Genomic DNA, 44,996 nt, shown 5'->3' on the forward strand with positions numbered 1-44,996 from the left:
CGACAGGCTCTCAGACGTGCGGGGCGTCGCGCGGCACGGTGACCGTCACCAGGAGGCCGTGCGGTTCGTGCGTGCCGTAGCGGATCGCTCCGCCGCCCGCCGCGAGCAGGGCGCGTGAGATGGAGAGGCCGAGACCGGACCCCTTGATGTTCTGGTGCCGGCCGCTGCGCCAGAAGCGGTCGCCGACGCGCTCCAGCTCCTGCTCGGTGAGCCCGGGCCCCCGGTCGGCGACGGTGACGGTCGCACCGGCCCCGTCGGTGCCCGCCGTGACCCGGACCTCCTGGCCCTCGGGCGTGAACTTCAGGGCGTTGTCGATGACGGCGTCGAGCGCGCTCGAGAGCGCGATCGGGTCGGCCCAGCCGGTGACCGCCGCGGCGCCGTCCAGGGTCAGCGTGACGCCCTTCTCCTCGGCGAGGGGACGCCAGGCGGCGACCCGTTCGCCGGTGAGGGCACCGATGTCCGTGAGCCGGAGGTCGGCCTCGGCGTGCTCGGCGAGCGCCAGGTCGAGCAGGTCGTCCAGGACGTTCGCCAGGCGCTTTCCCTCCGTGCGCACCGAGGCGATCTCCTCGTTGCCCTCGGGGAGTTCGAGCGCGAGGAGTTCGATCCGCAGGAGCAACGCGGCCAGCGGGTTGCGGAGTTGGTGGGAGGCGTCGGCGACGAAGGCGCGCTGCTGTTCCAGCACTTCCTCGACGTTGTCGGCCATCTCGTTGAACGACCTTGCCAGGCGCCTGAGTTCCGGGGGGCCTCCGGACGCGACGACCCGGGAGCGCATCCTGCCGCTGGCGATGTCGTGGGTGGCCGCGTCCAGGGTCCGTACCGGCAGCAGTACCCAGCCGGTGAGGCGGAAGGCCGCCCCCACCGCCACAAGCATGGCCACGGCCTCGCCGAGGGCGATGAGCAGCCAGCCGCGCAGGGTCCTGGAACGCATCTCGCCGGTGGGGGAATCGGTCACGACCACGGCGACCACGTCTCCGTCCCTGACCACTGGAGAGGCGACGGCGAGCCTGCCGCGCTGCCACGGCCAGACCTGGGCCGGGTCGTGGGACCGTCGCCCGAGCAGGGCCTCCCGGAACGCGCCACGGCCCTCGCCCTCGGCAGGCAGGGTCCAGCCTGACGGAGCCTTGGCGAGGGCCCGGTCGTCCCGGTAGAAGACCCCGGCACGGATGCCGTACACCGAGTCGTAGGCCCTGAGTTCGGTCTGCAGGATCCGGCGCCGCTCGTCCGACCCCTCGACGGGTTCGCTGACGAACTGGGCGAGTGCGGCGAAGCGGGCGGTGTCGTCGATGCGGTCGATGACGACCCGCTGCTGCTCTGCGGCGGCCACCCGGACGGCGAGCGGGAAACCCAGGGCGAGCAGCACGGCGGCCATGAGGACGATGAGCAGGGGCAGCAGACGGGTGCGCACGGGGCGTTACGTCCTCAGCCCGACGGCGGTACGAGCCGGTAACCGACGCCCCGCACGGTCTCGATCAGGGCGGGGAGCCGCAGCTTGGAGCGCAGCGACGCCACGTGGACCTCCAGCGTGCGCCCCGTCCCCTCCCAACTGGTCCGCCACACCTCGCTGATGATCTGCTCGCGGCGGAAGACGACGCCGGGCCGCTGCGCGAGGAGGGCGAGCAGGTCGAACTCCTTCCGCGTGAGCTGGACCTCCTGGCCGTCGACACTGACCCTGCGGGTGGGCAGTTCGATGCGGACGGGGCCGAGCAGCAGGGCCGCGAGCGGGGTGGACCCGGTGTCCTCGCCGGCCGTCCTGCGCCGGGCCACGGCGTGGATACGAGCGAGGAGTTCACCGGTGTCGTAGGGCTTCACGACGTAGTCGTCAGCGCCGAGGTTGAGGCCGTGGATACGCGAGCGGATGTCGGACCGCGCGGTCACCATGATCACCGGGATCGCCGACCGCTTGCGGATCTTCCCGCACACCTCGTAGCCGTCCTGGTCGGGCAGCCCGAGGTCGAGGAGCACGACCCCGAAGGGCTCCTTCTCGGCGGGCAGCAGCGCCTGCAGCGCTTCCTCGCCGCTACGGGCGTGCACCACCCGGAAGCCGTGGCGTGCGAGAACGGCTGACAGGGCCGCCGCGACGTGGTCGTCGTCCTCGACGAGCAAAAGCCTCAAGACCCCTCCCCTCCGTTCACGTTTCCGGGTCCCCTTTTCCGGTACAGCGGAAACTATCCGTGATGGCTGGCGGAAGTTCCGCCGGGTGAACCTTCGCGTACGGCGCCGATTCACGCCATCCCACATCAGGGCATCCACTCCGATGACGGGTACGCCAGTCAAGACCCTCCCGGTTACCAGCGGGTTTCCGTTACCCACCCGGTACGCCGATGAGCGGGCCGCGGTGTCCCGTTCACGCGGTGTGTCCGGCTGAGGCCGGATCGTTATGCTCAATTTCCGCTCAGATGTAATGACGTTCGTCGCACTGCGTCACTAGGGTCCTTCCCTAACCGAGGAGGACGGAGCAAGAAGCCGATGAGCGGAGTGTCAGTGACCAAGGCCGCCGAGGATGCCGCACCTGCGGGAGACGACCTTGTCGTACTGAGCAACGTCAACAAGCACTTCGGCGCGCTGCATGTGCTCCAGGACATCGACCTGACCATCGCCAGTGGCGAGGTCGTCGTAGTCATCGGGCCCTCCGGGTCCGGGAAGTCCACGCTGTGCCGCACGATCAACCGCTTGGAGACGATCGACTCGGGCGCGATCTCGATCGACGGCAAGCCGCTGCCCCAGGAGGGCAAGGAGCTCGCCAGGCTGCGTGCCGATGTCGGCATGGTCTTCCAGTCGTTCAATCTCTTCGCGCACAAGACGGTGCTCGAGAACGTGATGCTGGGCCAGACCAAGGTCCGCAGGACGGAGAAGAAGCTCGCCGAGGAGAAGGCCCGGGCGCTGCTCGACCGCGTCGGGGTCGGCGTACAGGCCGACAAGTACCCGGCGCAGCTCTCCGGAGGCCAGCAGCAGCGCGTCGCGATCGCCCGCGCACTGGCCATGGACCCCAAGGTCATGCTCTTCGACGAGCCCACGTCGGCGCTCGACCCGGAGATGATCAACGAGGTCCTGGAGGTCATGCAGCAGCTGGCGCGGGAGGGGATGACCATGGTCGTCGTCACCCACGAGATGGGCTTCGCCCGTTCCGCCGCGAACCGGGTCGTCTTCATGGCCGACGGAAAGATCGTCGAAGAGGCCACGCCGGACCAGTTCTTCAGCAACCCGCGCAGCGACCGGGCCAAGGACTTCCTGTCGAAGATCCTTCACCACTGATCCGCACGGCTGGTCCAGTGCCGGCTGAACACTCACATCGCGTCAACCCGAGGAATTCCATCATGCAGCTTCGCAAGGTCACCGCCGCGTCCGCCGCCGTGCTCGCTCTCGCCCTCACCGCCACCGCCTGCGGCTCCGACGACAAGGACGACGCCGCGGGCGGCGGCGGCAAGATCACGATCGGTATCAAGATCGACCAGCCCGGTCTCGGCCTGAAGACGCCCGACGGCAAGTTCGCCGGCTTCGACGTCGACGTCGCCACGTACGTCGCCAAGGAGCTCGGCTACGACGCCAAGAACATCGAGTTCGTCGAGACGAAGAGCGCCGACCGCGAGACCGCGATCGAGCGCGGCGACGTGAAGTTCATCGCCGCCACGTACTCCATCAACGACGAGCGCCTGCAGAAGGTCGACTTCGCGGGCCCGTACCTCCTCGCGCACCAGGACGTCCTCGTCCGCGCCGACGACGACTCCATCAAGACGCCCGCGGACCTGAACAACAAGAACCTCTGCTCGGTCACCGGTTCGACCTCCGCGAAGAACGTCAAGGAGAAGCTGGCCCCGAAGGCCCAGCTGCAGAACTACGGCGGCTACTCCGAGTGCCTCACCGGCCTGGAGAACAAGGCCATCGACGCCCTGACGACGGACGACTCGATCCTCGCCGGTTACGCGGCGCAGGACGTCCACAAGGGCAAGTTCAAGCTGGCCGGCTTCAAGATGACCAACGAGAACTACGGCATCGGCCTCAAGAAGGGCGACGCCGACCTCAAGAAGAAGATCGACGCCGCGCTGACGAAGATGGTCTCGGACGGTTCCTGGGACAAGGCGGTCGAGACCAACTTCGGCCCCGCCAACTACAAGAACGACCCCGCGCCGAAGATCGGCAACGTCGTCAAGTAGGGCTCCACTCTCCGGACGGTCCGAAGCCGGGCTGACGAGGTGCGCCGCCGCCGAGGCGGCGCACCGAGCCCTCCCCACACGTGGAAGCACGGGAGATCGTGTTCGACTTTCTTGAAGGTTACGACCTACTGGGGGCCTTCTGGGTGACGGTGAAACTCACCGTCTACTCCGCCCTCGGTTCCCTCATATGGGGAACGCTGCTGGCCGGTATGCGGGTCGGCCCGGTCCCCTTGATGCGCGGTTTCGGTACCGCTTACGTGAACATCGTCCGCAACATCCCGCTGACCGTCATCATCGTCTTCGCCTCGCTGGGCCTCTTCCAGACCCTGCGGGTCACCCTCGGTGGCGGCGGCAACTTCGAGGTCATCAACTTCCGGCTCGCCGTGCTCGCGCTGGCCCTCTACACCGCCGCCTTCGTGTGCGAGGCGCTGCGGTCGGGCATCAACACGGTGCCGGCCGGACAGGCCGAAGCCGCGCGTGCGCTGGGCCTGAGCTTCGTCCAGGTGCTGCGGCTGACCATCCTCCCGCAGGCCTTCCGCTCGGTCGTGAACCCGCTGGCCAACGTGCTGATCGCGCTGACCAAGAACACCACCGTCGCAGCGGCGATCGGCGTTCTCGAAGCGGCGACCCTGATGAAGTCGATGATCGAAGCAGAAGCCCAACTGATCCTCATATCCGCCGTCTTCGCGTTCGGATTCGTCTGCCTCACCCTCCCGACCGGGCTCCTGCTCGGCTGGGTGAGCAAGAAGGTGGCGGTGAAGCGATGACGACCTCCGTCCTCTTCGACGCACAGGGGCCGCGCGCCAAGCGGCGTAACATCCTGTACACCGTCGTCTTCCTCGCGGCCCTCGCCGCGGTGGCCTGGTGGGTGTACACCAGCCTCGACGAGAAGCACCAGCTCGACTGGGTCAAGTGGGAGCCGTTCTTCACGAGCCCGCAGCCGTGGGAGACGTACATCTGGCCGGGGTTCCAGAACACGCTCAAGGCCGCGTTCTTCGCCCTGCTGATCGCTCTCCCGCTCGGGGCGCTGTTCGGCATCGGCAGGCTCTCCGACCACCGCTGGGTGCGGATGCCCTCCGGTGTCGTCGTGGAGTTCTTCCGAGCCATCCCCGTCCTGATCCTGATGATCACGGCGAACGCCGCCTACGCGGAGTTCACCGACATCGCCACCGACGAACGTCTGCTCTACGCCGTCGTCACGGGCCTGGTGCTGTACAACGCCTCGGTGCTCGCCGAGATCGTGCGGGCCGGGATCCTCTCCCTCCCGCACGGGCAGACCGACGCCGCGAAGGCCATCGGCATGCGCAAGGGCCAGACGATGCGGTACGTGCTGCTGCCGCAGTCGGTCACCGCGATGCTGCCCGCGATCGTCAGCCAGATCGTCGTCATCGTGAAGGACACCGCACTTGGCGGGGCGGTGCTCACCTTCCCGGAGCTGCTGGCCTCGGTCCGCCCGATGAGCGCGAACTACGGCGCGAACACCATCGCGTGCTTCACGATCGTCGCGCTGATCTACATCGCGCTGAACTTCGCTCTCACCTCGTTCGCGAGCTGGCTCGAGCGCAGGCTCCGGCGCGGGAAGAAGAGCACGGGCACGGTGGTCGCCGCCGGCCCCGGCGGGGACATCAAGTCCATCGGCGATGCGCCGCTCGTCCTCCAGGACGGACAGGGGAACTGACGGTCCGTCGCTGACGGAACCACGGGGGGCGCCGGCGCATACGCCGCGCCCCCCGCCACGTCCCCCGGTCACTTGACGCAAGCACCGGCAATAGGTTGCATACGTTCTGTGATCCCGCCCCGAACAGCCCCCGCCGCACCCCTCCCCTCCCCCTCGACCCCGACGACCTGCGCCGGAGGGATCACACCGTGGACCCGGTGATCGTCGTCGGCGCCGGGCCGGTCGGTCTGGCGCTGTCGCTCGCTCTCGCCACCCAGGGCGTTCCCTCGGTCCTGCTCGACGAAGGCCCCGGCAAGGACGAACCCCGCCCCGCGCGCACCGTGGTGCTACGCGAGGACACCGCGGACCTGGTGGAGCGGCTCGGCTGCTCCGCGATCCGCGACGAGGGGCTGCGCTGGGCGGGCTGGCGCTCGGTACGGCGCAAGCAGCTGGTACGGGCGGTGCCCCTGGGCGACGAGGAGGGCTCTGTTCCGCTCCCCTCCCCCGTCCACCTGCCCCAGCACGCGCTCACCGGAGGACTGCGGGCGGCGGCCGCCGCACACGACCTGGTCGAGATGGTGCCGTTCAGCCGGATCGACACTCTGGAGCAGGACGCGGACGGCGTCACCGTGCACACCAGGGAGCCCGGTTCGACCTGGTGGCGGGGGAGTTTCCTGGTCGGGTGCGACGGCGCGCGCTCCACCGTACGCAAGCTGCTGGACATCAGGTTCCCCGGCCGTACGGCGGTCGAACGGCACGCGGTCGCCGCGCTGCGCGCCGAACTGCCCTGGCCGGGCGAGGCCGTGCTGCACCGATCACCCCCCTGGCGCTCGGGCGGTACGGAGGTGACCGCCCGGCCGCTGCCCGGCGGTGTCTGGCGGCTGGACTGGCTCCTCCCGCCGCGCGGCGAGCTGGTCACGCCCGACGCCCTGATCATCCGTATCCGCGACACCCTCGAGGGCTGGTGCGGCGAGACGCCGGCCTACGAACTGCTGGACACCGGGGTCTACACGCTGCACCACCGGCTGGCCAGGCGCTGGAGGTCCAAGCGGGCCTTCCTCGCCGGGGACGCCGCGCATCTGCTGGGCGCGCTCGGCACCCAGGGGCTGGACGACGGCCTGCGGGACGCCGAGAACCTGGCCTGGAAACTGGCGCAGGCCTGGCACCACGGTGCCTCCGAACTGCTGCTCGACAGCTACCAGGCCGAGCGCAGGGCGGCGGTCGCCGCGCGGCTCCGGGCCGCCGACCAGTCGCTGCCGATACTGCGCGGCGGTGCGGGCCTTCGCACGATTCTGCCGGGCGGCGCACGCGGGCACGACACCCTGCTCGCCGATGGCCACCTGGGGTGCGGGCCGCTGGGTGCGCCGCCGTCATACGCGCACTCCCCCCTTTCACCTCAACACGCCGAGGCGCACCTCTCGGTGGGCACGGCTCCTGGTGCGCCGGTCGCCGACGTGCGGGTGACGGCGCCCGACGGCAAGGCGGTCCGGCTGCGCGAGCGGCTGGGCCAGGGGCACCTGCTGGTGATCCTCGTCGCGCCGGGCACCGGGGTGTGGGACCGGCGGCACTGGCTCACCGCGGGGGTCATGCCCCGGCTGGTCGCGGCGGTGAACGCCCTGCCGGCGAAGGCCGAGCTGCTGGTGACCGAGAGCTACCCGGGGGCGACGGCCCATACGGTGCTGCTGGTCAGGCCGGACGGGCATCTTGTGGCCGCCTTCAGCGGCGTACGGCCTGCGGAGCTCCACGAGGCCGCCGACACGGCGCGCGGGGGTGGCGCGGGCACGGTGCACGGGGGCGGGGCGGGCACGGCGCCCGGGGACGGGGCGCGCACCACTGCGAGATCCGACCGAACCGCGGACGTCAATTGACCGTCGCAGGCCCACATGGTGTACTCCGGATCATGACCGACACCGACGTGCGCCTGTGGCGGAGGGTCCATATGGACCTGGTCCGCTATGCGGGCTGCGTGTGTCGCCCGTCCTGCTGAATCGCCTGCCCCGGCACCCCGCGCTTTCTTCGGCGCGCGGCTGTGCCTCCTCGCGAACTCCAGGACGGCCCCCTGTGTCTGCTTCCTCTTCCTTCCTGTCCACGTCCGCGCCGGTCGACGAGACCGACGTCCCGCCGGCGCCTGTGCCTGCACTCGCGCCTGCCGTCGAACCCTGCGCCCCGGCCGCGTCCACCCCCACCCCGACCGCCGCAGAACTGCTCGCCTTCGTCCGCCGGACCGCAAAGGACACCGCGCTCGTCGCCTCACTTCCCCACGATCCCGAGGGGCGCACCTGGCTGCGGCTGGAGGGGCCGGCTGGCAGCGAGGCGTGGCTGATCGCCTGGCCCCCCGGTACCGGCACGGGCTGGCACGACCATGCCGAGTCGACGGGAGCCTTCACCGTGGCGGCCGGCACGCTCAGGGAGCACTCGCTCGCCATGCGCCTCCCCACCGACGGCTGGAAGACCCTTGAACTCAGCGAGGACGTCGACCGGACACGGCGGCTGGCCACCGGGCAGGGCAGGGCCTTCGGCAGGCATCACGTGCACGAAGTGCTGAACGAGTCCGAACACGAGCACGCCGTTTCCGTGCACGCCTACCACCCGCCCCATCCGCAGATCCGGCGGTTCAGCCGTACGGGCGCGGTGCTCCGCCTCGAGCAGACCGAGCGCCCGGAGAACTGGCAGTGAGCGTCGATGACGGGAACCGTCCGGCGGAGCAGGTCGGCATCGACGAACTGGTGGACCGGGTCCGGGCGGGCTACACCCGGGTCGGCCCCGATGAAGCGGCAGCCGCTGCCGAGCAGGGTGCACTGCTCGTCGACATCCGCTACGCGGCCCTGCGCGAGGCGGACGGCCTGATCCCCGGTGCACTGGTCATCGAGCGCAACGAGCTGGAGTGGCGGCTCGACCCGCGCGGCAGCCACCGTGTCCCGGAGGCGGTCAGCCACGATCTCCGCATCGTGATCATCTGCAATGAGGGTTACGCGTCGAGTCTCGCCGTCGCCTCCCTGCGGCAGCTGGGGCTGCACCGGGCCACGGACCTGACCGGTGGTTTCCAGGCGTGGCGCGCGGCAGGGCTTCCCGTCGCTCCCGGGCTCCCCCCGGCGCCCTGACCCGATCCCTCTGCGGGCTCGGCCTCCGGGTGGCCGGCTGTGCTTGACCGGCCACCCGGGTGCCGAAAAGCCCCGAATGCCGCTCCGACACACCCGAACGCTGCTCCCCCGGTGAAGCTGTCAGCGCGTGCGACCGACATTCACCTCATCACTGAGGACCGGAATGTACGGAGATGCCGCGTCGATGGACACCGCTCAGCTCAACCCGGATCAGCTCGACGCCCAGGCCTCCCGGCTCCATGACACGGATGCGTGGCAGCGCATCGTCTCAGGCTGGGAGGCCACGACCCCCGACCCTCCATGCACCGACCCCGAGCACGCGTGTCCGGCGCCGGGGTCCGACCACGCGGTGTCCGGCGTCGGGGCAACGTGCGCGGTGCCCGCAGCGCAGGTCGCGTGCGCGGTCGCGGAAGTGGAGGCCGCGCCCGCGGCCCCCTGGGCGGAGCCCTTCGCCCCCGAGCACCTGCACCCGGCGCCCGCACCGCACGACGGAGCGCGGCTCACGGACCCTGCCGACTGGCGGACTCTCCTGTCCGTGCCCGTCGAGCAGCTGGTCGAGGAATCCCTCCGGACGCTCCCCGCGCTGCCCGGCGGCGAGCGAAGACTTCCCGGGCGTCTCGGCGCCTTGCTGCCCGACCACCTGCACGCCTGGCGCCGCATCGGGCAGCCCGACGTGCGCCCCTCCACCCACCTCGGCCACGCCCGGCGGATCCTGACGGAGTGGGGCTGGCAGAACACTCCCTATCGCCTGCGCAACGCACGTGGTGCGCGCTGTGTGTGCGGGGCCATGCTGACGGCCCACCGGCTCGGTCACGGCTCTCTCCGGACCGTCGACCGCGCAGGCGCCTGGATGATCACCGAGCTGCGCTCACAGGGCTGGACCGATCTGATCGGCCCCTGGAACCGGCATCCGGGCCGCACCGCCGAGGAGGCGCTCGCCCTGATCGACGCGACCATCCGGCGGGCTTCGATGGCGGGGGAATGACCGCGCCCGGAAAGCACCGGCCGTTTACATACGGTCCGCCTTCGCTGAACGCAGGTCGCCGCGACACGGATCGCGGTGAGACCGGCTGCTGAGTCGGGGCTTGACCCCAGGTATCCGCTCCTCCGCACCCGGATACGCAGCCTGCGGCGGTGGCCCCCTCCGCCACCGCAGTAGGCCTGCTCATCAGACCATGCGCGCGTGTCCCCCGACCGATGCGGCTTCAGGCCGTCGACCCCCCTGCGTGGAGCCGAAGGGCGCGATCCCCGTGCGTCCGCCCCGCTCCCCTCAGACCCCGGCCTCGTGCCCGGTGCCGGTCCCCACCGCCCCCGTCCGTTGTGCATCCGCCCCGGTCAGAAGGGCTCGTCCAACCCCTCGGTGTCCTCCCCCTCGGCCTCCAGCGCCTGACGCACCACGCGTAGCGCCATCCCCTCGCCGTACCCCTTGCGCGCGAGCATGCCCGCGAGCCGACGAATCCGCTTGTCGCGGTCCAGCCCTCTGGTGGAGCGCAGTTTCCGCGCGACGAGCTCCTTGGCGGTCTCCTCCTCCTGATCGGAGTCGAGCTGCCCGACCGCCTCGTCGATCAGCGCGGAGTCAACCCCCTTCGTACGCAGCTCGCGCACCAAGGCGCGGCGGCCGAGTCCCCTGCCGTGGTGGCGGGACTCGACCCAGGCGTCCGCGAACGCTGCGTCGTTGATCAGCCCCACGTCCTCGAACCGCGACAGCACTTCCTCCGCCGCCTCGTCGGGGATCTCCCGCTTGCGCAAGGCGTCCGCCAGTTGCTTTCGAGTGCGCGGAGTCCCGGTCAGCAGTCGCAGGCAGATGTTGCCTGCCTGCTCGACCGGGTCTCGCGGTTCCCCCTTCTCGGCCCTCGACGAGGAGGGGGAACCGCCGCCCCTGGAGTGGGAGCGGGATCGCCGCCCCGCCCCCTCGCCGAACCCGGCCCCCCGACCGGGCTCCGCGAGGGCCCCGGAGCCTTCTGCCGCGTACTCGGGACCGGGACCCGTGTCTGTTCCGGCACCCGACCATTCCGTGCGACGCGTCATCGCCTAGCTCTTGGCCGCCGCGGCCTTGACGGGCTTGGCCTTGGTCGCGGGAACCGGCACCGACTTGGCCGCGGCATCGGCCGGCGCACCCGTGGTGAGCTCGGCGTCGGCCGCGGGCTCCGCGAAAGGCTCCTCGGGACGGACACCGATGCCGAGTTTCTCGAGGATCTTCTTCTCGATCTCGTTGGCGAGATCGGGGTTGTCCTTGAGGAAGTTGCGGGCGTTCTCCTTGCCCTGGCCGAGCTGGTCGCCCTCGTACGTGTACCAGGCGCCGGCCTTACGGACAAAGCCGTGCTCCACGCCCATGTCGATCAGGCCGCCCTCACGGCTGATGCCCTGGCCGTACAGGATGTCGAACTCGGCCTGCTTGAACGGCGGCGCGACCTTGTTCTTGACGACCTTGACGCGGGTGCGGTTACCCACTGCGTCGGTGCCGTCCTTGAGGGTCTCGATACGGCGGATGTCCAGACGGACCGAGGCGTAGAACTTCAGTGCCCGGCCACCGGTCGTGGTCTCCGGGGAGCCGAACATGACCCCGATCTTCTCGCGGAGCTGGTTGATGAAGATCGCGGTGGTCTTGGACTGGTTGAGCGCACTGGTGATCTTACGGAGTGCCTGGCTCATCAGACGGGCCTGCAGACCCACGTGGGAGTCACCCATCTCGCCCTCGATCTCCGCACGGGGCACCAGGGCCGCGACGGAGTCGATGACGATCAGGTCCAGTGCGCCTGAGCGGACCAGCATGTCCACGATCTCCAGCGCCTGCTCGCCGTTGTCCGGCTGCGAGAGGATGAGGTTGTCGATGTCGACGCCGAGCTTCTTCGCGTATTCCGGGTCGAGAGCGTGCTCCGCGTCGATGAACGCCACCGATCCGCCGAGCTTCTGCGCGTTCGCGACGGCGTGCAGCGTCAGCGTCGTCTTGCCGGAGGACTCCGGTCCGTACACCTCCACCACGCGGCCGCGGGGCAGACCGCCGACGCCGAGCGCGACGTCGAGAGCGGTGGACCCGGTGGGGATCACCTCGATCGGCTCGTTCGGCCGCTCACCGAGGCGCATCACCGCGCCCTTGCCGAATTGCCGTTCAATCTGTGCGAGTGCGGCGTCCAGCGCCTTCTCGCGGTCGGTTCCTGCCATGGGTTCCACCCGATTTGCTTGAGTCGATCGCTTCACGTGTCAGACGCTAACCCCTGCCACTGACAATGGGCCTCGACGTCTTCCCGGCCTGTGGACAACTCCATGGTCGGGCCCGGGAAAACCCGGCCGGAATCCCATAAGAATGTATGTTCGATTTTGGTGTCAAGCGCACCGCGCCGGGCCGACACGACCGAGCGTAGCCCTCATGACGGTCGACAACGAGCAAGTCAATCAACTGTGACGTGAGCTGGTAGCTCTGTACGTCGCAGGTGTACGGCATCACGGATATCGACGGCACCCGTCCCGACGCCTGGCGCTACCTGGTGGAGGTCCAGGATGCCGGCCTGCCGGCGGATGTCACCGGCTACCGCTGACGGGATCCCGCCTCACGCCCCGTCGCCGCCCCGCACCGCGCGACGGAACCGCGACAGGAGCGGCACCCCGCGGCGCAGGCGCTGGCCGCCGTGCACCCTCGGGTCGTCGGTCACGTCGTAGCGCTTCACGTACGCCCCGAGGAAGGCCTGGAGCGTCGCGACGGCGGGAATGGCGATCAGCGCCCCGACCGCGCCCAGCAGCGCCGTCCCCGCGATCACCGATCCGAAAGCGACCGCGGGGTGGATGTCGACGGTCCTGGACGTGAGCTTCGGCTGCAGCACGTAGTTCTCGAACTGCTGGTAGACCACGACGAAGCCGAGCACCCAGAGCGCGTACCAGGGGTTCACGGTGAAGGCGATCAGCATGGGCAGCGCACCGGCGAGGTACGTGCCGATCGTGGGGATGAACTGCGAGACGAGGCCGACCCAGACAGCGAGGGCGGGAGCGTACGGCACTCCGAGGACGACCAGCAGGATGTAGTGCGCCGCACCGGAGACCAGCGCCATCAGCCCTCGCGAGTAGATGTAGCCGCCGGTCTTGTCGACCGCGATCTCCCAGGCGCGCAGCACCTCTGCCTGCCGGGAGGGCGGGAGTACGGAGCACAGCGCGCGCCTGAGGCGGGGGCCGTCGGCGGCGAAGTAGAACGAGAACAGGAAGATCGTCAGGAGCCGGAACAGTCCGCCGAGCACGGTCGTGGAGACGTCGAGCACTCCGGTCGCACTGTTCTGCACGTACTTCTGCAGCCAGTCGGAGTGGATAAGGCTGTCCTGGACCTCGACCCGGGAGAGCTCCGTGTGGAAGGTCTGGTTGACCCAGTTGATCACCGAGTCGAGGTACTTCGGGAATTCCTCGACCATGTCGACGATCTGGCCCGCGAGCATGGAGCCCAGCAGGAGCACGAACCCGACACCCGCGATCAGGACGCCCAGGAAGACCAGGAAGGTCGCCGGTCCCCTGCGCATCCCCCGTGCGGCCATGCGGCTGATGGCCGGTTCGATGGCGAGCGCCAGGAAGAAGGCGATGAGGATGTTGATGAGCAACCCGATGAGCTGGCCGAACGCCCAGCTGCCCAGCCGGAAGCACCCGTAGAGGGCCAGCGCCGTGACCATGGCACGCGGCAGCCACCTGGGCATGCGGACGGGGCCTGTCCCTGTCGGCGCACCCGGTGGTGCGGCCGGCGGGACGGACGGCGAGGCGGGCGGCTGGGTCTGAACGGTCTCGTCTGTCGGTGCCACGGGACAAGTCTCGCGCACCGGGCTGACATCAGGTCGCGTGGGCCGCCGGTGCCTGCGACGTGCGCGACCCCGCGGGGTGTCAGTGCCTGGCCGGCGGAACGCGGGCCGGAGCGTCAGCGCTTGTCCGCGGGGATGCCGACCGCGGAGCAGACCCCTCGCCAGACGTCCCTCGTCTCCCAGCCGGCGGCCAGGGCCTCGTACACCGTCCGGCCTCCGAGCTCGGCCATCACGTGGTCGCGCGCGAAGGACTCGGCGTAGGCCTCGCCGAAGTGGTCCGCCATCCGTTCCCAGAAAATCGTCAACCGCATGCCCTCAGTATCCCGCTCCTGAGAGTGCAGACGGGCCGGGCGAGCCCGGCCGGCGGCGGTTCGCCCCTACGGTCGGTCCATGGCCGGAACCGGAACAAGCCCCCTCGCCCGAGCCGAGCAGTTCATCTGGCTCACCGCACGCGTCCTCGAGCAGCGGCGGTTCGCGCATCTTTTCCTGCAAGGGAGCGCGGACGCCGTCGAGACCGCACTCGCCGCCTACAGGAACGAGGACGGTGGCTACGCCCACGCGCTGGAACCCGACCTCAGGGGGCCTGTGAGCCAGCCGCTGCACACGGCCCACGCACTGAGCGTCCTCGACTCGATCGACCGCTGCGGCGGTCTGCGCGTGGAGCGGATCTGCCGCTATCTGACCGACGTGTCGACCAAGGAGGGTGCACTGCCGGCCCTTCTCCCCTCGCAGCGGGGCTATCCCGCCGCCCCCTTCATCCCTGTGGTCGACGAGCCGCCCCCCGAGCTGCTCGCGACCGGCCCCGTGGTCGGGCTGCTGCACCGCAATCAGGTGTGGCACGCCTGGCTCTTCCGGGCCACGGACTTCTGCTGGGCCGCCGTGGAGGCACTCGAGGGGTCCCATCCGTACGAGATCGAGGCGGCCGTCGCCTTCCTGGACGGCGTACCGGACCGGGCGCGTGCGGAGTCCGCCGCCGCACGCCTGGGCAGACTGGTGCGCGAGCAGCAACTGGTGGTGCTGGATCCGGGGCGGAGCTCCGAGTACCCGGTCTCCCCCGGCTACGCCCCGGGGGAACACCACTTTCCGTACGACTACGCCCGCACCCCCGGGTCGCTGGCCCGTCGCTGGTTCACCGACGACGAGCTGGAGAGCGCGCTGGACCACCTGGCGGCGGAGCAGCAGGAAGACGGGGGCTGGCCGGTCGACTGGCGTCAGTGGGCCCCCGGTACGGCCCTGGAGGGCCGCCCCATCGTGACGCTCAGGGCGCTGCGGACGCTGCGGGCGTACGGGCGCGACCTCCGCTGACCCGCATGCCTCAGAAGAGGGCGCGCCCGGCCGCGGTGACCACGACGGCGGCCCCGACGACGACCAGGAAGGGGGCACGCAGGACGAGGGCGAGGGCGGCTGCGGCGAGGCCCGCGGCCCTGGCGTCCAGGACCAGTTGCTGATCGTCGCCGAAGGTCTGCTCGGCGGTGAGGGCAGCGAGCAGGGCCACCGGCAGGAGCGCCGCCAGCCGCTGTACCAGTGGACGCTCCAGCACTCCGGCGGGGACGAGCAGCCCAAGGAGCTTCGCGAGGTAGCAGCCGACAGCGGTGAGTCCGACCGCGATCCAGATGTTCATCGGCCCTCCCGGGGCGTCGTCGTGCCTTCGGTGGCGGAGTCGCCCCGGGTGTCAGGGCGGCGGCCCTTCAGGAAGAGGACGGCGGGGGCCGCGAGGGCGGCCATGAGTACGGGTGCACCGGCCGGAAGAACCGGCAGGAGGCAGAGGACGAGCAGGACCGCGAGGCCCGCGGTCACGCGCTCCGTGGTGCTCTTGAGCATCGGGGCGAGCAGGGCGAGGAACACGGCCGGACTCGCCGCGTCCAGCCCCCAGGCGTCGGTGTCGCCCAGCGCCTCGGCCCCGAGAGCGCCGGCCAGCGTGGTCAGGTTCCACAGGACGTAGAGGCTGAGCCCGGTGACCGTGAAGCCGATGCGTGCGGCACGCCGGGTGGGCTGGCCCAGGGCGACCGCCGTCGTCTCGTCGATGACCCACTGGGCGGCGAACGGGCGCAGCATCCGCGGAACGGCCAGCAACGGGGACAGGCGCAGCCCGTAGAAGGCGTTTCGGACGCCCAGGAAGAACGCCCCGGCTGCGGCGGTGTAGGGGTTCCCGCCCGCCGCGAGAGCGCCCACGAGTGCGAACTGCGAGGCCCCGGTGAAGACGAGCAGGCTCAGGGCGCAGGTCTGGAGAAGGGTCAGTCCGGAGCCTGCCGAGGTCACGCCGAAGGCGAATCCGGAGAGGCCCACGGCTATGCCCACGCCGAGCGCGTCCCGGACGACCGCGGCGTCGGGCTTACTCCCGGGCGGGCCCGGTGGATCGCCGGCGAAGGTGTTCTGCGGGGGTGCTGTCTGTTCTGCCACGCCCGGAACGCTACGGGGAGGGATCCCCGCCGGTCTTGTACGTTCTTGCGCGCTCTCGCCGGTAGGCCCCCGGGGGCACTCCGACGATCCGGGTGAAGTGCCGGTTGAGGTGGGGCTGGTCGGTGAAGCCGACTGCGGCCGCTGCGTCCGCCGGCGCGGATCCGGCGTCGAGTATGCGCCGCGCACGGCGCACCCTGGCGTCGGTGAGCCAGGTGTGCGGGGGCATCCCGTACCGCTTCCTGAAGGCCCGAAGGAGTGCGAAGGGGCTGGTGCCGAGTTCGGAGGCGAGTGCCCCGAGGGTCGGTGGCCGTTCCATCCGCTCCTCCAGCACGGCGCGGGCGCGGGCGGCGTCACAGGCACCGGCACAGTGCGGCGCCCTGGTCGGCAGCACGCTGCCGTGCCGGTCGAGCAGCCCGGCGACCAGCACGCGCAGGACGCTGTCGGCGGCCAGCGCGTTGCCCTCCTCGGCGGCCCTGTGGACCTCGGTGATCAGCCGGGAGGCGTGCGGGTCGCGTACACCGGCCTCTGCGAAGCGGACCGTGCCGCGCAGGCCGGCCACGTCGGCGGCGATGTCGTTGATCACCTGCGCGGAGGGGTAGAGCGTGGCGTACACCCATCCCTCGGCCACTCCGGCGCGCGCGGTGTGCGGCACCTCGGGATTGATCATGACCACGGTGCCGGGCCCCGCTCGCAGGCTGCCGCCGGGGAGTCCTATGTCCTCCACGCCGCTGGTGACGGCGGCGAGGACGTAGCCCTCGTGGCTGTGACGCGGAAAGGCGTGGCGGACGTACCTGGCACGCAGCAGGTCGAGGTCCGGCAGCTCCGCGTACTGCCAGTGCCTCGCCCATTCCTGCGTGGTCCGCGCCTCTGCCATGTCCGTATCCTCGCAGGTCCCAGCGGTGGACGGCAGCCGTGAAGGTGAGCGCCAGGATCGTCCACCGGCCGTTGTCGGTGCCGGGGTGCACGATGGGGGGCATGGCCGGTTCAGCACTCGACTCGTTCTCACCCGCGACCCGCGGCTGGTTCGCGGGTGCTTTCGACGCGCCCACCGCGGCGCAGGAGGGTGCTTGGCGGGCGATCGGCGAGGGTTCGGACGTGCTGGTCGTCGCCCCGACCGGATCGGGCAAAACGCTCGCCGCCTTTCTCGCCTCCCTGGACCAGCTGGCGGCCGTCCCGCCGCCCGCCGAGGCGAAGAAGCGCTGCCGCGTGCTCTACGTGTCGCCGATGAAGGCGCTCGCGGTCGACGTGGAACGCAATCTGCGGTCGCCGCTGACCGGAATCCGCCAGGAGTCCGTGCGTCTGGGCCTGCCGGAGCCGCAGGTGCGGGTGGGGATCCGTTCCGGCGACACCCCTCCGGCCGAGCGCCGCTCGATGGCGACGAGGCCCCCGGACATCCTGATCACCACCCCGGAGTCGCTGTTCCTGATGCTCACCTCCTCGGCCCGCGAGGCGCTCGCCGGGATCGAGACGGTGATCATCGACGAGGTGCACGCCGTGGCGGGGACCAAGCGCGGGGCACACCTCGCCGTGTCCCTGGAGCGTCTGGACGAGCTGCTGCCGAGGCCCGCGCGACGGATCGGCCTGTCGGCGACGGTCAGGCCGGTCGACGAGGTGGCCCGGTTCCTGTCGCCGCAGCGGAAGGTGGAGATCGTCCAGCCGCCCTCCGCCAAGGAGTTCGATCTGTCCGTCGTGGTCCCGGTGGAGGATCTGGGCGAGCTGAGCGGCTCTCCCGCCACGGGCGACGAGGGCGGGCAGGCCGAGAAGCCGTCCATCTGGCCGCACGTCGAGGAGCGGATCGCGGATCTCGTGCAGTCGCACCGCTCCACGATCATCTTCGCCAACTCCCGGCGGCTGGCAGAGCGACTGTGCAACCGGCTCAACGAGATCGCCTACGAGCGCGCGACGGGCACCGCCTTCGAGGAGCCCTCGGCGAGCGTCGGCCCGTTGCCCGAGGCCCACTCCCCCGCCGAGATCATGGCTCAGTCGGGGGCGGCCAGGGGAGCGCCCGCCCTGCTCGCCCGCGCACACCACGGATCGGTGTCCAAGGAGCAGCGTTCCCAGGTCGAGGAGGACCTCAAGGCGGGCAGGCTGCCCGCCGTGGTCGCCACATCGAGCCTGGAGCTGGGCATCGACATGGGCGCGGTCGACCTGGTGATCCAGGTCGAGTCGCCGCCGTCCGTCGCCTCGGGTCTGCAGCGCGTGGGACGGGCCGGTCACCAGGTCGGGGCGGTGTCCACCGGTGTGGTCTTCCCCAAGTACCGCGGCGATCTCGTGCAGGCCGCCGTCGTCACGGAGCGCATGCGCGAGGGAGCCATCGAGTCCCTCCGGATCCCTTCCAACCCGCTGGACGTGCTCGCCCAGCAGATCGTCGCTATGGTGGCGCTCGACAGCTGGCAGGCCGACGACCTGCTGGCCCTCGCCCGCCGGGCGGCCCCTTTCGCGTCGCTCCCCGAGTCGGCGTTCACCGCGGTGCTCGACATGCTCGCCGGGCGCTACCCCTCCGACGCCTTCGCCGAACTCCGCCCGCGGGTGGTGTGGGACCGCGTCGCGGGGACGGTCACCGGGCGCCCGGGCGCCCAGCGGCTGGCGGTCACCTCGGGCGGCACGATTCCCGACCGAGGGCTCTTCGGGGTGTTCCTGGCGGGCGCCGATCCGAAGAAGGGCGGCGGACGCGTCGGTGAACTCGACGAGGAGATGGTCTACGAGTCCCGGGTCGGCGACGTCTTCACACTGGGCACCACGTCCTGGCGGATCGAGGACATCACCAGGGACCGGGTACTGGTCTCCCCGGCTCCCGGGGTTCCCGGACGGCTGCCGTTCTGGAAGGGCGACCAGCTGGGCCGTCCGCTGGAACTGGGCCGTGCCCTGGGCGCGTTCCTCCGGGAGATCGGCGCGCTGTCCGGCGAGGACGCCAGGCTCCGGTTGCTCGCCGCGGGTCTCGACGCGTGGGCGGCGGACAACATCCTGTCGTACCTGGACGAGCAGCGCCGTGCCTGCGGCCATGTCCCGGACGACCGGACCGTCCTCGTCGAGAGGTTCCGGGACGAGCTGGGCGACTGGCGCGTCGTGGTGCACTCGCCGTTCGGCGCCCAGGTGCACGCCCCCTGGGCGCTGGCCCTGTCCGCCCGGCTCGGCGAGCGCTACGGCATGGACGCGCAGGTCATGCACGCGGACGACGGCATCGTCCTGCGGCTGCCCGACGCCGATCTGATGGGCCTCGACCTCCTCGACTTCGACCCCGCCCGAGCCGGCGGGAGCGGCGGTGGCGCCGACGGTCAGGGCATGGCTTTCCCCGCCGCGGGGTACGACAGCGACCAGCCGCCCGTAGCGGCCGCCGACGTGGTCTTCGACAAGGGGGAGATCAGTCAGCTCGTGACCGACCAGGTCGGTGGGTCCGCCCTGTTCGCCTCCCGGTTCCGCGAGTGCGCAGCGCGTGCGCTGCTGCTCCCCAGGCGCAGTCCCGGAAAGCGCACCCCCCTGTGGCAGCAGCGCCAGCGCGCGTCGCAACTGCTCCAGGTGGCTTCGGAGTTCGGCTCGTTCCCGATCGTCCTCGAAGCCGTCCGCGAGTGCCTGCAGGACGTCTTCGACGTGCCGGGTCTCACCGAGCTGATGGGCGACCTGGAGGCCCGGCGTGTCCGCCTGGTCGAGGTGACCACACCCGAGCCGTCCCCGTTCGCCCGCTCGCTCCTCTTCGGCTACGTCGCGCAGTTCCTGTACGAGGGTGACTCACCCCTCGCCGAGCGCCGGGCGGCGGCCCTCTCGCTCGACTCCCACCTCCTGGCCGAACTGCTCGGTCAGGCCGAACTGCGCGAGCTGCTCGACGCCGAAGTCCTGGGCGAACTGGAGCGTGAGCTGCAGTGGCTGACGGACGACAGGAAGATCAAGGACGCCGAGGGCGTCGCCGATCTCCTGCGCGTCCTCGGTCCCCTCACCGACGCCGAACTCGCCGAGCGCGGAGCGGAATCGACGTGGGCACCGGCGCTGGAGACGGCCAGGCGGGCCATCCAGGTCCGGATCGGCGGCGCTCCTCACTGGGCAGCCGTCGAGGACGCGGGGCGACTGCGTGATGCGCTCGGCACCGCTCTCCCCGTGGGCGTACCCGAGGCGTTCACCGAGCCGGTCAAGGATCCACTCGGCGACCTCCTCGCCCGTTACGCCCGTACGCACGGCCCGTTCACCGCCACGCAGGCGGCGCACCGCTTCGGCCTGGGCACCGCTGTCACGGACGGGGCGCTCCAGCGGCTCGCCGCATCCGGCAGAGTCGTCCAGGGGGAGTTCCACCCGGCCGGAATCGGCCAGGAGTGGTGCGACGCGACGGTCCTGCGGAGGCTGCGCCGGCGATCGCTCGCCGCGCTCCGCCAGGAGCTGGAGCCGGTTCCGCCCGCGGCCCTGGCCGGCTTCCTCCCCCAGTGGCAGCACATCGGCGACAACAGCCTGCGCGGGATCGACGGACTGGCCCGCGCCATCGAACAGTTGCAGGGCGCCCCGGTCCCCGCGTCCGCCCTGGAGAAACTGATCCTGCCGAGCCGGGTCCCGGGATACACCCCCGCCCTGCTCGACGAGCTCACCACCACCGGCGAGATCGTGTGGGCGGGAGCGGGCGCCCTCCCCGGCAAGGACGGCTGGCTGTCTCTGTACCTCGCCGACAGCGCACCCCTGCTCCTGCCGCCTCCCCACCCGTTGGAGCAGACCGCGCTGCACGAATCCGTACTCACCGTCCTTTCCGGCGGATACGGGCTGTTCTTCCGGCAGATCGCCGACCAGGTCCGTGCCACCACCCATCCGGACTGCACCGATCCGCAACTGGCCGACGCACTCTGGGACCTGGTCTGGTCGGGGCGTCTCACCAACGACACCCTCGCCCCCCTGCGCTCGCTCCTCGGCTCCGGCCGCACGGCGGGTTCCACCGCGCACCGGGCGAAGCGCAATGTGCCGCGCGGGCGCTACGGGTCACTGACCGCCGCAGCCCGTCCCGCGTCCCGTACGGGGCCGCCGACCGTGTCGGGGCGGTGGTCGCTCCTGCCTCCGGCCGAGCCCGAACCGACCCCCCGCGCGCACGCCCTGGCCCGGACGCTCCTGGACCGCCACGGCGTGGTGACCAGGGGTGCCGTGCAGGCCGAGGGTGTCGAGGGCGGGTTCTCGGCGGTCTACCGCATCCTCGCCGCCTTCGAGGACAGCGGGCAGGCCCGCCGCGGTTACGTCGTCGAGGGCCTGGGAGCTGCCCAGTTCGCGATGGACGGCGCCGTGGACCGGCTCAGGGCGGCGTCGACGGCGCGCGACCGGGCGGACCCGGGCACCGCCTCCCGCGCCCTGGTCCTCGCGGCGGCCGACCCCGCCAACGCGTACGGCGCCGCCCTGCCGTGGCCCGAGTCGCCGGACGGCGCGGGTCACAAGCCGGGCCGCAAGGCCGGGGCACTGGTCGTCCTCGTCGACGGCGAGCTGACGCTCTACGTGGAGCGTGGCGGCAAGTCCCTCCTCGCATGGCCCTCCGATCCGGCCGACCCCGCACTCCGCGCGGCGGCCGAGGCGCTGGCTTCGGCGGCCCGCGCCGGGACGCTCGGCACGGTCACTGTGGAGCGGACCAACGGCGCTTCCTCGCTGACGTCACCGCTGGGCCGCACCCTGGAGGCCGCCGGCTTCCTTGCCACGCCGCGAGGGCTGCGCCTGCGCGCGTGACTCCACGCCGCGAGTCCTGCGCCTGTCCGCCGACACGGCGCGACGACGCCGGCCGGACCGTGCACGGGGCCTGGCCCGCATCATGGAGTCATGCCCGAAGGTGACACCGTCCTGCAGGCCGCCCGGCGTCTCGACAGCGCCCTGGCAGGTCACGCGCTGACCCGGTTCGATCTGCGGGTCCCCCGGTTCGCGACGTCAGATCTGACAGGCCGGAGCGTCCTGGGCGTCATCTCGCGCGGCAAGCACCTGCTCGCCCGCTTCGAGGGGGGCTTCACCCTCCACAGCCATCTGCGGATGGACGGCGCCTGGCGGATCTATGACCCCGGCGAGCGCTGGCGGGGTGGTCCGGCGCACCAGATCCGCGCCGTACTGGCGACGGCGGAACACACCGCCGTCGGCTACCGTCTGCCTGTCCTTGAGCTGCTCCGTACCGCCGACGAGGACAAGGCCGTCGGCCATCTCGGTCCTGATCTGCTGGGGCCCGACTGGAACCCGGAGACAGCGCTGCACAACCTGCTCGCGGACCCGGTACGTCCCGTGGGTGAGGCCCTCCTGGACCAGCGCAACCTCGCGGGCATCGGCAACGTCTACATGTGCGAGCTCTGCTTCATGGCCCGTGTGACGCCGTGGCTCCCGATGGGCGAGATCCCGCAGCCCCTGGCCACTCGTCTGGTCGGCACGGCCAAGCAACTCCTGGAGGCCAATCGCGACCGTCCCACGCGGACCACGACGGGCGCGGTCGCCGCTGTGTCGCGCGGCGGGGTGCGCGAGCGTCTTTTCGTCTACGGCCGGGGCGGACGGCCCTGTCTGCGCTGTCGTACGCCCATCCGCAAGGCGGAGCGCGCTGATCGGCCCGTCTACTGGTGCCCCCACTGCCAGCCCGGGCCCACCGCTCGGTGGTCGGCGCGGTGAGTCCCTCGGGGGCTGTTCACGCCGCCGGCCTGGCGGGCCGGTTCCGGGCACGAGCGGTGTGAAAGCCGTACTCACTCCCGGCAGGCAGCCGGCCGATGCCCGGACCTCGGCGGCCCGCAGCGGCGCGGACGAGGCGGGACGGCCGCAGCGTTGACGGTCTTCGAGCGGACGAACCGATCGGCCGAAGTGGATCGCCGGCACCCCGCGGCCTGCCCCGCCCCAGCCTCCGCGATGACCGGTACGAGAGGCCACTTGGGCGAGGAAAGCGCAACTTCGACATGACCGGCAGAGGCGGCTACCTTCACCTGGTCTTCGGTAATCGCTCACGGCCTCACAGGAGTTCCTCCAGGCGGAGCCACCCGCGACGGGATGATCAGGTCCCGCCGCACGACCCCTCGTCCCCGCACGTGAGCCACCGCACCGGGGCCACACCAGGCACCCCCGCGACCAGGGAGAGACGCATGTCCCATCTTGCTCTGTACACATTCGGCGTCCTGAAGTCGCCTCCCGCCGATCCCACGCCTCTCACGCGCGAGTTCTACGACACCGGTGAGGCCGTCTACCGGAGGATCAGCCGGCACCCCGGGTACCTCGCGCGTGCCGAAGCGGCAGACGGTGACCGCGGCTCGCTCTTCGGGGCGGACTGGGGCGCATGGGGACAGTTCGCCGCACCTGCCTGGTACAGCAAGGGCCATACGGTGGAAACCACCGCCCTGGCCGCGACCCTCTCACTCTGGACCGGCCTGCACCCCGCCTTCGACGCCATCTACACCGGCCTGCACCGTGAGGCGCTGAACAGGCGTTACGACTGGTTCGAGAGGACAGAGCACCCGAATTACGTGTTCTGGTGGGTCTCCGACGGCGTGATACCCACCTGGCGGGAAGGGGTTTCAAGGCTGGAGCATCTCCACGACCACGGCTCCGCGCCGCGCGCCTTCACCTTCCACCACCCGTTCGCCCCGGACGGAACTCCGACCAGGATCAAAGGCATCGGGCCGAACATCGATCACGTTCGCTGACACAGAAGCCTGAACGACTGGATTCAACTGCCGACCGCCTCGACACAGGCTCAGCAGTCAACTCCGAAGGATCTACGGAGCCCTCCGCTTCAGAACGGACCGCCGTCTGCGCTGCGGACGGTCCGTGGTCGGAGGCGGGGCGGATATAGAGGTTCGCGGCTCGCCCGAAGCCCGACCCGGCCGCGCATCAGCGGTCACATGGACCGGCAGAAGGCTGAGTCCCCATCCCCCGGCCGCGACCGCGCCCTCGATCAGTCCGGCCTGCTCCGGTTCGAGGAGGAGGCGGAGCACCGCCCACCACCACAGGCCGCCGAGGACGATCACGGGCACCCATCGCCGCACCATGGCTGCCTCCTCCGGCCGACGCTAGTACGGCTTGATCCGCTTCGGGAGGGCGCCCCGGTGCGTCGCAGGCGTGCGGGGCGGGCAGACAGCGCCCCCGCGCGCTGTCCCAGGTCGTGGGGAGCGGCGGACCACGGCCCTCCCCCGCAGTTTCCCCCGGGGAGACGCCGACTGCATCCCGCGGCCTGTTCCTGACGTGCCGGTGCCCCCGGGAACGTGGTTCCTCGGGGGCACACCGCGTGGGCGTCCTGTGCTATTTGTCGTCGCCCAGGGAGTCCTTCACACCCTTGGCGCGCTCCCCCACCCTGCCCAGGGCACCTTCTGCCTTGGCCTTGGCCTGGTCGGACTTGCCCTCGGTCTCCTTGCGGCGGTCTCCGGTGACCTTCCCGGCGGCTTCCTTCGCCTTGCCCTTGAGCTTGTCCATTGCCTTCTTGTCCGTCACGGCGATTCCTTCCTCGATGTCGAGCTCAGGCACTCTCGGCCTGGAACATCCAGGCATGCTTCTCAAGATCCGCTGTGAGTGTGATCAGGATGTCCTGGCTGATGGGGTCGGGTACGTCGGTCGCCTCGATACGCTCCCGCATGCGGTCGATGACCACCCGCAGGGCGTCGACGAGCACGCGTACGGCGTCCACGTCCTTGATCCATCCCTCGGGGACGGCGTCGATGGCGGTGGTCTTTGCGAGCGTCCGGGAGCGGCCGTCAGGGTTGACGCCGACCGCGGAAGCCCGCTCCGCCACCGTGTCCGAGTGCTGTCGCGCCGTGTCCACGACCTCGTCGAGCTGGAGGTGCACGGAACGGAAGCGCGGGCCGACCACATTCCAGTGGACCTGCTTGGCCACGAGGGAGAGGTCGACGAGGTCGACCAGCGCACCCTGCAGCGCGTCACCGACGACCTTGCGGTCACCCTCGGACAGTGCGCTCTTGACGACAGACATCCACTTCTCCGTTCAGATAGCTGTTCGGCGTACTATTCGTCCACGATGCCACATATATTGCGAAACGGTCATTTTGGTAGCCGTTCCCGAAAGCCGCCTTCCGGGCTCACTCCGCGCCTGCCCCGGGAGAGGCCACGCACACACCGGTACGCGAAAGGCCCCGGCCGACCCTTTGCGGGTCGGCCGGGGCCTTCGTGCACGTGAATCGCGCCGGTCAGGCGGCGGCGACACCCACCGCTTCGGCCGGCGCCTTGATCGTCACCCGTCCCGCGGGTACTCCGGCGACGGAGACGGCGTTCAGCATCGGGCGCACCGGCGCAGCCATCGCATCAGTGGCCGCAGCCGACTCGGCGAGCTCGGCCAACGACAGTTCATCGCTCACTTCACGCATGAGCTCGGACATCCGTACGTCCAGCGCGTCGCAAATGGCGGAGAGCAGTTCGGAGGATGCCTCCTTCTGCCCCCGCTCCACCTCGGAGAGATAGCCGAGCGAGACTCGGGCGGACGAGGAGACTTCGCGCAGAGTACGGCCTTGGCGCTGGCGCTGCCGACGCAGCACGTCACCAAGCAGGCGACGGAGCAGAATCATCGGTGGCTCCCTCCTCGGACCGCGTAGCCGCATCCTTCACGCCCCACCGTACCGCCTCGCGCTGCGGCCGTGCGGGGAGCGATGTCGTGTTCACTCAGGGCTGCAAACATCAATTCCCCCCGATCTGTTCCGTATCCTGTGCCCTCGCATTTTCGCCGAGTTCGCCGGAGAGCAGCTCGAGCAGGGTCCGCACACTCTCTCTACGGATGTCCGCCCGCCCTCCGTTCAACCTCAGCTCGGCGACTTTCCGTACGCCCGCCGGCCCGGAGACGGCCAGGAAGACGGTTCCCACCGCCTTGCCGTCCTGGGGCTCTGGGCCCGCGACACCCGTGGTCGACACCCCCCAGTCCGCGCCCAGGACCCGGCGCACTCCGACGGCCATGGCCTGTGCGACGTCCGGGTCCACCGCACCCCGCTCGTCGAGGAGCGCCCCGTCGACGCCCAGCACGTCACGCTTCAGGGGCGTGGCGTAGGCCGTCACGGACCCGCGGAAGGTCCGTGAGGCTCCAGGCACCGCGGTCAGCTCCGCGGCCACGAGGCCGCCGGTGAGGGACTCGGCGACCCCGAGCGTCTCACCGCGCTCCTCGAGCCGCCGCAGCACCTGTGCCGCGCCGGAGGTCACCGGTCGGCCTCGGCGGCGCCGCGGCCGCCCACGACCGGCTCGCCGAGCGGCTCCACGGCGGGCGCCGCGGCGCGGGGCGCGAGGTCGTCCGTGGCACAGACGCCCCGGGCTGCGTCGTCCGCCGCCACCGCGACAGCCTCCATGGCGGCCGCGTGCTCCGCCGTGAGCCCCAGCCTGCGCAGTACGAAGGCCTGGCGTACGTAGTCGAGGCCGGTGACGACCGTGAGCACCACGGCGGCCATCATCACCCAGAAGCGCAAGGTCGCCAGGGGACCGGTCAGCGCCAGTACGTACATCCCCACGGCGATGCCCTGGGCCAGGGTCTTCATCTTGCCGCCGCGACTGGCTGGGATCACCGAGTGCCGGATGACCCAGAAACGCATGAGGGTGATCCCCAGCTCACGGAAGAGGATCACACCGGTGATCCACCACGGCAGGTCCCCCAGCGACGACAGGCTGATCAGAGCCGCACCCATGATCGCCTTGTCCGCGATGGGGTCGGCGATCTTCCCGAAATCGGTGACCAGGTTGTACGTGCGGGCCAGGTGACCGTCGAAGACATCCGTGATCATGGCGATGGCGAAAGCAGCCCAGGCGAACGAACGCCAGGCCGGGTCGTAGCCGCCGTCGTGCAGGAGGAGTACGACGAACCCCGGCACGAGCAGCAGCCGCACCATGGTGAGGATGTTCGCGATGTTCCACAGGCCGGCCTGGTTGACGGCCGCCGCGCCCAGCTTGCCGCCGCGGTGCGCCGGCGTCGCGCCGGAGCCGCCTGCCGCGGATGCCGGGGCTTCCGTCATCTGGCTGCCTCCACAAGCTCGTGGTGTTCGGCCACGAGGTCCACTCCCTCGCTGCCCACTGCCTTCGCTTCGACCATACGGCCCGGCACGAGCCCTTCGCGTGCGGTGAAGATGACCTGGCCGTCCGTTTCAGGTGCCTGATGCGCCGCGCGGCCCACCGCGACCGGCCCGTCCTCCTCCGACCCGACCGACTCGACGAGCACCTGAAGGGTCTCGCCGACCCGCTCCTCGGCCCGCTGCGAGGTCAGCTCCTCAGCCAGCTGCGAAATGTGCGCGAGGCGCTCCGCGATGACGTCCGCGTCCAGCTTGTTCTCGTAGCCGACGGCCTCGGTGCCCTCCTCGTCGGAGTATCCGAAGACGCCGATGGCGTCCAGGCGGGCGCCGGTGAGGAAGCGTTCCAGCTCGGCGAGATCGGCCTCGGTCTCACCTGGGAAGCCCACGATGAAGTTGGACCGGGCGCCCGCCTGGGGCGCCTTGCTCCGGATGGTGTCCAGGAGCTCGAGGAAGCGGTCCGTATCGCCGAACCGGCGCATCGCACGCAGCACCCCGGGGGCGGAGTGCTGGAAGGAGAGATCGAAGTAGGGGGCGACCTTGGGCGTGGACGTCAGTACGTCGATCAGCCCCGGCCGCATCTCCGCGGGCTGCAGGTAGCTGACGCGGATCCGCTCGATCCCGTCGACGTCGGCGAGCTCGGGCAGCAGTGTCTCCAGAAGCCTGATGTCACCGAGGTCCTTGCCGTACGAGGTGTTGTTCTCGGAGACGAGCATGACCTCCTTGACGCCCTGCTCGGCGAGCCAGCGCGTCTCCCCCAGGACGTCGGAGGGACGACGCGAGATGAACGACCCGCGGAAGGACGGGATGGCGCAGAACGTGCAGCGCCGGTCGCAGCCCGACGCCAGCTTCACGGAGGCGACGGGGCTGGTCCCCAGCCTGCGGCGCAGCGGGGCCCTCGGACCGGAGACGGGTGCGACGCCGTCCGGCAGGTCGGCGGGGGGCGGCGCGGCCTCCTGGGCGTGGCCGGGCAGCGCGACGGCACTGTCCTGCCGCTCGGCCGGGCTGATGGGCAGCAGCTTGCGCCGGTCGCGCGGGGTGTGGGAGGCGTGGATCCCGCCGTTGAGGATGGTCTGCAGGCGGTCGGAGATGTCGGCGTAGTCGTCGAAGCCGAGTACTCCGTCAGCTTCCGGCAGCGCCTCGGCGAGATCCTTGCCGTAGCGCTCGGCCATGCAGCCGACGGCCACGACGGCCTGGGTTCTGCCGTGATCCTTCAGGTCATTGGCTTCGAGAAGGGCGTCGACGGAGTCCTTCTTGGCGGCCTCGACGAATCCACAGGTGTTGACGACGGCGACATCCGCGTCCGTGGCGTTCTCGACGAGCTCCCAGCCGTCCGCTGCCAAGCGGCCTGCAAGCTCCTCCGAGTCCACCTCGTTACGGGCGCAGCCGAGAGTGACAAGGGCGACGGTACGGCGTTCGGGCATGGGCTCAAGACTACTTTGTCCCCGCACCCGCCCTGCCGTGCAGGGTTGCCGATACACACAGTGACGATACCGGGGCGGCCTGGACCGTGCGTGACACGACGCGTCTCGCGGTGGAAAAGACAACGGTGGGTGTCCGGCACGATTGCCGGACACCCACCGATGTGACGGACGCGGGGTGGAGAGGTCAGCCGACCTCGGGGTCACCCTTGGTGTACGAGAGCCGTTCGACCTGGCCCTGCTCGAACTGGTCGTCGACCTTCTTGCCGTTCACGAACAGCTCGATCGCGCCGGCGTCACCGAGGACGAGATCGACCCGCTCCTTGTCCTGGAAGGTCTTGGAGTCGCCCTCGAGCAGCAGCCCGTCGAACAGGAGGCGACCGTTGTGGTCCTTGGCGGAGATCCAGCTCTTGCCCTCGGTGGCGCTCAGCTTGACCGTCACCTTGTCCCGCGGAGCGGCGGCGATGGCGCTTTCGGAGGGGGCGGGCTTGGGGTCGGAGGGCTTGGACGGGGTGGGCTTGGCAGTGGTCTTGTCGGGGGCGGAGCCTTCGGCGACCTGCGCCGCGCCCGAACCCTCGTCGTCGCCGTTGAAGAGCGTGAAGCCGACGAAGCCGACCACGGCGACGATCGCGGCCACCATCGCCGCGGTCCAGTTGGGCCGACGGGGTTCGGACCGGATCCGCTCCGCCTCGAACAGAGGCGCCGCGGGGGTGGGCGCGGGGCGGCCACCGTGCTCGGCGTCGAACTGCTCGATCATCGGATCGGGGTCGAGCCCGACGGCGCGGGCGAGCATACGGATATGGCCGCGTGCATAGACGTCGCCGCCGCTGCGCGAGAAGTCGTCCTCCTCGATCGCGTGCACGATGGGGATGCGCACCCGGGTGGAGCTGCTGACTTCCTCGACCGTCAGACCTGCGGCGATACGAGCCTGATGAAGCGCGCGACCGATGGAAGGCCGGTCGTCTTCGGGGGAGTTGCCGATGGACACGGGGGCGCCTTTCGAGCGTGAGCCACCTGCTGGATGTCCAGTCTAGGGGTGGCGCGAAAGGGTGGGGCAACCGGGAGGGACGGCTTTGTACGCCATCGGATTCGCCCGGCAGTCCCTTGGGCAGAGCAGTGGGTGGAGCACAGTACGGATCATCCCTCTGCTCCTCCTTCAACTTGACGTACGACCGGGCGAAACGGTTGCCCGCAAAACTCTTACGAAGCGGTTTCCCCACGAATGACGGCCAACACCCCGTCGAGTTCGTCAGGCTTAACCATGACATCGCGCGCCTTGGAACCCTCGCTGGGACCCACGATGTTGCGTGACTCCATGAGGTCCATCAGCCGGCCGGCCTTCGCGAAACCCACCCGGAGCTTGCGCTGGAGCATCGAGGTCGAGCCGAACTGCGTGGAGACGACCAGTTCGGCCGCCTGGCAGAGCAGATCGAGGTCGTCGCCGATGTCCTCGTCGATCTCCTTCTTCTGTTTCGTGCCGACCGTGACGTCGTCGCGGAAGACCGGCGCCATCTGATCCTTGCAGTGCTTCACGACTGCCGCGACCTCGTCCTCGGTGACGAAGGCGCCCTGCATCCGGGTCGGCTTGTTCGCCCCCATGGGCAGGAACAGTCCGTCACCCTTTCCGATGAGCTTTTCGGCGCCGGGCTGGTCGAGGATGACCCGGCTGTCCGCGAGCGACGAGGTCGCGAAGGCGAGCCGGGAGGGCACGTTCGCCTTGATCAGACCGGTGACGACGTCGACCGAGGGACGCTGCGTGGCGAGCACCAGATGGATGCCGGCGGCACGCGCCAGTTGGGTGATGCGGACGATGGAGTCCTCCACGTCACGGGGGGCGACCATCATGAGGTCGGCGAGCTCGTCGACGATGACCAGCAGGTACGGGTAGGGCGAGAGCTCGCGCTCGCTCCCCTCGGGCGCCTTCGCCTTGCCGGTGCGCACGGCGTGGTTGAAGTCGTCGATGTGCCGGTAGCCGTACGCCGCGAGGTCGTCGTAGCGGAGGTCCATCTCCCGCACGACCCATTGCAGCGCCTCGGCGGCCTTCTTCGGGTTGGTGATGATGGGCGTGATGAGGTGGGGAATGCCCTCGTATGCGGTGAGCTCGACACGCTTGGGGTCGACGAGCACCATCCGGACGTCCTCCGGTGTGGCCCGAACCATGACCGAGGTGATCAGGCAGTTGATGCACGAGGACTTTCCGGAGCCCGTTGCTCCGGCCACCAGGACGTGCGGCATCTTCGCCAGGTTGGCCATCTCGTAACCGCCCTCGACGTTCTTGCCGAGCGCGACGAGCATGGGGTGGTCGTCCTCGGCGGCGTCCGCGAGGCGCAGGACATCGCCGAGATTGACCATCTCCCGGTCCGAGTTGGGGATCTCGATGCCCACGGCGGACTTGCCCGGGATGGGCGAGATGATGCGGACGTCCGGGCTGGCGACGGCGTAGGCGATGTTCTTGGTGAGGGCGGTGATCCGCTCGACCTTGACGGCCGGGCCGAGCTCCACCTCGTAGCGGGTCACCGTCGGGCCTCGCGTGAAGCCGGTGACGGCGGCGTCGACCTTGAACTCCGTGAAGACGTTGGTCAGCGATGCGACCACGGCGTCGTTGGCGGCACTGCGCGTCTTGCCGGGACCCCCGCGCTCCAGGAGATCGAGCGAGGGCAGGGAGTAGGTGATGTCGCCGGAGAGCCGCAGCTGCTCGGCGCGCGCCGGCAGTGCCCCGGTGCGTTCGGGAACAGGCTTGGTCAGATCGGGTACGGCCCCGCCGGCCGAGCCCGGCTTCCGGGCGCCCTCCCTGTCGGCGGATGCCTTCTCGGCGGCCCGCGCTCCGGGAACGGGAGTGCCGGTCCGCTCACGGTCACGGTCCGTGGAGACGCCGTGGGTCAGGTCGGCGACGACCGGGGAGGGCGGCATGCCGTTGAGCACCGCCCCGTCCAGGGCTGCAGCGGCGGCGGCTGCCACGTCGACGGCGTCCATGCCGCGGTTCATGGCGGGCTGGGCCGAGTGCCTGCGCGGACGGCGGCGCTTGGCCAGGGCCTGCCCCTCGGCGGTGTCCGGGTCGTAGTCGGCGTCGTTCTCCGGACCTCGCACGGCCTTCCGCGTGCGCTCGGGAAGCCCGTCGCGCCACTGCTCGTCGTACCGCTCGTCGTCGCTCCCCTCCTCCTCGCCGGGTACGTACACCGGGTCGAGGACGCCGAGTCGCACGCCGAGCTGGCGCAGACGCCGCGGGATGGCGTTGACCGGGGTGGCGGTGACGACCAGGAGCCCGAAGACGGTCAGGAGGAGGAGCAAAGGGACGGCGAGGACCTCGCCCATCGTGAAGACGAGCGGCTGGGAAGCGGCCCAGCCGATCAGCCCGCCCGCGTCCTGCATCGCGGCGGTGCCGTCCTCACGGCCGGGCGAACCGCAGGCGATGTGGACCTGCCCGAGCACTCCGACGACGAGGGCCGAGAGCCCGATCACGATACGGCCGTTGGCCTCGGGCTTCTCGGGATAGAGGATCAGCCGTACGGCGACGGCGCCCAGCAGTATGGGAACCAGCAGGTCGAGCCGCCCGAACGCGCCGGTGACGAGCATCTCGACCAGGTCGCCGACGGGCCCCTTGAGATGCGACCAGGTGCCCGCGGCCACGACGAGCGCGAGTCCGAGGAGCAGGAGGGCGAGACCGTCCTTGCGGTGTGCGGGGTCAAGTCCCTTCGCACCGCGCCCTATGGAGCGGAAAACCGCGCCCACGCCGTGCGCCGTGCCGAGCCAGAGCGCGCGGACGAGCCGGTACAGGCCGCCGGTGGGTGACGGTGCGGGCTTGGGCGCGGGCCTCTTCGCCGCCGCCTTTCTGGCGGGGGCCTTCTTCGCGGGCACCGTCTTCTTCGCCGCCGCCTTCTTGACTGGCGCGGCTCTCTTCGCCGGTCCCTGGGTACCGCCGGCGCGCTTCGCGGTGCCCGCCGTGCCCAGGGAACCCTTGCCGGACGTACGTGAGGCCATGTGACTGAGGTTACCGGTGTCGACGTCGGTGGACACGTGTGCCTACCGCTTCACCCGTCCGTGTCGCCTTGCACCGGCGCCCGGCTGACGCGCAGTCAGCCTCCGCAGGTCAGCTCTGGGTGGGCAGTGCGGTGCTGGATCCGCCCGTACCGGGTTCGAGCGCGTCCAGCGCACGGCGCAGCCCGGTGAGCTTGCGCTCCAGATGAGCGGCGGTCGCCACGGCGGCGGCGTCCGCCGATTCGTCGTCCAACTGCTTGGAGAGCGCCTCGGCCTGCTCCTCGACGGCGGCGAGCCGCGCGGAGAGCTCGGCGAGAAGTCCGGCCGGCTCCTTCTCGTCGGCGCCCTGGTGCGCGCCGCCCTCGAGCTGGATCCGCAGCAGCGCCGCCTGCTCGCGCAGCTGGCAGTTCTTCATGTAGAGCTCGACGAAGACCGAGACCTTGGCGCGGAGCACCCAGGGGTCGAACGGCTTCGAGATGTAGTCCACCGCACCCGCCGCGTAACCCCGGAAGGTGTGGTGCGGACCGTGGTTGATCGCCGTCAGGAAGATGATCGGGATGTCCCGGGTCCGCTCCCGCCGCTTGATGTGCGCAGCCGTCTCGAATCCGTCCATCCCGGGCATCTGCACATCCAGCAGAATGACCGCGAAATCGTCCGTGAGCAGCGCCTTGAGCGCTTCCTCCCCTGACGATGCCCTCACCAGCGTCTGATCGAGCGCAGAGAGGATGGCCTCCAGCGCCAGCAGATTCTCCGGCCGGTCATCGACCAGGAGGATCTTGGCCTTCTGCACCATGGCCCGCCCTCCTCGCCCCGGCATCGCACCGGGTTCCGCCCCAGGGGACGACTCCCTTACGCCGTCCGTCCTTGTGCCGGTCATGGTAGCTGCACCCCGCCCATCACCACACCCTGTCACCGCGATGTCACTGTGCACACAGCGAGAACGCGGTCGAAGACCAGAAAGTTCCCCGGAATCCGCTCGCCCACACCCCTCGGGGAGGAGTCGACGACGGATACCGGGGAGCCGGTCCCCGTCCCGTCACTCGCCGCGCATCCACGTCTCCATCACCGACAGCAGGTGATCGGAATCCACCGGCTTGGTCACGTAGTCGGAGGCCCCGCAGTCGATCGCCTTCTCACGGTCGCCCTTCATCGCCTTGGCGGTCAGCGCGACGATCGGCAGGCCGGCGAACTGCGGCATCCTCCGGATCGCCGTGGTCGTGGCATAACCGTCCATCTCGGGCATCATGATGTCCATCAGAACGATCGTCACATCGTCGTGTTGCTCGAGGACCTCGATCCCCTCACGCCCGTTCTCCGCGTACAGCACCGAAAGCCCGTGCTGCTCCAGCACGCTGGTGAGGGCGAAGACGTTGCGGATGTCATCATCGACGATCAGCACCTTCTCGCCCTGGAACCGGAACGTCCCGCGAGGCTCCTGGTTCTCCTGCGGGCCCTGCACCCACTCCTCCGGCGTCGCCGCCTCCTCGCCGGTCCTGCCGTTCGCCAGAGCCGGGCGCTGCGTAGCGCCTCCCAGCGCCTTGCGCCTGCGCCGGAACACCCCGGCGGAGTTGGCCGGATCGCCGAGCGGCTGCTCGGTGCCGGGCTGCGAGGCCTCCACACGCAGGACCTCGTCGGCCGGACCCCCGCGTGCCTCGATCGGCCCGGGCACCGTCTGCGGGTAGCCCTGCGGAGGCAACTCGCTCGGGTGCAGCGGAAGGTAGAGCGTGAAGGTCGAACCCCGTCCGGGTTCGCTCGCCGCGTGGATCTCGCCGCCGAGCAGCCGGGCGATCTCCCGGCTGATGGAGAGGCCGAGGCCCGTGCCCCCGTACTTCCGGCTGGTCGTGCCGTCCGCCTGCTTGAACGCCTCGAAGATCACCAGCATCTTGCTCGACGCGATACCGATCCCGGTGTCCGTCACCGAGAACGCGATGAGGTCACCGTCGGCGTCCCGCAGCGAGCCGGCTTCCAGCAGGTGCTCCCTGATGGAGTCCGGCACGTCCGCCCCGGCCGGCCTGATCACCAGCTCGACGGCCCCGCTGTCGGTGAACTTCACCGCGTTCGACAGGAGGTTGCGCAGCACCTGGAGCAGCCTCTGCTCGTCCGTGTGCAGTGTGGCGGGCAGTTCCGGGGAGACCCGCACGGAGAAGTCGAGTCCCTTCTCCGCGGTGAGCGGCCGGAACGTCGCCTCGACGTAGTCGACCAGCTGGACCAGGGCGATCCGGGTCGGGCTGACGTCCATCTTGCCCGCCTCGACCTTGGACAGGTCCAGGATGTCGTTGATCAGCTGGAGCAGGTCGGAGCCCGCGCCGTGGATCGTCTCGGCGAACTCCACCTGCTTCGGCGAGAGATTGCCCTCGGCGTTGTCGGCGAGGAGTTTCGCGAGGATGAGCAGCGAGTTGAGCGGTGTGCGCAGCTCGTGCGACATGTTGGCGAGGAACTCGGACTTGTAGCGCATCGAGACGGCCAGCTGCTCGGCGCGCTCCTCCAGGACCTGCCGCGCCTCCTCGATCTCGGTGTTCTTCACCTCGATGTCACGGTTCTGCTGCGCCAGCAGCTCGGCCTTCTCCTCGAGTTCGGCGTTGGACGCCTGGAGTGCCTTCTGCCGGTTCTCCAGCTCCTGGGAGCGGTCCCTGAGTTGCTCGGTCAGCTCCTGGGACTGCTCAAGGAGCTTCTCGGTCTTCGTGTTGACGCTGATGGTGTTGACGCTCGTGGCGATCATCTCGGCGAGCTGGTTGAGGAAGTCCCGCTGGATGTGCGTGAACGGCTGGAAGGAGGCCAGTTCGATGACGCCGAGCACCTGGCCCTCGAAGAGCACGGGTAGCACGATCACGTGCGCGGGCGGTGCCTCGCCGAGGCCGGAGGAGATCTTCAGGTAACCCGGCGGCACGTTGTCCACCTGGATCGTCCGCTTCTCCTCGGCCGCCGTCCCGATGAGTGTCTCGCCGGGCCGGAAGGAGGTCGGCATCGAACCCGCCGAGTAGCCGTAACTGCCTCGCATGCGGAGCTCGTACGAGTTGTCCTTGCCGCTGTCGGATCCGACCTCGTCCGCCTCACCCGTGGTCATCGCGAGGAAGAAGGCGCCGTGCTGGGCCGAGACGACGGGAGTCAGCTCGCTCATGATGAGCGAGGCGACGTCGTCCAGATCGCGGCGGCCCTGCATCAGGCCGGAGATGCGTGCGAGGTTGCCCTTGAGCCAGTCCTGCTCCTTGTTGGCGAGGGTCGTGTCGCGCAGGTTGGCGATCATCGTGTTGATGTTGTCCTGCAGCACCTGGATCTCACCGGCCGCGTCGACGTCGATCTTGAGGTTCAGATCGCCGCGGGTCACCGCCGTGGCGACGGCCGCGATGGCGCGCACCTGACGGGTCAGGTTCCCGGCCATCTCGTTCACCGACTCGGTCAGGTCGCGCCATGTGCCGTCGACGTCCCGGACACGGGCCTGCCCGCCCAGCTGGCCCTCGGTACCCACCTCTCGCGCCACCCGGGTGACCTGCTCGGCGAACGAGGAGAGCTGGTCGACCATCGTGTTGATGGTGTTCTTCAGCTCCTGGATCTCACCCCGCGCGTCGATGTCGATCTTCTTGGTGAGGTCGCCCTTGGCGATGGCCGTGGTGACCGTGGCGATCTGCCGCACCTGCCCGGTCAGGTTGGAGGCCATCGAGTTCACCGACTCGGTCAGGTCCTTCCAGGTTCCCGAAACACCAGGGACGCGTGCCTGGCCGCCCAGTTCGCCCTCGGTGCCCACCTCGCGCGCCACCCGGGTGACCTCGTCCGCGAACGAGGACAGGGTCGTCACCATCGTGTTGACGGTGTCGGCGAGCTCGGCGACCTCGCCCCGCGCTTCGACGGTCACCTTCTTCGTCAGGTCGCCGTTGGCCACGGCCGACGAGACCCGGGAGATGTTCCGCACCTGACTGGTGAGGTTGTTGGCCATCAGGTTGACGTTGTCGCTGAGGTCCTTCCAGATGCCCGTCGCGCCCCGCACCCGCGCCTGGCCGCCGAGGATGCCCTCCGTGCCCACCTCACGGGCGACCCGCGTCACCTCGTCGGCGAAGTTGAGCAGCTGGTCGACCATCGTGTTGACCGTCGTCACCAGCTCGAGGATCTCGCCCTTGGCGTCGACGGTGATCTTCTTGGAGAGGTCACCCTTCGCGACCGCGGTGGTGACCTCGGCGATGTTGCGCACCTGCAGGGTCAGGTTGTTCGCCATGCCGTTGACGGACTGAGTGAGGTCCTTCCACGTACCGGAGACCCCCTGCACCTCCGCCTGGCCTCCGAGAATGCCCTCCGTGCCCACCTCACGGGCGACCCGAGTCACCTGCTCCGCGAAGTTCGAGAGCTGGTCGACCATCGTGTTGAGGGTGTTCTTCAGCTCCAGGATCTCGCCCCGGGCGTCCACGTCGATCTTCTGCGACAGGTCACCCCGCGCCACGGCCGTGGCGACCTGGGCGATGTTGCGCACCTGGGCCGTGAGGTTCCCGGCCATGCCGTTCACCGAGTCCGTCAGGTCACGCCACACACCGGCCACACCTGGCACCTGCGCCTGACCGCCGAGACGGCCGTCCGTGCCCACCTCGCGGGCCACCCGCGTCACCTGGTCGGCGAACGCCGAGAGCTGGTCGACCATCGTGTTGATGGTGTTCTTCAGCTCCAGGATCTCGCCCCGGGCGTCCACGTCGATCTTCTGCGACAGGTCACCCCGCGCCACGGCCGTCGTCACCTGGGCGATCTGACGCACCTGGGAGGTGAGGTTGCCGGCCATGAAGTTGACGGAGTCGGTGAGCTCCTTCCACGTCCCGGAGACACCGTCGACGCGCGCCTGGCCGCCGAGCCGGCCCTCCGTGCCCACGTCGCGCGCCATCCGGGTCACCTGGTCGGCGAAGTTGGACAGCTGCGCCACCATCGTGTTGACGGTGTTCTTCAGCTCCAGCATCTCGCCGGCCACGTCCACGGTGACCTTCTGCGAGAGATCGCCGTTGGCCACGGCCGTCGTCACCTGGGCGATATCGCGCACCTGGCCGGTGAGGTTGCGGAAGGCGGTGTTCACCGAGTCGGTGAGGTCCTTCCACGTCCCCGCGGCCCCGGGGACCTCGGCCTGTCCGCCGAGCCGGCCCTCGACGCCGACCTCCCGGGCGACCCGGGTCACCTCCGAACCGAAGGCCTGGAGCTGGTCCACCATCGTGTTGACGGTGTTCTTCAGCTCCAGCATCTCGCCGGCCACGTCCACCGTGACCTTCTGCGTCATGTCACCGCTGGCCACCGCGGTGGTCACCTGCGCGATGTCGCGCACCTGGGTCGTCAGGTTCCGGAAGACCGTGTTGACCGAGTCGGTGAGGTCCTTCCAGGTTCCGGCGGCGCCGGGCACCTGGGCCTGCCCGCCGAGCAGCCCCTCGCCCCCGACCTCGCTCGCCACGCGCGTCACCTCGTCGGCGAAGGTACGCAGCGTCTCGGTCATCTGGTTGATCGTCTCGGCGAGCTGCGCGACCTCGCCGCGGGCACTCACCGTGACCTTCTGCGACAGATCGCCGCTGGCGACCGCCGTCGTCACCTCGGCGATCCCGCGTACCTGGGACGTGAGGTTCCCGGCCATCGTGTTGACGGAGTCGGTCAGGTCCTTCCAGACCCCGGCGACCCCCGGCACGGTCGCCTGTCCGCCCAGCTCACCCTCGGTGCCCACCTCACGGGCGACCCGGGTCACCTCCGAGGAGAACGACGACAACTGGTCGACCATCGTGTTGACGGTGTTCTTGAGCTGGAGCATCTCACCGGCCACATGGACGGTGACCTTGCGCGAGAGATCGCCCTTGGCCACCGCCGTCGTCACCAGGGCGATGTCACGCACCTGGGCGGTCAGCCGGTACGCCATGGTGTTGACGGAGTCGGTGAGGTCCTTCCAGGATCCGGACATGCCACGCACCTGGGCCTGGCCGCCGAGCTTGCCCTCGGTACCGACCTCGACGGCGACCCGGGTCACCTGCTCGGTGAACGCGGAGAGCTGGTCGACCAGGTTGTTGACCGTGCGGGCGACCTTCAGGAACTCGCCTCGCAGCGGACGCACCGTCTCGTCGGCCGCGTGGGTACGCAGCTCCATCCGCTGGTCGAGATCACCGTCGGCGACCGCGGAGAGCACCCGTCCGACCTCGGAGACCGGTCGCGCAAGGTCGTCGACGAGCTCGTTGGACGCGTCGATGGCCGCAGCCCACGAGCCCTCGCAGGCCCCGGTCTCCAGGCGCTCGGTGAGCTTGCCCTCGCGCCCGACCACACGCCGCACGCGGGCCAGCTCGCCCGTCAGGTGCAGATTGCGGTCGGCCACCTCGTTGAAGACCGCCGCGATCTCCGTGAGCACACCGTCACCGGAGACGGTGAGCCGCCTGCGAAAGTTGCCGTCACGCATCGCCACGAGTGCCGCGAGCAGTCTGTTCAGAGCTGCCGCGTCCACGTCGATGGTTCCATTGCGCTGCTTTTTCACGGGCTGCCCGCCTCTTGTCCGCGTTCCTGAGCTCTGCGCCGCCACGCCAGACTCCACCGTGTCCCTCCCGCAGGGGTTGACCGTATCGCTCGGGCCGTTTTTGGAAGCTTGCCCAGCTCCACTTTGGCTCACCGCCACAGCACACCGTCGACGGGTGACTATGCGGCCGTCAAATCGTTGAAACGTACCAGGCCGAAACCGGCGTGCGGAGAAAGTCTCACGGTCGTCCCACTTCTCACACCTGGAAGACCGAAATCACGCGCCCGGCGGGCGGTCCACGCACGCAAGTCCGCCCTCGTGCACACGGGACACCGGGCGAGCGTCTAGCCTGGCAGGCGAATCGAAGCGGCGAGAAACGGGCACAGGACTCGGGGAAGCGACGAGACACCAAATGGGGAGTGCTGTGATCACCGCGCGCGCGGCTGCCACCTTCGATCCGGTCGGACGCTCGGTGGCGACCGCCCGCGCCTTCGTACGCGACACCCTCCAAGGGTGGGGCTACACCGACGTCGTCGACGACGCCGTCGTACTCACGAGCGAGCTCGTGACCAATGCCGTCGTGCACGCGGGGACGGCCGCCGACGTGCTCTGCCTGCGTACCGAGGACGGCGTACGCGTGGAGGTCTCCGACCACTACCCGGAGCGCGAGGTCCCGCTCCAGAGCTCCGGCCTCGACTTCGGCAGCCCCGACCGGGAAGGCGGTCGCGGCCTGCTGCTCTGTGCCGCCCTCGCCACCCGCTGGGGCGTCGAGTACACCCCGACGCACAAGCACGTCTGGTTCCAGCTCGATCTCCCCGAACGTCCCGTGGGCGTCCGCTCGGCGAGCCCGGTCCTGCCGACCGCCCTCCTTCCCGTCGCGGAACAGCGGGTACGAGTGGCCGTCGTCCAGACCGACGGCTCGGGTGCCATCGCCTCGTGGAACGAGGACGCCGCCTTCCTCTTCGGGCACGCGGCGAAGCAGGTCGAGGGCAAGCAGCTCACCGACTTCGTGGCGTGGCCGCACACCCCTGGAACCAGTACGGGCATCGCCGACGCGCTGCGGCTCTCCCGGTGGGAGGGCAGTTACGGCCTCCGCGGCGCGGACGGCCGCGTCATCCCCGTGTACGCCTCACACCTCAGGGTCCGCGACACCCAGGGCGAGCCCTCCACCGTCTGCCTCCTCGTGCGGGACTACGAACGCGCCGTGCTCCAGACCCCGGTGCGCGCCCCCGTCTCCGACACCTCTGCCGAGAACCGCAGCACGGATCCCTTCGAGATCTTCATCGGCTCCCCCGCCCCCGACGACCTCGACGGGCTTCTGCAGCGCACGGTCGAGCGGGCCCGGGACATGCTGGACGCCGACGCGGCCTTCCTGCTGCTCGCGACCGACGACGAGACGGAGCTCGAGGTCCGCGCGACGACGGGCCTGCCCTCCGCCCGCCAGCGTTTCGCGCGGGTTCCCGTGGAGGCGGGCACGGGGCGCTACGGCTCCGCGCGCATGCCCGCCGTCCACGAGGACCTCACCGTCGTGCCGGGTGCAGTGCCACTGCTGAGCGACACGGGAATGCGCTCGGTCGTCACGGTGCCGCTCAAGGTCGAGGGCCGCCTCACCGGCTCCCTGGGCGTCGCGGCGGAGGCGGCGGGCCGGTACTCCAACGAGGAGGCCCTCCGGCTGCAGTTCGCCGCGGACCGCATCGCCCTCGCCGTCGAGTCGGCGCGGCTAGGCGAGCTCGAACGCCTGCGCCGCGGCTCCCTGTCCTTTCTCGTCGAAGCGTCCGACCTCCTCGCCGGCACGCTGGACAGGGACCAGACACTGGCCCTGATGGCGCAGATGACGGTTCCCACCCTGGCCACCTGGTGCGCGGTCTACACCATCGCGGACCAGTCGTCGGAGCCGTATCTCTCGTACGTCCTCCATGAGGACGAGGAGCTCATCGACGGCCTCAAGGCGCTGCTGTCCTCGATCAATCCGCCGGATCCCGTCCCCGCCCCCGGTGCTCGTATCTGGCCGGCGCCCACGGAGGCCGGTCACGCGGCCGCCCTGCGTACGTCCAGGCGCACCCTGGGCCGCGACGCCCCGCTGAGCATGGGTGCGGCTGCCCGCACCACGCTGGCCACCGCGGCGGCCGTCGGTGGCGAGACCGTGGTCCTGCCGCTGGTGGCGAGGAACCGCGTCATCGGCATGCTGACGCTCGGCAAGCCGTCCGACGAGCACTTCCGCCAGGAAATCCTGGAGCTGGCCGAGGACCTGTCCAGACGGGCCGCTCTGGCCCTCGACAACGCCCGCCTGTACTCGGAGCGCATGGCCATCAGCCAGTCCCTCCAGCGCAGCCTCCTGCCGCCCGGCCTGCCCGACGTGCCCAACGTCGAGATCGAGGTCATCTACCGGGCCGCGGGCGAGGGCAACGAGGTCGGCGGGGACTTCTACGACGTCTTCCCCATCCGCGACGGCGCCTACGGCTTCGCCATCGGGGACGTCTGCGGTACCGGCCCGGAGGCCGCGGCCGTCACAGGGCTCGCGCGGCATGCCCTGCGTCTGCTCGCCCGGGAGGGCTTCGATGGTCCGGCGGTACTGGAGCGGCTGAACGCGGCCATCCTGGACGAGGGCGCCCGCAGCCGCTTCCTCACGCTGCTCTACGGCGAACTGTGGCCCCAGGAGGACGGCAGTGCCCTCCTGAAGGTCGTCTGCGCCGGTCACCCGCTCCCCTTGCGCCTGCGCCAGGACGGCTCCGTGGAGGCGGCGGCCGAACCGCAGCCGCTGCTGGGAGTCATCGAGGACCTCGACCTCTACGAGGAGGAGGTCACCCTCGCTCCCGGCGACGTACTCCTGTGCGTGACGGACGGGGTCACGGAACGCCGAGAAGGAACCCGCATGCTCGGCGACGACGGCCTGGCCGAAGTCCTCGCCACGTGTACGGGCCTGACCGCCGGAGCCGTGGCCGGACGCATCCTGCGGGCGGTCGAGCGCTTCGCCGCGGAGCCCGCCTCCGACGACATGGCCATCCTGGCCATGCGTGTACCGGAGCCGCACAACTTCTAGGCGTAGTGCCGGTGGCACGCACCAGCACCCGGCGGCGCCCTTGGTGCGGCGGCACCTGGTGTCGCCGCCGGTACCGGCGGGTCAGCCGGCGTCCCCCGTCGCGCCGTCGGTCCGTTCCCGCCGGAAGTCCGCGTCGCCGTTGTGCCGGGCGTGCTCCTGGATCATCAGTACGTATATGCCGGCCGAGGAGAGTGAGCGTGGACGGCTTGACGGTCGTCCTGGCCAGCTGTGCGGACTCGAGCCTGGCGCATTTGGCCATGAGCGTCTCCCGGTGCCACTGCAGCCCTTCCAGCATCTGCCGTTCGGGGACGGTTCCCAGCTTCCCGAGCCCCACGGTCCGGACGACGGGCGCTGCTGTCCATGCCATGCACCCACCCTGCCCCTCGTGACGGGCACGTTCAGGCAAAGGGCTTGCAGATCATTAACACGTTGTTTTGATCTTGCTGTCCTCGCCGGTCTGTGCCTTGACCCGGTCCTGAAGGGCGGCGAGGGCCGTGGGTGGGGTTGTCGCCGGTGGGATGGTGATGCCGTGTGCCTCGAGCAGTCGCCGGTTCTTCAGGAGGGTGCGGTGCATCGCGGTGCGGCTGGTGCCGAACAGCACGGCGAGGGGTTCCGCGGCCAGGGCGGCCCGTAGGTGGAGCACGGTGGCCAGGACCTGGTCGGCGATGGCCAGCCGAGGTGGCCGACCGCGCCGGATATCCCCGTGCGGGGCCAGGGTCTCGGTGAGGTCGTTCAGTTGCCGGCGGGTCATTCCGGTCAGTGCTGGATCGGAGAGCAAGACCTGGTCCCACTCCGGATCCGGCGTCTGCGGGGCCCGGGCCGCCGGGATTACGGGTGATGGGTGGGGGTGCAGTGCATAGTTCCAGGCGCCCCGGAACGCGTGCCGGGTCAGCGGCAAGGCGGCCATTTCCACGTCTTTGATGCGGACTCCGGTCGGGTAGGTGTTGGTGTCGAGTTCGGCTCTCACACGCAGTCCGGTGCGGGTGGTGGTCGCGGCGATCGACTGCACGATGACTTCGTGGCTGGTCAGCGGGCGGCCGCTCCAGTTCATGGTGATGTGCGAGAAGAGCCGGTGCTCGATCTTGTTCCACTTCGATGTGCCTGGTGGCAGGTGACACACAGTGATCGTCAGCCCTGTTTCAGCTGCGAGTTGGGCTAGCTCGAGCTTCCAGGACCGGGTGCGGTAGCCGTTGGATCCGCCAGCGTCGGCGGTGATCAGCAGCCGTGTCGCCCGCGGGTAGGCAGCCTGGCCCTGGCCGTGCCACCAGCGGCGGATCGATTCCACTGCGAACGCGGCGGTGTCGTGATCGGTGCCGACGTTGACCCAGCCGGTGTTCGCGGCCTGATCGTAGATGCCGTAGGGGACGGCTTTGCCCAGCTGGGGGTCGGGGAAGTCGTGGACGCTGACCGGGACAGGCTCGCCAGCGGGACGCCACTGGCGGCCGCTGTTCTTGAAGTCGCCGACGAGCTCCTTCTTCTTGGTGTCCACGCTGATGACCGGCTGGCCGGCGTCCCGGTAGTTGCGGGCCTGCTCGTTGAGGTAGCGGAACTGGGCGTCGCGGTCCGGATGTTGACTGCCCTCGAGCGTCTTCGCGTTGGCCTGAAGACTGAAGCCTTCCTCCCGCAGCAGGTCGCCCACGGTATCGGCGCTGATCCGGTGCCCGGCCCGGGCCAGCTCCGCCGCGAGCGTACGGGTCGATTTCACCGTCCACCGCAGCGGCGACATCGGGTCGCCTCTCTCGTCGGGCTCGACCAGCGCCAGCAGTGCCGGCCGCAGCCCCGGATCCAGATCGGCGACCCGCTTGCGTCCTCCGCCGGGACGTCGGACCCGCCCCAACGGCTCCTCTCCCGATTCCAACTCGAACAGACATTGCGGACCGTCGTCTCGCTGACCTGGGCCGCCCGAGCGACAGCGCGGATGCCACCATGCCCCAGCAGTCGGGCCTCGGTTCCCATCAGCAGCCGTCGCTGCCGCTCGTCCAGATGTGGGAACAACACCGCGAACATCGCGGAAAGTTGGTCACGGGTCTCGTCCGGGATGCGCATACCAGACCAACGAGCCCCAGGCCAGGAAGCAACACCTTGATGATCTGCAATCCCTAAGGAAGCCGGCTCGGGCCTGGCACCCTGCCACCATGGCCATTCCCTCGCCCGACGGCGCCTATTCCCTCACGACGATGTACTCCGTGCCGGACGACTCCTGGTATCTGGAACTGGACCTCGTGGCCACCGGCCGAACCCTGGTTCTCGCCATCGTTCCGGACGAGGATCCGAGGAGGGAACCGACGGTGTGCTTCGACACAAAGGGGGAACACCTGGACATCCCCTTCGCGGTGATCCGCTGGTTCATGGACCATGTCGAAGCCGAGATACGGACGTCGCGCGCATGGATGCGACTACGACCTGAACTCGTCGAAGTCGTCCACGACTTGCGTCAGGAGTTCCTGGGCGCCATCAGCGACGACGAGTTCGGCGTGGTGCTGCAGGACATACGCGGCCGGGTCGCCGAAGCAGACCTCCCAGCGGTCCTCGCGGCCTCCTTCGGGCGGAGACCCGACGGCACCCCCGTGCACGACGCGCTGTCACTCGTGCCCGCCGATGAGCCGGAGGCGACCGCACAGCCGTACTTCTTGTCCTGGGGACACGAAAAGGCCCCCGCCAGGGGCGGGGGCTTTTCCTTGCCGAGCCCCAATGCGGAATCGAACCGCAGACCTTCTCCTTACCATGGAGACGCTCTACCGACTGAGCTATTGGGGCCTGCTGCCTTGCGGCAACGAGCTAAAGCATACCCCGAACGAGGGGGTGCTCAAAACCCTCTGACGCGGTGTCTGTCACCGTCGGCTCGCGTGGTGTTGCCTGCTGAACCAGGGTCCTGAGGCCGCGTCGGGCAGCTCATTTCCGGAGGCGGGGCCGGGCTCGCATCCTGCCGCAGCCGACGTCGGCCACAGGAGCCGAGGGGGTGCGGTACGCAGGGGCATCAGCAACGGAAGCCAGCCGGGAACGCAGAAAAGCCCCGTGCCACAAGGGCACGGGGCTTTCCCGGAATAATTGTTCGGCGGCGTCCTACTCTCCCACAGGGTCCCCCCTG

Annotated in this window: 35 protein-coding genes, 1 tRNA gene and 2 pseudogenes; 15 read left to right on the plus strand and 23 right to left on the minus strand. The window is 70.0% G+C overall.

Going from position 1 to position 44,996, the window contains the following annotated elements:
- Positions 1 to 10: 10 nt before the first annotated feature.
- Together ACFU5K_RS05430 and ACFU5K_RS05435 are read right to left on the minus strand one after the other, a co-directional pair.
- Positions 11 to 1,405: an ATP-binding protein gene (locus ACFU5K_RS05430; RefSeq protein WP_384057148.1), complete on the minus strand. Its 1,395-nt coding sequence runs from the start codon at positions 1,403 to 1,405 to the stop codon at positions 11 to 13.
- A 14-nt stretch (positions 1,406 to 1,419) separates the two neighbouring features.
- The gene (locus tag ACFU5K_RS05435; protein WP_384057151.1) at positions 1,420 to 2,112 is read right to left on the minus strand and encodes a response regulator transcription factor; all 693 of its coding nucleotides are present in this window, start codon (positions 2,110 to 2,112) and stop codon (positions 1,420 to 1,422) included.
- A gap of 354 nt (positions 2,113 to 2,466) precedes the next feature.
- Here ACFU5K_RS05435 and ACFU5K_RS05440 point away from each other — a divergent pair, with 354 nt between their 5' ends.
- The 9 genes from ACFU5K_RS05440 (at position 2,467) to ACFU5K_RS05480 (ending at position 9,894) form a co-directional block, all read left to right on the plus strand.
- On the plus strand, positions 2,467 to 3,252 hold the full coding sequence (locus ACFU5K_RS05440; RefSeq protein ID WP_327113807.1) for an amino acid ABC transporter ATP-binding protein: 786 nt from the start codon (positions 2,467 to 2,469) through the stop codon (positions 3,250 to 3,252).
- Between the two features lie 62 nt (positions 3,253 to 3,314).
- Entirely contained in the window at positions 3,315 to 4,151 is an 837-nt protein-coding gene (locus ACFU5K_RS05445) for a glutamate ABC transporter substrate-binding protein (RefSeq protein ID WP_384057154.1), read from the plus strand.
- Between the two features lie 98 nt (positions 4,152 to 4,249).
- Entirely contained in the window at positions 4,250 to 4,918 is a 669-nt protein-coding gene (locus ACFU5K_RS05450) for an amino acid ABC transporter permease (protein WP_384057157.1), read from the plus strand.
- On the plus strand, positions 4,915 to 5,829 hold the full coding sequence (locus tag ACFU5K_RS05455; RefSeq protein ID WP_384057160.1) for an amino acid ABC transporter permease: 915 nt from the start codon (positions 4,915 to 4,917) through the stop codon (positions 5,827 to 5,829). The genes ACFU5K_RS05450 and ACFU5K_RS05455 overlap by 4 nt, the downstream gene beginning before the upstream one ends.
- A 188-nt stretch (positions 5,830 to 6,017) precedes the next feature.
- The gene (locus tag ACFU5K_RS05460) at positions 6,018 to 7,676 is read left to right on the plus strand and encodes an FAD-dependent monooxygenase (protein ID WP_384057163.1); all 1,659 of its coding nucleotides are present in this window, start codon (positions 6,018 to 6,020) and stop codon (positions 7,674 to 7,676) included.
- A 71-nt stretch (positions 7,677 to 7,747) separates the two neighbouring features.
- Positions 7,748 to 7,795: a hypothetical protein gene (locus ACFU5K_RS05465; protein WP_309506048.1), complete on the plus strand. Its 48-nt coding sequence runs from the start codon at positions 7,748 to 7,750 to the stop codon at positions 7,793 to 7,795.
- 143 nt (positions 7,796 to 7,938) lie between these two features.
- Positions 7,939 to 8,484, plus strand: a complete 546-nt coding sequence (locus ACFU5K_RS05470) for a cysteine dioxygenase (RefSeq protein ID WP_384057245.1) — start codon at positions 7,939 to 7,941, stop codon at positions 8,482 to 8,484.
- Positions 8,481 to 8,909 (plus strand): rhodanese-like domain-containing protein, encoded by a 429-nt coding sequence (locus ACFU5K_RS05475; RefSeq protein ID WP_384057167.1) that lies wholly within the window; start codon positions 8,481 to 8,483, stop codon positions 8,907 to 8,909. The genes ACFU5K_RS05470 and ACFU5K_RS05475 overlap by 4 nt, the downstream gene beginning before the upstream one ends.
- A gap of 184 nt (positions 8,910 to 9,093) precedes the next feature.
- Positions 9,094 to 9,894: a hypothetical protein gene (locus tag ACFU5K_RS05480; RefSeq protein WP_384057170.1), complete on the plus strand. Its 801-nt coding sequence runs from the start codon at positions 9,094 to 9,096 to the stop codon at positions 9,892 to 9,894.
- A 350-nt stretch (positions 9,895 to 10,244) separates the two neighbouring features.
- Here ACFU5K_RS05480 and recX read toward each other — a convergent pair whose 3' ends face one another.
- Both recX and recA read right to left on the minus strand, forming a co-directional pair.
- Positions 10,245 to 10,937 (minus strand): recombination regulator RecX, encoded by a 693-nt coding sequence (gene recX / locus ACFU5K_RS05485; protein WP_384057173.1) that lies wholly within the window; start codon positions 10,935 to 10,937, stop codon positions 10,245 to 10,247.
- 3 nt (positions 10,938 to 10,940) lie between these two features.
- Complete coding sequence (gene recA / locus ACFU5K_RS05490) at positions 10,941 to 12,071, minus strand: recombinase RecA (protein ID WP_384057176.1); 1,131 nt, start codon at positions 12,069 to 12,071, stop codon at positions 10,941 to 10,943.
- Positions 12,072 to 12,334: 263 nt separating this feature from the next.
- Here recA and ACFU5K_RS05495 point away from each other — a divergent pair.
- A pseudogene (locus ACFU5K_RS05495) lies at positions 12,335 to 12,445 on the plus strand (short-chain dehydrogenase); the annotation flags it as partial.
- 12 nt (positions 12,446 to 12,457) lie between these two features.
- Here the strand turns inward: ACFU5K_RS05495 and ACFU5K_RS05500 are convergent.
- Both ACFU5K_RS05500 and ACFU5K_RS05505 read right to left on the minus strand, forming a co-directional pair.
- Positions 12,458 to 13,579, minus strand: coding sequence for an AI-2E family transporter (locus tag ACFU5K_RS05500; RefSeq protein WP_384057247.1), 1,122 nt, complete (start codon positions 13,577 to 13,579; stop codon positions 12,458 to 12,460).
- Positions 13,580 to 13,794: 215 nt separating this feature from the next.
- Positions 13,795 to 13,989, minus strand: coding sequence for a DUF3046 domain-containing protein (locus ACFU5K_RS05505; RefSeq protein ID WP_384057179.1), 195 nt, complete (start codon positions 13,987 to 13,989; stop codon positions 13,795 to 13,797).
- A gap of 79 nt (positions 13,990 to 14,068) precedes the next feature.
- Between ACFU5K_RS05505 and ACFU5K_RS05510 the strand changes: the two genes are divergently transcribed.
- Positions 14,069 to 14,983, plus strand: coding sequence for a hypothetical protein (locus tag ACFU5K_RS05510; RefSeq protein ID WP_384057182.1), 915 nt, complete (start codon positions 14,069 to 14,071; stop codon positions 14,981 to 14,983).
- Between the two features lie 10 nt (positions 14,984 to 14,993).
- On the opposite strand, the gene ACFU5K_RS05515 is transcribed toward ACFU5K_RS05510, so the two are convergent.
- From ACFU5K_RS05515 to ACFU5K_RS05525, 3 genes are read right to left on the minus strand one after another with little or no spacing between them, the layout of a single operon-like run.
- Positions 14,994 to 15,299 carry an AzlD domain-containing protein gene (locus ACFU5K_RS05515; RefSeq protein WP_384057185.1) on the minus strand — a complete coding sequence of 102 codons (306 nt, stop codon included), beginning with the start codon at positions 15,297 to 15,299 and terminating at the stop codon, positions 14,994 to 14,996.
- Positions 15,296 to 16,078, minus strand: coding sequence for an AzlC family ABC transporter permease (locus ACFU5K_RS05520; protein ID WP_384057188.1), 783 nt, complete (start codon positions 16,076 to 16,078; stop codon positions 15,296 to 15,298). Before ACFU5K_RS05520 ends, ACFU5K_RS05515 begins: the two co-directional genes overlap by 4 nt.
- Before the next feature lie 10 nt (positions 16,079 to 16,088).
- Positions 16,089 to 16,952 (minus strand): AraC family transcriptional regulator, encoded by an 864-nt coding sequence (locus ACFU5K_RS05525; protein ID WP_384057190.1) that lies wholly within the window; start codon positions 16,950 to 16,952, stop codon positions 16,089 to 16,091.
- Positions 16,953 to 17,053: 101 nt separating this feature from the next.
- Between ACFU5K_RS05525 and ACFU5K_RS05530 the strand changes: the two genes are divergently transcribed.
- From ACFU5K_RS05530 to ACFU5K_RS05540, 3 genes are all read left to right on the plus strand, one after another.
- Positions 17,054 to 21,754, plus strand: coding sequence for a DEAD/DEAH box helicase (locus ACFU5K_RS05530; RefSeq protein ID WP_384057193.1), 4,701 nt, complete (start codon positions 17,054 to 17,056; stop codon positions 21,752 to 21,754).
- Positions 21,755 to 21,844: 90 nt separating this feature from the next.
- The gene (locus ACFU5K_RS05535) at positions 21,845 to 22,666 is read left to right on the plus strand and encodes an Fpg/Nei family DNA glycosylase (RefSeq protein WP_384057195.1); all 822 of its coding nucleotides are present in this window, start codon (positions 21,845 to 21,847) and stop codon (positions 22,664 to 22,666) included.
- A 461-nt stretch (positions 22,667 to 23,127) separates the two neighbouring features.
- The gene (locus ACFU5K_RS05540; protein WP_384057197.1) at positions 23,128 to 23,685 is read left to right on the plus strand and encodes a DUF3291 domain-containing protein; all 558 of its coding nucleotides are present in this window, start codon (positions 23,128 to 23,130) and stop codon (positions 23,683 to 23,685) included.
- Between the two features lie 72 nt (positions 23,686 to 23,757).
- On the opposite strand, the gene ACFU5K_RS05545 is transcribed toward ACFU5K_RS05540, so the two are convergent.
- From ACFU5K_RS05545 to ACFU5K_RS05595, 11 genes are all read right to left on the minus strand, one after another.
- Positions 23,758 to 24,030, minus strand: coding sequence for a hypothetical protein (locus tag ACFU5K_RS05545; RefSeq protein WP_384057200.1), 273 nt, complete (start codon positions 24,028 to 24,030; stop codon positions 23,758 to 23,760).
- A 250-nt stretch (positions 24,031 to 24,280) separates the two neighbouring features.
- Entirely contained in the window at positions 24,281 to 24,469 is a 189-nt protein-coding gene (locus ACFU5K_RS05550; protein WP_384057202.1) for a CsbD family protein, read from the minus strand.
- A 25-nt stretch (positions 24,470 to 24,494) separates the two neighbouring features.
- Positions 24,495 to 24,965, minus strand: a complete 471-nt coding sequence (locus ACFU5K_RS05555) for a Dps family protein (RefSeq protein WP_384057204.1) — start codon at positions 24,963 to 24,965, stop codon at positions 24,495 to 24,497.
- Positions 24,966 to 25,179: 214 nt separating this feature from the next.
- Positions 25,180 to 25,554 carry a helix-turn-helix domain-containing protein gene (locus ACFU5K_RS05560; RefSeq protein WP_384057207.1) on the minus strand — a complete coding sequence of 125 codons (375 nt, stop codon included), beginning with the start codon at positions 25,552 to 25,554 and terminating at the stop codon, positions 25,180 to 25,182.
- Positions 25,555 to 25,663: 109 nt separating this feature from the next.
- Positions 25,664 to 26,176 (minus strand): CinA family protein, encoded by a 513-nt coding sequence (locus ACFU5K_RS05565; protein WP_384057210.1) that lies wholly within the window; start codon positions 26,174 to 26,176, stop codon positions 25,664 to 25,666.
- The gene (pgsA, locus tag ACFU5K_RS05570; protein ID WP_384057212.1) at positions 26,173 to 26,976 is read right to left on the minus strand and encodes a CDP-diacylglycerol--glycerol-3-phosphate 3-phosphatidyltransferase; all 804 of its coding nucleotides are present in this window, start codon (positions 26,974 to 26,976) and stop codon (positions 26,173 to 26,175) included. The genes ACFU5K_RS05565 and pgsA overlap by 4 nt, the downstream gene beginning before the upstream one ends.
- Positions 26,973 to 28,451 (minus strand): 30S ribosomal protein S12 methylthiotransferase RimO, encoded by a 1,479-nt coding sequence (gene rimO / locus ACFU5K_RS05575; RefSeq protein ID WP_384057215.1) that lies wholly within the window; start codon positions 28,449 to 28,451, stop codon positions 26,973 to 26,975. Before rimO ends, pgsA begins: the two co-directional genes overlap by 4 nt.
- Positions 28,452 to 28,635: 184 nt before the next feature.
- Entirely contained in the window at positions 28,636 to 29,436 is an 801-nt protein-coding gene (locus ACFU5K_RS05580; RefSeq protein WP_384057217.1) for a helix-turn-helix domain-containing protein, read from the minus strand.
- Positions 29,437 to 29,648: 212 nt separating this feature from the next.
- The gene (locus ACFU5K_RS05585; RefSeq protein WP_384057220.1) at positions 29,649 to 32,426 is read right to left on the minus strand and encodes a DNA translocase FtsK; all 2,778 of its coding nucleotides are present in this window, start codon (positions 32,424 to 32,426) and stop codon (positions 29,649 to 29,651) included.
- 109 nt (positions 32,427 to 32,535) lie between these two features.
- Positions 32,536 to 33,216: a two-component system response regulator gene (locus ACFU5K_RS05590; RefSeq protein WP_384057222.1), complete on the minus strand. Its 681-nt coding sequence runs from the start codon at positions 33,214 to 33,216 to the stop codon at positions 32,536 to 32,538.
- A gap of 243 nt (positions 33,217 to 33,459) precedes the next feature.
- Positions 33,460 to 38,889 carry a HAMP domain-containing protein gene (locus tag ACFU5K_RS05595; protein WP_384057225.1) on the minus strand — a complete coding sequence of 1,810 codons (5,430 nt, stop codon included), beginning with the start codon at positions 38,887 to 38,889 and terminating at the stop codon, positions 33,460 to 33,462.
- Between the two features lie 391 nt (positions 38,890 to 39,280).
- On the opposite strand from ACFU5K_RS05595, the gene ACFU5K_RS05600 reads away from it, so the two are divergent.
- A complete protein-coding gene (locus ACFU5K_RS05600; RefSeq protein WP_384057227.1) occupies positions 39,281 to 41,908 on the plus strand; it encodes a SpoIIE family protein phosphatase in 2,628 nt (875 codons plus the stop codon).
- Positions 41,909 to 42,329: 421 nt separating this feature from the next.
- Here the strand turns inward: ACFU5K_RS05600 and ACFU5K_RS05605 are convergent.
- From ACFU5K_RS05605 to ACFU5K_RS05615, 3 genes and pseudogenes are all read right to left on the minus strand, one after another.
- A pseudogene (locus tag ACFU5K_RS05605) lies at positions 42,330 to 43,954 on the minus strand (ISAzo13 family transposase).
- A gap of 350 nt (positions 43,955 to 44,304) precedes the next feature.
- Complete coding sequence (locus tag ACFU5K_RS05610; RefSeq protein WP_384057229.1) at positions 44,305 to 44,481, minus strand: hypothetical protein; 177 nt, start codon at positions 44,479 to 44,481, stop codon at positions 44,305 to 44,307.
- A 111-nt stretch (positions 44,482 to 44,592) separates the two neighbouring features.
- Positions 44,593 to 44,665 (minus strand) — tRNA-Thr (locus ACFU5K_RS05615).
- Positions 44,666 to 44,996 lie beyond the last annotated feature (331 nt).

This window comes from Streptomyces sp. NPDC057428 (assembly GCF_042803195.1).
Classification (GTDB): domain Bacteria; phylum Actinomycetota; class Actinomycetes; order Streptomycetales; family Streptomycetaceae; genus Streptomyces.

Bases quoted from the DNA above. Each gene is read 5' to 3' on its own strand.
- ACFU5K_RS05560 (WP_384057207.1), bottom strand. From the start codon at position 25,554: ATGATTCTGCTCCGTCGCCTGCTTGGTGACGTGCTGCGTCGGCAGCGC.
- ACFU5K_RS05600 (WP_384057227.1), top strand. From the start codon at position 39,281: ATGGGGAGTGCTGTGATCACCGCGCGCGCGGCTGCCACCTTCGATCCG.
- ACFU5K_RS05510 (WP_384057182.1), top strand. From the start codon at position 14,069: ATGGCCGGAACCGGAACAAGCCCCCTCGCCCGAGCCGAGCAGTTCATC.
- ACFU5K_RS05555 (WP_384057204.1), bottom strand. From the start codon at position 24,965: ATGTCTGTCGTCAAGAGCGCACTGTCCGAGGGTGACCGCAAGGTCGTC.
- ACFU5K_RS05440 (WP_327113807.1), top strand. From the start codon at position 2,467: ATGAGCGGAGTGTCAGTGACCAAGGCCGCCGAGGATGCCGCACCTGCG.
- recX (WP_384057173.1), bottom strand. From the start codon at position 10,937: ATGACGCGTCGCACGGAATGGTCGGGTGCCGGAACAGACACGGGTCCC.
- ACFU5K_RS05455 (WP_384057160.1), top strand. From the start codon at position 4,915: ATGACGACCTCCGTCCTCTTCGACGCACAGGGGCCGCGCGCCAAGCGG.
- rimO (WP_384057215.1), bottom strand. From the start codon at position 28,451: ATGCCCGAACGCCGTACCGTCGCCCTTGTCACTCTCGGCTGCGCCCGT.
- ACFU5K_RS05590 (WP_384057222.1), bottom strand. From the start codon at position 33,216: ATGGTGCAGAAGGCCAAGATCCTCCTGGTCGATGACCGGCCGGAGAAT.
- pgsA (WP_384057212.1), bottom strand. From the start codon at position 26,976: ATGACGGAAGCCCCGGCATCCGCGGCAGGCGGCTCCGGCGCGACGCCG.
- ACFU5K_RS05515 (WP_384057185.1), bottom strand. From the start codon at position 15,299: ATGAACATCTGGATCGCGGTCGGACTCACCGCTGTCGGCTGCTACCTC.
- ACFU5K_RS05530 (WP_384057193.1), top strand. From the start codon at position 17,054: ATGGCCGGTTCAGCACTCGACTCGTTCTCACCCGCGACCCGCGGCTGG.
- ACFU5K_RS05480 (WP_384057170.1), top strand. From the start codon at position 9,094: ATGGACACCGCTCAGCTCAACCCGGATCAGCTCGACGCCCAGGCCTCC.
- ACFU5K_RS05525 (WP_384057190.1), bottom strand. From the start codon at position 16,952: ATGGCAGAGGCGCGGACCACGCAGGAATGGGCGAGGCACTGGCAGTAC.
- ACFU5K_RS05505 (WP_384057179.1), bottom strand. From the start codon at position 13,989: ATGCGGTTGACGATTTTCTGGGAACGGATGGCGGACCACTTCGGCGAG.
- ACFU5K_RS05500 (WP_384057247.1), bottom strand. From the start codon at position 13,579: ATGCCCAGGTGGCTGCCGCGTGCCATGGTCACGGCGCTGGCCCTCTAC.
- ACFU5K_RS05540 (WP_384057197.1), top strand. From the start codon at position 23,128: ATGTCCCATCTTGCTCTGTACACATTCGGCGTCCTGAAGTCGCCTCCC.
- ACFU5K_RS05545 (WP_384057200.1), bottom strand. From the start codon at position 24,030: ATGGTGCGGCGATGGGTGCCCGTGATCGTCCTCGGCGGCCTGTGGTGG.
- recA (WP_384057176.1), bottom strand. From the start codon at position 12,071: ATGGCAGGAACCGACCGCGAGAAGGCGCTGGACGCCGCACTCGCACAG.
- ACFU5K_RS05445 (WP_384057154.1), top strand. From the start codon at position 3,315: ATGCAGCTTCGCAAGGTCACCGCCGCGTCCGCCGCCGTGCTCGCTCTC.
- ACFU5K_RS05585 (WP_384057220.1), bottom strand. From the start codon at position 32,426: ATGGCCTCACGTACGTCCGGCAAGGGTTCCCTGGGCACGGCGGGCACC.
- ACFU5K_RS05535 (WP_384057195.1), top strand. From the start codon at position 21,845: ATGCCCGAAGGTGACACCGTCCTGCAGGCCGCCCGGCGTCTCGACAGC.